Here is a 54,106-nt window from a genome sequence, read left to right as displayed (position 1 = left end):
TGAACGAGAAGGTGCCGGTGGACAAGGCGGTCGACGAGATGATCGCCCGCATCAAGACGGTGGCGGGCAGCCCGCAGTAAGCCGCGCGCAGGCCGGGCCATGAACACGACCATCGTGACGACCAGCGCGGACGCGCTGCCGGCCTCCGCGCCGGCGGCGAAGCGCCGCGCCACCAGCACCTGGGACTTCTGGGGTCGGGTGCTGGTGCTGCCGTACCTCGCGGTCTTCGCGGTGTTCGTGCTCTACCCGGTCGGCTACGGCCTGTGGCTCGCGCGGCACCCCACGAGCTACGAACACCTCTTCGCCGACCCGATCTTCTTCCGCACCGCGATCAACACCGTCGTGTTCCTGGTGGTCGCGATCAACCTCAAGATGGCGGTCGCGCTGCTGCTCTCGGGCTTCTTCGTGCAGGGCCGCTGGTGGATCCGGATCCTCTCGGCCCTGTTCATCCTGCCCTGGGCCGTGCCTTCCATTCCCACGATCCTCTCCGTGCGCTTCATGCTGAACCCGGAGTGGGGCGTGATCAACTCGCTGATCTTCCGCTTCACCGGCCTGGACGGGCCCAACTGGCTGAACGACCCGACGCTGGCCCTGTCCTTCTCGATGCTGATGCACATCTGGAAGTCGCTGCCGTTCTGGACGCTGATCCTCGTTGCCGGGCGCCTCGCGATTCCCGCGGAGCAGTACGAAGCTGCGGCGGTGGACGGCGCCAGCACCTGGCAGAAGTTCCGCTTCATCACCTGGCCGTCGATGCGGACGCTGTATCTCACGTCGACGATCCTCTCGATGATCTGGACGCTGGGCGACTTCAACAGCGTGTACCTGCTCACCGGCGGCGGCCCCGCCGACCTCACGCACGTGCTCGCGACCCTGGGCATCCGCTACCTGCGCCTGGACCAGGTCGACCTCGCCATGGCGGCGATCGTGGTGGCCCTGCCGCTCGTGCTGCCCCTCGTCTACTTCATGATGAAGCGGCTGTCGAAATGAAGAAGATTTCCTGGCGCGCCGTGGCGGCGGAAACCAAGCTGCTGCTGATCGGGATCCCCGTGTTCCTGTGGACCATGATCCCGATCTACCACCTGTTCCTGTTCGCCATCTCGAGCAAGGACTCGGCGACCTCCGGCCGCATCTGGCCCAAGGAGCCGACGCTGCAGAACTTCGCGATCGTCTTCAAGGAGCAGCACCACTACCTGAACCACTTCTGGCTGCAGATGTGGAACTCGGTGCTGATCGCGGTGACGGTGGGCGCCCTCACGCTGTTCGTCGCGACCTGCGCCGCCTTCGCGATCTCGCGCCTGAAGGTGCCGGGCGGCCGCACGGTGATGAACCTGGCGCTCTTCACCTACTTCATTCCGGCGGCCTTCCTCGCGGTCCCGATGTACAAGGCGATGGGCAACTACGGCCTCCTGAACAACCAGTGGGCGCTGATCCTCGCGATGGTCACCATCGCCTCGCCCTACTGCATCTGGGTGCTGAAGCAGGCCTCGGACAAGCTGCCGCACGAACTCGACGAGGCCGCGCGCATGGACGGCGCCACGCCCTTGCAGCTGTTCCGGCTCGTGTACCTGCCGCTGATGGTGCCCTCGCTGGTGGCGGTGGGCACCTATGCGCTGCTGCTGGCCTGGAACGAGTACCTCTACGCCTTCCTGCTGCTGTCGGACGACAAGAGCACGACGCTGGGCGTGGCGCTGGGCAGCTTCCTCTCGGCCGACGATTCGCCCTGGGAGCTGCTGATGGCCACGGGCCTGATCTACGCGCTGCCGCCGGCGGCGATCTACTACGCGTTCAAGCGCTACATGGTGTCCGGCCTCACCGCCGGCGCGGTGAAGAGCTGACCCACCGGAGTTCCAGATGGCATCCGTTTCCTTCCGCGGCGTCGAGAAGAACTTCGGCCGCTTCAAGGTGATCCACGGCATCAGCTTCGACATCGCCGACGGCGAGTTCGTGGTGCTGGTGGGGCCGTCGGGCTGCGGCAAGTCGACGCTCCTGCGCATGCTGGCGGGCCTGGAGCCGATCAGCGGCGGCGAGATCGACATCGACCGGCGCGTGGTGAACGACGTCGACTCCAAGGACCGCGACATCGCGATGGTGTTCCAGAGCTATGCCCTGTATCCGCACATGACGGTGCGGGACAACATGGGCTTCAGCCTGCGGCTGCGCAAGGCGGACACGTCCATGACGGCGCAGCGCGTGGACGACGCCGCGCGGATCCTGAACCTCACGCAACTGCTGGACCGCTACCCGCGCGAACTCTCCGGCGGCCAGCGCCAGCGCGTGGCCATGGGCCGCGCGATCGTGCGCGATCCCAAGGTGTTCCTCTTCGACGAGCCGCTGTCCAACCTCGATGCGAAGCTGCGCGTCGCCATGCGTGCCGAGATCAAGGCGCTGCACCAGCGCCTGAAGACCACGACGGTCTACGTCACGCACGACCAGATCGAGGCCATGACGATGGCCGACCGCATCGTGGTGATGCACGACGGCATCGTGGAGCAGATCGGCACGCCGCTCGAGCTGTTCGACCGTCCCGGCAACCTGTTCGTCGCCCAGTTCATCGGCTCGCCGGCGATGAACATCCTGCAAGGCACGCTGCGCCAGGGCGAGGGCGGCAGCTGGGTGGAGGCGCAGGGCCAGCGCTGGCCCACCGTGCCTCAGGCGCAGGGCAACGACGGCCAGGCGGTGCAGTACGGCGTGCGCCCCGGCGACCTGCATCTCTCCACGACGGGGCAGGGCATCCCCGCGAAAGTCGTCGTCGTGGAGCCGACCGGCGCCGAGACCGAGCTCGTGCTGCGCGTGGGCGAGGCCGACCTGGTCGTCGTGCTGCATGGCCGCACCGGCGTCAAGCCGGACGACACGGTGCTGCTGGACGTCGCGGCGGACAAGACGCACGTGTTCGACACGGCCGGCGGGCAGCGCCTGGATGCGCCACCGCAGCGCCTGCAATGATCAAGAACTTCCACGGCCAGACGCTGGACCACCTCGGCCAGGCGATCGTCTCCGGCCGCTACCCGCCGGAGACGGCCGTGCCGCCGGAGCCCGTGCTCTGCGAGGAGCTGGGCGTCAGCCGCACCGTGGTGCGCGAGGCGGTGAAGTCGCTGGTGGCGAAGGGGCTCGTGTCCACGGGCCCCAAGGTCGGCACGCGCGTGCTGCCGCCGCAGCAGTGGAACTGGTTCGACCCCGACGTGATCGTGTGGCAGTCGCACGCGGGGCTCACGCGCGAGTTCCTGCGCGACCTGCAGGAGCTGCGCCGCGTTGTGGAGCCCGCGGCGGTGCGCATCGCGGCGCAGCGCCGCACCGCCGACGACATCGCCGCCATCGAGGCGGCCTTCGCCGGCATGAAGCACGCGGTGGAGCAGGGGGGCGACTACGTGAAGCACGACCTGCAGTTCCACCAGGGGCTGCTGAAGGCGTCGCACAACCGCATGATGGTGCAGATGAGCAAGGCGCTGTCGGCGCTGTTGCGCACCAGCTTCGAGATCTCGACGACGCGCAAGGACGGCCCGCGGCTGTCGCTGCCGCTGCACCGGGAGGTGCTGGATGCGGTGGTGGCCGGCGACGCGGAACGGGCGGAGCGGGCGTCGCTGGTGCTGATCGATGGCGCCAGGGCGGATATCGACCTGGTGCTGGAGAGCCGCAAGCCGCTGCCGCGGCTGGATGCGCCGGCGAGGCGGTTGCGGGCGGCTTGATTGCTGGGGTGCGCTTCGCGCAACCCAGCCTACGGGTCGCGGCACACCATGTAGGCTGGGTTGCGCGAAGCGCACCCCAGCATCACTCCTTCACCGCCCCCGTCAATCCCGACACGTAATACTCCACGAAGAACGAATAGATGATCGCCACCGGCAGCGACCCCAGCAGCGCGCCGGCCATCAGCGACCCCCAGTGGTACACGTCGCCTTCCACCAGCTCCGTCACCACCCCCACCGGCACCGTCTTCACCTCCGACGACGACACGAAGGTCAGTGCGTAGATGAACTCGTTCCACGACAGCGTGAACGCGAAGATGCCGGCCGAGATCAGCCCCGGCACCGCGAGCGGCAGGATGATCTTCCACAGGATCTGCAGGCGCGACGCGCCGTCGATCAGCGCGCACTCCTCCAGCTCGTACGGAATCGACCGGAAATACCCCATGAGCAGCCAGGTGCAGAACGGGATCAGGAAGGTCGGATAGGTGAGGATCAGCGCCCAGCGCGTGTCGAACAGCCCCAGCTTGAACACGATCGCCGCCAGCGGGATGAACAGGATCGACGGCGGCACCAGGTAGGCCAGGAAGATCGACAGCCCCACGTGCTTGGCCCCGCGGAAGCGCAGCCGCTCGATCGCGTAGGCCGCCAGCACGGACGCGAGCAGCGACACGAACGTGGACACCACGGACACGATCACCGTGTTCCACAGCCACTCCGGATACGAGGTCTTGAACAGCAGCTTGTCGATGTGCGCCAGCGTCGGTTTCACCACCCAGAAGGGATTGCCTTCGCGCGAGAGCAGCTCCTCGTTCGGCTTGAAGGTGGTGATCACCATCCAGTAGAACGGGAACAGCAGCACGAAGACGAAGATGCCCAGCGGGATGTAGACCGTCACCACGCGCCGCGGCAGCGTGCTCAGGTAGTTCATGCCTTCGCTGTCGTGGGACCGGTCGCTCATGAGTCGCTGCCGCCTTGCTGCCACGCGCGGCGCTGCAGGCCGAAGTAGCTGAAGAGGATGGATGCGAGCAGGAACGGCACCATCGCGATCGCGATCGCCGCCCCTTCGCCCAGCGCCCCGCCGGGGATCGCGCGCTGGAACGACAAGGTCGCCATCAGGTGCGTCGCGTTCAGCGGCCCGCCGCGCGTGAGTACGTAGATCAGCTGGAAGTCGGTGAAGGTGAAGAGCACCGAGAAGGTCATCACCACCGCGATGATCGGCGTGAGCAGCGGCAGCGTGATGTAGCGGAAGCGCTGCCAGCCCGTGGCGCCGTCGATGGCGCCGGCTTCGTAGAGCGATGGAGAGATCGTCTGCAGCCCGGCCAGCAGGGTGATCGCCACGAAGGGCACGCCCCGCCAGATGTTCGCCGCGATCGTCGACAGCCGCGCGTTCCAGGGCTCGCCCAGGAAGTCGATGTACTTGTCGATCAGCCCCATCTTCATGAGCGCCCAGCTCACGATGGAGAACTGCGAGTCGTAGATCCACCAGAAGGCGATCGCGGACAAGGCCGTCGGCACGATGTACGGCAGCAGGATCACCGTGCGGAAGAAGGTCTTGAAGGGCAGGTGCTCGTTCAGCAGGATCGCGAGCCACAGCCCGAGCGCGAACTTGATGACGCTGGCGACCGCCGTGTAGAAGAGGGTGTTGAACAGCGCCAGCCGCGTGACGCTGTCCCCCCACAGGAAGGCGTAGTTCTCCAGCCCGATCCAGGCGCCGCCGCGGCCCACCTTGGTGTCGGTGAATCCGAGCCAGACGCCCAGGCCGAGCGGGTACGTGAGGAACAGCAGCAGCAACACTGCCGCGGGCAGCATGAAGAGCAGCCCGAGCAGGTTGCGGCTGTTCTGCAGGGCGCGGAGCATCCGCGCGCTCAGACCTTGTAGTAGCGCTCGGCGCGCTGTGCGGCGCGCTGCGCGGCCTCCTTGGGCGACTTGGAGCCGCTCACGGCCTCGGCCACCATGTCCTGCACGATGAAGTCGGCGAGCGCGCCCGCGGACGCATAGCCCAGGCGGCCCATGTAGCCCGCGGGCCGCATGTTCTTCACCGCATCGCGGTACGGCGTGTTCTTGGGATCGGCCGTCCACACCGGGTTCTTCTCGTACGCGCGCAGCGGCTGCGAGATGTAGCCGCCGGCCGCCTGCATCCACGGGCCGTACTGCTCCTCTTCCATCATGAAGCGCACGAACTCCTTGGCTGCCTTCGGGAATTTCGTGTGCTTGAAGACCATCTGGTTGAAGAACAGGTGGTACTCGGTCGGCACGCCGACCGGCCCCACGGGGAAGTTCGCGTGCTGGATGTCGGAGGCGAGTTCCTTCACCTTGGCGTCCGTCGCGTTCTTCGCCGCGTAGTAGATCGAGATGCCGTTGTTGGTCACCGAGACCTGGCCGTCGAGGAAAGCCTTGTTGTTGTTCGGGTCCAGCCAGGACAGCGTGCCGGGCACGAAGGTGGCGTACAGCTCCTTGCCGTACTCCAGCGCCTTCTGCGTCTCGGCGCTGTCGATGATCACCTTGTTGTTCTTGTCGACGAGCGCCGCGCCGAAGGCCCAGATCAGCCACTGCGTCCAGCCGCTGTCGCCCGTGGCGTGCCCCAGCGCCATGCCGCCGGGCGTGCCCTTGGCCTTGAGCGCCTGGAACATCTTGAGGAAGCCGTCCGTGTCCTTCGGGAAGGCGTTCACGCCCGCGGCCTTGAGCATGCTGTCGCGGTAGACCATCATCGAGCCGGTGCCGCCGAGCGGCACGCCGATCCAGCGGCGGCCGTCGGGCCGCAGGTAGGCTTCGCACGCGGGATACCAGCCGCCGTACTTGTTGCCCAGGTAGGTGGCGACGTCGGTCATGTCCACCAGCTTGTCCGGGTACAGGTTGGCGTCGTCATTGGTGGACAGGATGATGTCCGGGCCCGCGCCGGTGTTCGCGGCCACCGCCGCCTTCGGCCGCACGTCCTCCCAGCCTTCGTGGTCCAGGCGCACCTCGATGCCGTACTTGTCGCTGAACTTCTTGACGTTGGCGATGTACGCGTCCTCGTCCCCCTGCACGAAGCGTTTCCAGCGCAGCACGCGCAGCTTCGCGCCTTTCTCCGGCTGGTTGTTCCACTGCTGCGCCAGGGCCCCGGTGGGCCACAGCACGGGCAGGGACACCGCGGCCGCGCCGGCCGAGGCTTTCTTCAGGAACTTGCGACGGTTGGTCATGGCTTGTCTCCTGTCGTTGGGGTTGGAAGGCGGGATTCAGTGGGCGAGCCGCAGGCCGCTGGCGGCATCGAACAGATGGGCGCGCGCCGGGTCCGGGCGCAGGCGGATCATTTCGCCGGGGCGGAAGTCGTGGCGGTCGCGGAAGACGCTGGTCACTTCCACGCCCGCGATCTTGGTGAAGACCTGCGTGTCGGCGCCCGTGGGTTCCACGACGACGACTTCGGTCGCGACGCCTTCGTCGCTGCCGGCGAGCTGCATGTGCTCGGGCCGCGCGCCGTAGAGGACTTGTTGCCCGTCCTGCGCGGCGGCGGCCTGCGGCGGCGCGGGCAGCCACAGGCCGTCGCCGAACTCGACGCGGGAGCTGCCGTTCGCGCGGCGCAGCACGCCGGGCAGGAAGTTCATCGCGGGCGAGCCGATGAAGCCGGCGACGAACTGGTTGACCGGGTGGTCGTAGAGCTCCAGGGGCGATCCGGTCTGCTCCACGCGGCCGTCGCGCATCACGACGATCTTGTCCGCCATGGTCATGGCCTCGATCTGGTCGTGCGTGACGTAGACCGAGGTGGTCTTCAGGCGCTGGTGCAGCTCCTTGATCTCGGTGCGCATCTGCACGCGCAGCTTGGCGTCGAGGTTGGACAGCGGCTCGTCGAAGAGGAACACCTGCGGGTCGCGCACGATGCAGCGGCCCATCGCGACGCGCTGCCGCTGCCCGCCGGAGAGCTGGCGCGGGAAGCGATCGAGCAGCGCCTCCAGGCCCAGGATGTCGGCCGCCTTGCGCACGCGTTCGTCGACCATGGCCTTCGACTGCTTCGCGAGCATGAGGCTGAACGCCATGTTGTCGCGCACGGTCATGTGCGGATAGAGGGCGTAGTTCTGGAACACCATCGCGATGTCCCGTTCCTTGGGCGTGAGCCGGTTCACCACCCGGCCGCCGATGGCGATCTCGCCCTGGCTGATCTCCTCCAGCCCCGCGATCATGCGCAGCAGCGTGGACTTGCCGCAGCCCGAAGGGCCGACCAGCACCGCGAACTGTCCGTCCGCGATCGAGATGTCGACGCCGCGGATGATCTGCGCGGCGCCGAAGTACTTCTCCACCTTTCGGATGTCGACCGTGGCCATGGTCCCCCGGGGATGAAAGTGCGACGGACCTTGTAACACGCGTCCCCGCCAACGTCATCAGGAGCGAACCCCCTGCTACTTTCTGCCGCCTGGCCCCCGGAGCCGACCGTCGGTATCCCCGAACAACGCTTAGGGCACTCTCCTAGGCGGCGCCCGCCGGTTGGCCATACACTTTGACACAACTCCGGGCCGCACCGGCACCGGGGAAGAACGACGTTGGGAAAAGGTAGTCGACGTGGCTTTGCCCACCCATTGGATCGCGGACGAGGCGATCGACGATCCCGAGCGCTGGCTCGGATCCTCGCCGCTCCTCGACCTCGAAGACCCGAAGCTGCGGCTACGCGTGCGCTCGCTCGTGCAGCTGTGCAAGACCGAGCGCGAGAAGGCGCTCGCGGTGTACGGCTACGTGAAGCGGTTGCCGCTCGCGCGCCGCGTGAAGCTGCGCGCGCTGACGGCGCGCGAGGTGTACGACGCGGGCCGGGGCGATTCGCCGGACAAGGCCACGCTGCTGGTCGCGATGCTGCGCATCGCCAAGGTGCCGGCGCGCCTGCGCATGGTGGGCATCTCGGGCGAGATCCTGCGGGGCGTGGCGCCGGGCCTGAAGGAGGCCTACCGTCCCGTGGTGGAGGTCTTCCTGCAGGGCCGCTGGCTGCGCACGGACACCTACATCTACGACGCGGCCTGCATGGCCGCCGCCCGCCAGCGCCTGAAGGACCTGGGCTGGGAATGGGGCTACGGCATCCACGTGAACGGCCACATGCTGTGGGACGGCCACGAAGACGCCTTCCTGGGCGGCGTGCCCACGGAGTGCGACCTGATGGTGACGGGCGACTTCGGCCTGTTCAACGATGCGGGGCACTTCCGCGCGTCGCGCGCGTATCGCCGGCAGTTCCCGCTGTGGCAGACCCTGCGCTACCTGCTGCTGGCGCCGCTGGTGGACTGGGGCTTGCGCAACCTGCGCAACGAGGTTGTGCGGCCGATGCCGCAGACGAGCAAGTTCAACTGACGGGTGCTGGGGTTCGCTGGCGCGAAACCCAGCCTACGGGCCCTCGGGGCACCAGTAGGCTGGGTTGCGCGAAGCGCACCCCAGCGATACGCGCAGCGCGCTACGGCTGCATCGCCCCCGACAACAACACGCGCTTCCCTTGCGCCGTAGGCACCTCCCGCAACAGGGCCCGCGCCACGTCCGCCGCCTGGATAGACCGGTAGTTCCCCGGAATCAACGGCCGCAGCCAGCGGCTCACGTGCAGCGCCAGCTTCTCCCCACCGCGTTCCGGCTGCCCCAGCGACGCACGATCGCCCGCCAGCATCGACGGACGCGCGATCACGACGCCCTCGTAGCCGAGCCCGTCCAGGGCCGCTTCGAGCTCGCCTTTCACGCGGCTGTAGAAGAGGGAGGAGCGCGGATCCGCGCCCATGGCGCTCACGAGGCCCAGGCGGCGTGCGCCCGCCGCACGAGCGGCGCGCGCGACGTTCAGGTTGGCGTCGTGGTCCACCGCGCGGAAAGCCTGCTGGCTTCCCGCCACCTTGATGGTGGTGCCGATGGCGAGATACACCTCGTCGACCGCGGGCAGCGCAGGCAGCGCCCCGAAGTCCACGCGGTGCGCGGTGAGTCTGGGATGCTGGATGTCCAGCGGGCGGCGGGCCAGCACGTGCACCGCCGCAACGGTGTCATCCGCGAGCAGCCCCCGCAGGATCTCGCGCCCCACGAGTCCCGTCGCACCGGCCAGCAAGGCGGTGCGCGCGGCGTGGGGGCGGGCGGCGCGATCCATCGCCGCCCAGCTTAGCGCGGATCGGGCTCAGCGCCCGTAATTGCGGTTCGGGTTGCCGCCGCGGCCGCCGCCACCGCCGCGGTTCTGGCGGCGCGAGGCGCCCATGCTGTCGATGCTGGTGCGCGTGGGATCCGGCTGGCCGTTGGTGTTGACGCGCTTCACGCCGGTCATGTCGCGGCGGCCCGGCAGGTTGGTGCGCAGCGGGTCCACGTTGCGCGGCATCCGCTCCTCGCCGTCCTCGTCGCGCTCGCGGCGCACGTCGCGCGCCTGTTGCTGCGGCGGACGCTGCTGGTGCTGGCCGCTGGCGCCGTTCGTGCCGTTGCGCCCGTTCTGGGGCTTCGGCCCGCGCGGCTGCTGCGGCCTGGCGTGGCCGTTGCCGGATCCATTGCCGTTGCCGGAACCATTGCCGTTGCGCGCCTGCTGGCCGTTGCCGCTGCGGCCTTCGCCCTCGGGCTTGCGCCGCGCCGGCTGGCCCTGCTTGTCCTTGTTCTCGCGGATGCGCTGCATCATCTCGCTGCGCGCCGCCTTGGCCGCCGCGTTCATCACTTCGCGCGACGGCGGACGGCCCTTGCCGCCCCACAGCACCTGGCGGCCCATGGCGATCGGCTCGGCCTGCTCGCCGGCCTCGGGGCCGAAGCCCTCGACGACCTGCACCGGGATCTCCTGCTTCGTGAAGCGCTCGATCTCCTGCATGAAGCCCTCCTCGTCCAGGCAGACGAGGGACACGGCCTGGCCTTCCTTGCCCGCGCGGCCGGTGCGGCCGATGCGGTGCACGTAGTCTTCCGGCACGTTGGGGATCTCGTAGTTCACCACGTGCGGCAGGTCGTCGATGTCGATGCCGCGCGCCGCGATGTCGGTCGCCACCAGCGCGCGGATGTCGCCGGTCTTGAAGCCGGCCAGCGCCTGCGTGCGCGCCGTCTGGCTCTTGTTGCCGTGCAGGGCCATCGCGGTGATGCCCTTCTTGTTCAGGAAGTCGGCCACGCTGTTGGCGCCGAACTTCGTGCGGGTGAACACCAGCACTTGCGACCAGTCGTGTTCCTGGATCACGTGGGCCAGCAGTTCCTTCTTGCGGCCGCGGCCGACGGGGTGCACGACCTGCGTGATGCGCTGCACCGTGGTGTTGCGCGGCGTGACCTGGATGCTCCTGGGGTCGCGCAGCAGCGTGTGCGCGAGTTCGCGGATCTCGTCGCTGAAGGTGGCGGAGAACAGCAGGCTCTGCTTCTCCTTCGGCACGAGCGCCAGCACCTTCTTCACGTCGGGCAGGAAGCCCATGTCCAGCATGCGGTCGGCTTCGTCCAGCACAAGGATCTCGACGGTGCCCAGGTCCAGGTGGCCCTGCTGGTGCAGGTCCAGCAGGCGGCCCGGCGTGGCGACCAGGATGTCCACGCCCTTGCGGATGCGGTCGATCTGCGGGTTCATGCCGACGCCGCCGAAGATCACCGTGGAGGTGAGGGGCAGGTACTTGCCGTAGGTGCGGATGGACTCTTCCACCTGCGCGGCGAGTTCGCGCGTGGGCGTCAGCACCAGGGCGGCGACGCCGTCCTTGCCGAACTTGTTGGTCTTGCCCTGGCCCTTCGTCAGCTTGTGCAGCATGGGCAGCGTGAAGGCCGCCGTCTTGCCGGTGCCGGTCTGCGCGCCGGCGAGGAGGTCATGGCCCTCGAGGACGGCCGGGATGGCCTGGGCCTGGATGGGGGTGGGGTTTTCGTAGCCTTGCTCGTGCACTGCCTTGAGGATGGCAGGGGCGAGGTTCAGTTCATCAAAGGTCATTGAGCAATAGAGCGCCTTCCCGGGCGCTGGGGCATCGGCCGTTCCGGGCCGCTCGGGCCGGATCCAGTCAAGGCAGATGAGGTTTCAAGGGGTGGGAGCCGGCGGGCGCTGCGAAAGGCCCGAAGGGTCCCCAGCTGGAACGCTGAGCTCGCGGGCAACTGGAGGCCGCGAGAGGACGTATTGTCGCATGGATGGCCGGAAGCTGCCCGGCGGCCCGCGTTCCGACCGTCCACGTTGCGTGAAAGCACCGGCCGTCCTCCGCAAAGTGTCACCCGTCCTGCCAAAAATTGGCCCGGCGCCACGGCAGACCCATAATGGCCCGCAGCAGTGCACGAGATCCCATGGCCAAGACGTTGAAGCTCCGCCTCGGTGTGGCGGACGACCCGACCCAGCTCCAGCCTTCGCTCAGCGACTGCCTGGCGGCCATGCTGCAGCAGGCCGACCCCCTCATGACGGAAGTCCTCGACGGCCTGGCCGCGGGCGCGGCCGGCACGTCGGCGCGCCGCCTCCCCGCCTTCCAGCTGCCGAACGTGAAGGGCGCGATCCTCGCGCTGCACACCGCGCAGAAGACCGTGAAGGCGACTTTCGTGCAGGAGCTCACGCGCCTGGTCTACGAAGGCGGCGGCAAGGACCAGACCACCGCCGAAGTGCTGCGCTTCGAGGACCTGCAGCTGTTCGCCGACGAACAGCTCGATCAGAGCATCGAGATCGCCCGCGCCCAGCAGGAAGTGGCCATGTCGGTGGACGACACCCTGCCGCCGCTGGATGCCCTGATCAGCACGATGCTGGGCTGGCGCACGATCCAGCCGGGGCTGAACCCGGTGCGGCCGGACGTCTTCGTGCGCGCGCTGCAGTTCACGCTGCAGGAGCACGTGCCCGAGAACGAGGTGCGCGAGGCGCTCATCACCCCCGCGGCCGGCCTGCTGGGCGTGAACCTGCGCCGCCTGTACAAGGAGATGTCCGACTGGCTGCGCTCCACCGGCATCGAGCCGGCGGTGCCCCTGGGCGGCCGCATCGACAAGGGCACGGGCGCGAGCGGCAAGTCCGTGACCGACGCCGCGGCGAAGACGCTGCTCACGCTGGACCGCCTGCGCAAGCTGCTGACGGGCGACTTCGACCAGCCCCGCAAGGCCGAATTCGTGCACACCGTGCCCGCCTCGATGGCGATGCTGCAGGACCTGAAGAAGACCGACGAACTGGTCAAGCGCCTCGAGCAGCGCCCCAAGGCGGCGCCGGCGCCGGCGCAGCCCGTGGACATGCTCGCCGAAGTCGGCCTGCCGCAGACGGCGCCGGTGCGCATCGGCCAGCAGCTGGGCGAGGAAGTGGTGCACATGATGTTCGAGCACCTCATGGAGGACCGCCGCCTCCTGCCGGGGCTCAAGCGCCAGCTCAAGACCATGGAGGCGGCAGTCGACCGCCTCGCGAAGGAAGACTCGCGCTTCTTTGCCGACAAGAACCATCCCGCGCGCATGGTGCTCGACCGCATCACGCAGCGCAGCCTGGCCTTCGCCTCCGAGCAGGACCCGGGCTGGGGCCGCTTCATCGCCTCGGTGGAATCCGCCAGCAAGTGGCTGGAGAGCAAGGTCGTCGACGCGGAAACCTTCAAGGAGCTGCTGCAGAGCCTGCAGGAGCAGTGGAAGGACCAGGACCAGGGCAGCAAGCAGAAGCGCGAGGAAGCCGCCCGGGCCCTGCTGCACGCCGAACAGCGCAACCTGCTGGCCCAGAAGCTGGGCAACGAGTTCGTGAACCTGCTGGAAGGCCTGGACGTCGCCGACTTCGTCCGCGACTTCCTGCGCAATGCCTGGGCCCAGGTCGTGGCGGAAGCGCAGCTCAGTTGCGTGGATGGCTCGTCCGACCCCTTCGGCTACCGCGCGCTCGTGGACGACCTCGTCTGGAGCGTGCAGAAGACCTCGGCACAGCGCGGGCGCGCGCGCCGGCTGGTGCAGATGATCCCGGGCCTGCTGCAGCGCATGCGCGAGGGCCTGGCCCGCATCGGCTACCCGCCCGAATTGACCCAGCGCTTCTTCGACCACCTGATCACGCTGCACAAGGCGGCGGTGCAGGAAGGCCGCGACCCGGCGGCGCAGAAGGCCGCCGACGAGGCCTGGGAAGAGGAGTCCAAGTTCAGCGACAGCGCCGTGGAGATGTGGCTCGACGGCGTGGAAGTGCAGGAGTCGGGCTACGTGGACTTCCCCGGGCTGGAGACGGACATCGAGCACGTCGCCTCGCCCGAGGCGGCCCAGCAGGAAGCCGTGGCCCGCGAGCAGGAAGCCCTGCGCGCCGAGGAGGAGGACGCCCCGGGCGAGGTGACGGCCGCGGCCGCGCGTCCCGACGACCTGCGCGTGGGCACCTGGGTCGAGATCCAGATCAAGGGCGACTGGGTGCGCGCGCAGCTCACCTGGTGCAGCCCGCACGCGACGCTCTTCATGTTCACCGCCGTCGGCGGCACGGCGCACTCGATGTCGCGCCGCACGCTCGACCGCCTGCGCGCCAGCGACCACGTGCGCGTGGTGGCGGACCGGCCGGTGGTGGACGAGGCGCTGGACCAGGTGGCGCAGGCGGCGCTGAAGAACAGCCTGAAGTAAAAGGGGCTAGGGGCTAGGGGCTAGGGGCTAGGGGCTAGGGGCTAGGGAGCGGCGGTCCCTAACCCCTAGTCCCTAGTCCCTGGCCCCTTGCGGGGATAATGCACGGTTTCCCCCAAGAACCGCCATGGCCCAGTACGTCTATACGATGAACCGTGTGTCCAAGATCGTGCCGCCCAAACGGCAGATCTTGAAGGACATCTCCCTCAGCTTCTTCCCCGGCGCCAAGATCGGCGTCCTCGGCCTCAACGGCTCGGGCAAGTCGACCCTCCTGAAGATCATGGCGGGCATCGACAAGGAAATCGAGGGCGAGGCCACGCCGATGCCGGGCCTGCGCATCGGGTACCTGCCGCAGGAGCCGCAGCTCGATCCCGAGGAGACCGTGCGCCAGGCCGTCGAAGGCGGCATGGGCGAGGTGATCAGCGCCAAGGCGCGCCTCGAGGAGATCTACGCCGCCTACGCCGAGCCGGACGCCGACTTCGACAAGCTGTCCGAGGAGCAGGGCCGCCTCGAAGCCATCCTGGCCGCGCAGGGCGACGCCGGCGAGCACCAGCTGGAGATCGCGGCCGACGCGCTGCGCCTGCCGCCCTGGGACGCCGTGATCAAGAACCTGTCCGGCGGCGAGAAGCGCCGCGTGGCCCTGTGCCGCCTGCTGCTGTCCAAGCCCGACATGCTGCTGCTGGACGAGCCCACCAACCACCTGGACGCCGAGTCGGTGGAGTGGCTGGAGCAGTTCCTCGCGCGCTTCCCCGGCACGGTGGTGGGCATCACCCACGACCGCTACTTCCTGGACAACGCCGCCGAGTGGATCCTGGAACTGGACCGCGGCTACGGCATCCCGTGGAAGGGCAACTACTCCACCTGGCTGGAGCAGAAGGAAGCCCGCCTGGAGGCGGAACAGAAGGGCGAGGAAGCCCACGCCAAGGCGATGAAGCGCGAACTGGAATGGGTGCGCAAGAACGCCAAGGGCCGCCAGTCCAAGAGCAAGGCCCGCCTGGCCCGCTTCGAGGAGCTGTCCGACGTCGAATACCAGAAGCGCAACGAGACGAACGAGATCTTCATCCCGGTCGCGGAGCGCCTGGGCAACGAGGTCATCGAGTTCGTGAACGTCTCCAAGGCCTTCGGCGACAAGGTCCTGATCGACGACCTGAGCTTCAAGGTGCCCGCGGGCGCCATCGTCGGCATCATCGGCCCCAACGGCGCGGGCAAGTCCACGCTGTTCAAGATGATCGCGGGCCGCGAGAAGCCGGACGCCGGCGAGGTGAAGATCGGCAAGACCGTGAAGCTCGCCTTCGTGGACCAGAGCCGCGATGCGCTGTCTGCCGACAAGACCGTCTGGGAAGACGTCTCCGGCGGGCTGGACATGATCAACGTCGGCAAGTTCCAGATGGCCAGCCGCGCCTACTGCGGCCGCTTCAACTTCAACGGCAGCGACCAGCAGAAGAAGGTGGGCCTGCTCTCCGGCGGCGAGCGCGGCCGCCTGCACCTGGCCAAGACCCTGATGCAGGGCGCCAACGTGCTGCTGCTGGACGAACCGTCCAACGACCTGGACGTGGAAACGCTGCGCGCGCTGGAAGACGCCCTGCTGGAATATGCCGGCAGCGTGATGGTGATCTCCCACGACCGCTGGTTCCTGGACCGGATCGCCACGCACATCCTGGCCGCGGAAGACGAAGGCAAGTGGATCTTCTTCGACGGCAACTACCAGGAATACGAGGCGGACAAGAAGAAGCGCCTGGGCGAGGAAGGTGCAAGACCGCACCGGGTACGCTATAAAGCGCTGAAGTAGAGCAAGGGCCTGCGGCCCTTGCGCACGAAAGCGTCCCTGCGCAGGCAGGGACCCATAGGGCTCGAGGAGGGGCAACCACCGTTGGCCGGCGCCACGCCACAACCCCAGTACCACTCGCTGTATCGCGCCTGCATCAAGGACGCCGCCATCGCCGGCGGGGACCTGATGCGGGCGACGCTCGTTCGCGCCCTCTCCGAGCTCCCCTTGCAGGCGGCAGCGATCCACGACGTCGTGGACCGCAACCTGCTGCTCGAGGCCGTGGGCGTGCTGAAGGAACGGCAGTCGGCCCTCGCCACCGCCTTCCCGCAGGCGCTGCTCGCCGAGTTCGCCCAGGCCATCGCGGGCGACCGCGACGCGAGCCTCAGCTTCGACACGCTGCCCCTGCTGGGCGACGAGCAGCTGCAGGAAAACGCCGAACTGGTGCACGGCGCGCAGGCGCTGGAAGCCGCGGTACGGCCCCAGCTGGCCGCACTCGAGTCCGCGCTCGCCGCGGCCCACCTCACGCCCCAGGGCGGCGAGCGCCGCCATCCGCTGCGCCCCGAGGTCTATGCACGCAGCATCTACCGCCTCGCGCGCCAGAGCCCGGTGTCGCCGGCGGTGCGCCGCCGCTGGCTGCGCTACCTGCCGCCGCTCATGGCGCCGGAGCTGGTGCACACCTATGCGGCGATGGCCCAGCGCCTGCAGCCGCCCGCGCCTTCGCAGCCCATGGCCCTGGAGCCCGGCGTGCCGCAGGAGGCCCGCGACAGCGCGACGCAGCTCACCATTCGCGAGCTGCGCAAGCTGCTCTCCGGCGACCCCGGGGAGGCCGCGGACGACGGGGTGATCGTCTTCTCGGATTCCGATTTTTCGCACACCGTCCCTGCGGCACTGGAGATGGTGCAGGACATGCGCAAGGTCGACCAGCTGCTGCTGCAACTGCGCCAGCGGCAGGCGGCGATGCCCGGCCGCGGCCGCGACAGCCTGGCGGCCTTCCGCGAGGCGCTGCGGCAGGAGGCCAAGCGGCCCGCGCAGGCGCTCGGCCTCGAAGTCGTGCACCTCATGATCGACCACTTGGCCGGCGACCCGCGCCTGCTGCCGGGCGTGCGCGACATCGTGCGCGACCTCGAGCCGCCGCTGCTGCGCCTCGCCCTGGTCGACCCGCGCTTCTTCAGCGACCGCGAGCATGCGGCCCGCCGCCTGCTGGAACAGATCACGCAGCGCAGCCTCGCCTGGTCCTCTCCCGAGGACCGCGGCTTCTCCACCTTCATGGAGGGCCTGCAGCAGGCCACGGAGGCGCTGCTGGATGCAGGCGGCACCGGGCCCGAAGCTTTCGAGATCGCGCTCTCCGCGCTGCAGGAAGCCTGGGACGAATCGCAGCCGAAGGGCCGGCGCAACCGCGAGCGGGCCGTGCGCGCGCTGATGCGCGCCGAGCAGCGCAACCTGCTGGCCGGCCGCATCGCGCAGCAGATCCTCGACCGCCCCGATGCGGCCAAGGCGCCGCCGGAGGCACTGGCCTTCCTCACCGGCCCGTGGTCGCAGGTGATGGCCCAGGCGCGGCTGGCCGACGTGACGGGCGCCGAGGACCCGGGCGGCGGCTGGTGGGTGGTGCAGGCGGTGCTCTGGAGCGTGCAGCCCGCGCTGGCCGGGCGCGTCGCGGGCCAGCACCGCACGCTGGTCGCACGCATCGACGACGGGCTCGCGAGCATCGACCACCTCCCGGCCGACACGGACCGCTGGCAGAACCTGCTGTCGGCCCTGCGCGACCTGGCCTTGTCCACCGCGACCGGCAGCGCGCTGCGCGCGCACGAGCCGGAGCCCGTCCCCGAGACCAGCAACACGTGGCTCGCGCCGATCGAGATGCACGAATCGGGCTTCGTGCCCGACTCCGGCCTGCCGCACGGCGCCGCCGACCCGGACACGCTGCCGCCGCACGACCTGGAAGTCGGCGCCTACGTGGACCTGCTGGGCGAAGGCTGGGAGCGCTGGCAGCTCACGTGGGCCAGCCCGCACGGCCTGCTCTTCATGTTCACGCACGCGAGCGGCACGACGCGCTCGATGACGCGGCGCAAGCTGAACGCCATGATGGCGCAAGGCAGCCTGCGGCTGGTGTCGGCGCATCCGGTGGTGGATGGCGCGCTGGATGCGGTGGCGCGGGCGGCTTGGCGGAACAGTTCCAGTCTTTGATGCGGTTTTGCTGGGGTGCGCTTCGCGCAACCCAGCCTACGGTGCCCATCCCGGCCGGCGTTTGAGGCTCTCTCGTAGGCTGGGTTGCGCGAAGCGCACCCCAGCGATGCAACGGAAACCCGTCTTCAAGCCTGCCAAACCCCGTACCCCTTCTCCCGCAACGCGATCCCCAGCTCCACCTCCATCTCCACCGCCGCGCGATACGGCATGGGGTTGTAGACGGCGTAGAGATCCGGCCGCAGCCGCACCCCGTACTCCTGCACGAACGCGTTCGCCTGGATGCCGGCCTTGTGCCGGTCGAAGCGCAGGTCGGGGTCGAGGCCCGTCATGCCCACGTACACGAAGGGCATGCCGAGGCGGTAGTCGGGGTTGCAGCGGCGGAAGCGCGCGTTGTTCCACACCGCGTCGGCGAGCTCCACCACGTACACGTGGTAGTGGTGGCGCGCCGCCCGCGGCACCTCAGGCGCCCCGCCAGCCGCCTTCGACACGCACGGCCGTGCGCAGCGAGTTCGCGATGTAGCAGCGCTCGTGCGCCACGTGGTGCAGCGCGTCCACGCCGGCCTGGTCGGGACGGCGCGCGCCGGAAAACACCACCTGCGGGCGCAGCACGATGTCGGTGATCGCCTGGCGCCCGAAGCCGATGGGTCCCATCTGCGCCTCCGCGGCGTCGCTGTAGCTGTCCACCACGTAGCCTTCGGCGGCCGCGAGCGAGAGGAACCACAGCATGTGGCAGCTCGAGACGGAGGCCACGAGCGCCTCCTCCGGGTCCACCGCCGAGGGGTCGGAGAAGGGCAGGCGCACCGAATGCGGCGAGCTCGAGCCGGGCACCACGGCGCCGCCGTCGAAGCGCCAGGTGTGCGCGCGGCTGTATTGCAGGTCGGTGAACGCGGCATCGCCGCGGCGCCATTCCACCGTGCAGCCATGGGTCGCCATGCCGTCCTCCTTCAGCCTTTCGCGAGCGCGGCGAGGGCGCTGCGCTCCGTCTGCTCGATGTGCGCCTGCAGCACCTTGCAGGCGGCCTTCGCGTCGCGCCGCCGCACGGCGCGGATCAGCGCGTGGTGCTCCTCGTGCCAGCCTTGCGCGCGCGTGCCGGGCTTCATGCGTGCGAAGTAGAAGCGGTCGACGAGGTGGCGCAGCCGCCGCACCACTGCCATCGATTCCGGCCGCTGCGCCGGCGCATACAGCGCCTCGTGGAACTCGCGATCGCCCGCGATCCAGTCCGCCACGGCCTGCGCCTTGTCCAGCGCCGCCTGCACCGTCTCCACGCGATTGAGCGTGGCGGCGGTGTGCAGGGGCACCGCCTCGGCGAGCACGTCGCTTTCGACCAGCAGGCGCAGCCGGAACCATTCGCGCAGGTCGGCCTCGGAGGGCGTGCGCACGTACATGCCCTTGTTCGGGACCATGTGCAGCAGCCCCTCGGCCTGCAGCTGGAACAGGGCTTCGCGCACGGGCACGCGGCTCACGCCGAACTCCGCCGCGATCTCTTCCTGCCTCAGCGGTTCGCCCGACGCCCAGCGCCCGCGATCGAGCGACTGCCTCAGCAGCTGCGTGACGGCGGACGACGTGGTCTGGACCATGGATGAGGCAGGCATGCCGTGATTTATACGTGTATACAAACTGGGCCACAAGGCCGGATTGGCGCGGGCGCAACACCGCGGAACGGCTGTGAATATTCACGTGCAGAGCCACCCTCGCCACGCTCGTTGTATGAGTTTTTCACGTCTGACAAGGATGTAGGACAAGACGCTGTAACAGGCCGAACTTTCGCCGACAGGTCCCGTCTGTCACAACTCGTTCGCAACAAGCAGGGGACACCGGAATGAAAGAGCGCGCCGCCACGCAACAGACTTCCGCCCACAACGTCGTGATGCTCGCCGGCCTCGTGGCCGTGTGCCTGAGCAGTTCGGTGGGCACGTCTCCTGCACCGACGTCCGATACGCTGGCCCAGCGGATGCACGCCGGCAAGGTGGCGGACGTCGCGCCCGCCGGCGCGCCGCAGATCGCCTTCGGCGCCGTTGCCGGCAAGGCCGCGGCATTCGATACCAAGCTGGACGCCTACTACGAGCAGCTCCGGAGCAAGATGCGCTGGCTGCCCGTGAAGTACGCGGGCAACGTGCTGCAGACCCCCGACGTTCCTTCGCGCCTCCTGCTGGCCCGCGCCGCGGCCAGCCGCGCCGGCCTCGACCAGGTGGGCCTGAGCTACCGCGACGTGTACGGCATCATCAACGCCGAGACCTCGTGGATCCCCCGCATGGGCTCCAGCAAGGACGGCACGCCCAACCTGGGCATCGCGCAGTTCGAGCCCGCGACCGCCAAGGCGGTGGGCCTCACCGATCCGACGGATCCCGTCGAAGCCGTGCACGCGATGGCCGTGCACCTCAAGGAAGCGGCGATCTGGAGCGCCAAGCGCATCGACGGCCTGAAGCTCCCGCCGGAGCAGTACGCGCAGAAGCTGCGCGAAGGCGTCTCCATCTACTACAACCTCTCCAGCAAGGGCCGCAGCGTCTGGAACGGCAAGAACACGGCCAAGCTGCCGATCGAGACGCAGCGCCACATCGCCAACGCGCGCCTGGGCGCGCGCCAGGCCGCGGAGCTGGACGAACAGCTGCGCCAGGTGAAGGCCCGCGTCGGTGCGCCGGGCATGATGACCGCCTCCTTCGAGAGCGGCAACTGAGCGGTCCCTCTCAGGCGCCGGCGCCCGCGCGGCGCCGCACCGCGTCGATGTTGTTGCGCAGCGCGTAGAGCTCGTCGGCGTACGACAGGGGCACGCTGATGCGGCCCACGCGCTCGTCGAGCGCGTCCAGCTCACGCACCACGTTGCCCGCCTCGTCCGGGTCCGCATGCAGGCGGTTCTCGAGGTCGCGCAACTGCCCGTACCAGCGGAACACGCGCGAGCGGATGCGGAACTGGTACAGCGGCGGCACGATGCGCGTCAGCGGCAGCAGCACCGCGAGGATGATGCCCAGCACGAGCCACATGCGCTCGACCAGGTTCGCCAGCCAGAACGGCAGCCACCGCTGCAGGAAAGGCTTGCCGACGCGCATGGTGCGCTCGGCCTCGGCGGCCACCGGGTACTCGCTGTGCTCGATGTTCGGGAAGCTCCCCGCCTTGTTGAACCAGCCCGCGGGCCCGTGCAGGTCGCGCGCGGCCTGCGAGAAGAGCTGCAGCAGCGCCGGGTGCGTGCCTTCGCGCGCGAGCAGCCCCGTCGTGGTCGCCACCAGCCGCACGTCCTGCGGCGGCAGGTCGCGCGCGAGGTCCACCACGCCGCGCGGCAGGACGGCGGGCGTGAGGAAGGGCATGCGGCGCGAGTAGGCCTCGCTCTGGCTGAAGTCCACGAGCCGCACGCCGGGCGTCTGCAGCAGCATCTGCACCATCAGCGATTCCGGCGCGGACGCGAACACGATCACGTCCAGCTCCCCGTTCAGGAAAGCGACCGTGGCTGCCGTCTGGTCGAGGCGCGACACCTTCATCTGCGCGACGTCGAGGCTGTTGGCCTCCAGCAGCCGGCGCATGATGCCCGGCGCGCCGCTGCCGCGGGCGCCTATGTTCACGCGCAGGTCCTTGATCTGCGACAGCGAGGTGAAGGACCCGCCGGGCACGCCCTTCGCCGCGTCCTCGCGGTAGAACAGCCACAGCGGCTCGACGAACAGGCTGCCCAGCGACACGATGCCGCTGTCCTCGTTGGCGCTCGCATCGCCGCTGCCGCCCTGCACGAAGGCGACGTCGGCCTTGCCTTCCTTGAGCAGGCGCAGGTTGGACCGCGAGCCTTCGCTGGGCAGCAGCACCACCTCGATGCCGTAGCGCTTGAGCGCCTGCTGGTAGCGCTTGCCGAACGCCTCGTACGCGCTCTGGCCCGGTCCGGTCGCGAGCGTGACCGTCTTCGGCGGGTTCGGATCCAGCCACCAGTAGGCGAGCACCAGCAGCGCGATGGCCAGCACCGCGATGGGACCCGCGGAGATCAGCAGGTCGCGCAGGGACAGCAGCGTGTGGCGCAAGAGCTTGACCGGTTTCTTCATGCGAGGTCGCCCGCGGCCGGCAGGTGCACGCCGGGCAACGTGACGGCGCGCGCGGCGCGCACCGCGCGCAGCACGGCGAGGGCGCAGGCCTCGGCCGCCATCGCGCCCAGCGTCATCATGCCCAGCGTCCTGCCGCTGGCGCCGGTGGCGAGCGCGAACAGCGCATCGCCGTCGGAGAGAGTGTGCACCGGCCGGATGGTGCGCGCGAGCCCGTCGTGGCCCTGCGTCGCGAGGCGGCCGGCCTGCACCTTCGTGAGGGCCGCGTCGGTGGCGATCACGCCGATCGTGGTGTTGCTGCCCGCGAGCATGGGACGCGCTTCCTCGCCGCGCAGCAAGGCGGCGTGCGCGTCGAGCAGCGCGCGGCCGTCGGGCGTGCGCGCGCCGGCAATCACGCGGCCCGTTGCGGGGTCCACCACGTCGCCGAGCGCGTTGCACGCCACGATCGCGCCGACGGTGACGCCGTCCACGCAGACGGAGGCCGAGCCGATGCCGCCCTTCATCGCGCGCGCGAAGCCGAAGATCTTGCCCACCGCCGCGCCCGCACCGGCCCCGACGTTGCCTTCCGCGGGCGCCTGCCGCGACGCGGCTTCGCAGGCCGCGTAGCCAGCCGCTGCATCGGGACGGATGCGGGCGTCGCCGAGGGGCAGGTCGAACAGCACCGCGCCGGGCACGATGGGCACGCGCGCGGGTCCGACCTCCAGGCCGATGCCGCGCTCGTCCAGCCAGCGCATCACGCCTCCCGCGGCGTCGAGGCCGAACGCGCTGCCGCCGGACAGCAGCACCGCGTGCACGCGCTCCACGACGTTGTGCGGCGCCAGCAGGTCGGTCTCGCGCGTGCCCGGTGCGGCGCCGCGCACGTCGACGGCTCCCACGGCGCCCGCGCGTGCGAGGACGACGGTGCAGCCCGTGGGCCGGCGGCCGTCGGTGGCGTGGCCCACCTCGATGCCGGCCACGTCGCAGATGGAAGAGCTCATGAATCGATGATATGCGGCCCGACGCCGCGCGCACTATGCTTGCGGCATGAAGCCGGCCAACCTGTCACGTCCACGCATCGCCTACTTCTCGATGGAGATCGCGCTGGACGAGGGGATCCCCACGTACAGCGGCGGCCTCGGCGTGCTGGCCGGGGACATGATGCGCAGCGCGGCGGACCTGGGCGTGCCGATGATCGGGGTCACGCTGGCGAGCCGGCAAGGCTATTTCCGCCAGGAGATCCGCGACGGCCGCCAGGCGGAGCAGCCGGAGCCCTGGGACCCCGCGGCGCACGCGCAGCGGCTGCCCTGCAAGGTGCAGGTGAGGATCGCCGGCCGCGTGGTGTGGGTCGGAGGCTGGTGGTACGAGGTGCAGACCCTGTGCCGCCAGTTCCAGGCCGTGCCGGTGATCCTGCTGGATACCGACCTGCCCGAGAACGCCCCCGAGGACCGCCGGCTGACCGACAGCCTCTATGGCGGCGACGAAGCCTACCGCCTGCAACAGGAGATCGTGCTCGGTTTCGGGGGCGTGCGGATGCTGCACGCGCTGGGCGCGCACGTCGTGAAGTACCACCTGAACGAGGGCCACTCGGCGCTGCTGACGCTGGAGTTGCTGCGGGAGAAGGAGGCAGGCGGCGAACGCGGGGGCCTGCAGGAGGCGATGGCCGCCGTGCGCAGGCAATGCGTGTTCACGACGCACACGCCGGTGGAGGCGGGGCACGACCAGTACCCGCACGCGATGGTCGAACAGGCGCTCTCCGGCTCGGTGGACCCGCAGGTGCTGCACACGGTGTGCCCCGACCCGCGCTTCAACCTCACGCGCCTGGCGCTCACGCTGTCGGGATGGGTGAACGGCGTGGCGGCGCGCCATGCCGAGACTTCGCGCACGCTGTTCCCCGGCTACGAGGTGCACGCCATCACCAACGGCGTGCATGCGCTCACGTGGACGGCGGCGCCCCTGCAGGCGCTGTTCGACCGCTACATGCCGCAGTGGTGCCACGAGCCGGAACTGCTGGTGCGCGCGCTGCGCATCCCCGACGGCGAAGTGGCCGCGGCCCACGCCGCCGCGAAGCAGCAGCTGCTGCAGTCGCTCTCCGGCGTCGCGGGGGCGGAGCGGCTGGATGCGCGGCGCTTCACCATCGGCTTCGCCCGCCGCATGACCGACTACAAGCGGCCCGGCCTGCTCTTCTCGGACCCGGAGCGGCTGCGGGCGGTCGCGCAGCGCCATCCCTTCCAGGTGGTCGTCTCGGGCAAGGCGCACCCGCACGACGAAGCGGGCAAGCAGCACATCGCGAGCCTGCATGCCTGGGCGCGCGAGCTCGCGGGCAGCGTGCCGGTGGTGTTCGTGCCGGACTACCGCATGGAGGTCGCGCGGCGCGTGGTCGCGGGCGTGGACCTGTGGCTGAACACGCCGCAGCCGCCGCTCGAGGCTTCGGGCACCAGCGGCATGAAGGCGGCGCTCAATGGCGTGCCGAGCCTCAGCGTGCTGGACGGCTGGTGGGTGGAAGGCTGCGAGGAAGGCGTGACGGGCTGGGCGATCGGCGAGGACGGCGAGCGCGACGCGCACCGCCACGCCGAGTCGCTCTACGACAAGCTGGAGCGCGTGATCCTGCCGGCCTTCGCGGCGGAGGATGGCGCCTGGGCGGCGATCATGCGCTCGACGATCGCGCGCAACGGCTCTTACTTCAACAGCCACCGGATGATCCGGCGCTACGTCTCCGAGGCGTACTGGAACTAGGCCGCCATCTTGCGGCACTCGGCCGCGCAGCGGCGGCACGCTTCGGCGCACTGCTGGCAGTGGTCCATGTCGTGCTTCGCGCACTCCTCGCCGCAGGCTTCGCAGATCTCCGCGCACACGCGGCAGACGGACGCCACGTGGTCGCTGCCGCCGGACATGAACGCGATCGCAAGCTGGCAGATCTGCGCGCAATCGCTGTCGAGGGCGATGCAGCGCACCATGTGCTCGACGTGCGGCTCCTGCAGGCAGGACGCGGCGCAATGGTTGCAGGCCACCACGCAGGCGTGGCAGGCGGCGATGCAGTCCTGGTATTCCTCGTACTTCTCGTGGGACATGGGGGCTCCTGGCTTGCGTCCAGTCTAGGGACGGGCAGCGCGCCGCGGCCTCGGCCGTGCAAACGTTTACACGATTGAGGCAGGTCAAGCAGCGGGACGGCAGTGCGGGCTACCTTGGAACGCAAAGGAGGTTCCCATGCGAAAGAAGGCATTCGTGTCGTTCGCCGCCGCCGCGCTGCTGTGCGGTGCCGCGCTGGCCCAGGGCGCAGGCCCCGGCTACGGTCCGGGCTTCGGCCCGGGGTACGGTCCCATGATGGGCGGCGGCTACGGGCCCGGCTATGGTCCCGGCGGCGGTTATGGCCCGGGCGGCGGCTACGGAGGCTATGGCCCCGGAATGATGGGCGGCTACGGCGGCTACGGCCCCGGCATGATGGGCGGCTCCGGTTACGGCTACCTGCGCGACCTCACGCCCGAGCAGCGCACCAGGATCGCCGAGATCCAGCGGGAGGCGCGCGCCCGTCAATGGCCGCTGATGCAGCAGATGCACGAGCTGATGTGGAGCGACGCGGCCGACGAGCAGGCGCAGCGGCGCGACTACGACAAGCTCGCCGCACTGCAGAAACAGATGTTCGAGAACCAGCTCGAGACGCGCAAGCGCGTCGACGGGGTGCTCACGCCACAGCAGCGCGAGGAAGCACGCCGGGGCTGGGGCTCGGGGCGCTGAGCACGGCCGGGCCCCGCGGGCCCCGCCGCGCGCGGCGATCGCGCACACTTGCCTGCGAGGACATCGCATGCAAGCTTCCAGGATCGCCATCGTCGGCGCCGGCCGGGTCGGCAGCAGCTTCGCGTACACGCTCGCCGCGTCCGGGCTGGTGCGGGAGATCGTCATCGTCGACGCGGATGCCGGCCGCGCCGAAGGGGAGGCGATGGACATCCTGCAGTCCATCCCCTTCCACCGCCCGGTCACGGTGCGGGCCGGCACCCTCGCCGACACGGCAGGCGCGCTGGCGACGGTGATCACGGCCGGCGCGGCGCAGCGGCCCGGCGAAACGCGCCTGGCGCTCCTGCAGCGCAACGTCGAGGTGCTGCGCGGCGTCGTCGAAGCGACGGTCCGGGCGAACCCCGGCGGGCTGCTGCTCATCGCCACGAATCCCGTCGATGCGCTGACCTGGACGGCCCTGCGCCTGTCGGGGCTGCCGCCCGGGCGCGTGCTCGGGTCGGGCACCGTGCTGGACTCCGCCCGGCTGCGCGTGGAGCTCGCCGCGCACTATGGCGTGGACCCGCGCAACGTGCACGCCTACGTGCTCGGCGAGCACGGCGACAGCGAGTTCGTCGCATGGTCCACGGCGTCCATCGCCAACATGGGCCTGCCCGCCTACTGCAGCGCCACGGGGCACGCCTGCACGCAGGAAGACCTGGACGCGATCGCCCTGCGCGTGCGGAATGCGGCCTACGAGATCATCCGCCGCAAGGGCGCGACCAACTACGCGATCGCGGCTTCGCTCATGCGCATCGTGGAGGCGGTCGTGCGCGACGAAGCTTCCGTGCTCACCGTCTCCAGCCTGCTGCAGGGCGAATACGGCATCCGCGACGTGTGCCTGAGCCTGCCGGCAGTCGTCGGGCGCGAGGGGGTGCGCCGCATCCTGCCCGTGCCGCTGTCGGTCGGGGAGATCTCCGCGCTGCGCCGCTCGGCCGATGCGATCCGGGATGCCGCTGCCGGGCTGGGCTAGCGACGCACCGACAGGCAGGCTGCCTCCGCTCCGACTTGCGCCGCGGCGCCACGCGCCGAAGCTGGCGAGGATGCATTTGGAGCAATGGACATGCGCAAGTACGCCGGCTTCGGCCTGATGATCCTCGTTTCGACGCTGGTCATGCTCGGCCTCATGTATCTCAACGTCTATCGCGCCGCCGACGTGCATTTCAGCCAGACGCGGCTGTTCATGGCCCTCATCATGGGCGCCGCCATGGCGGTCGTGATGCTGGCGTTCATGCGAACCATGTACGACAACCGCAGGGCCAACGTCGGGATCCTCGTCGGCAGCGTGGCCGTCTTCGGCCTGGCGCTGTGGCTGGTGCGGTCGCAGGACACGGTCGGCGACGTCGCCTGGATGAAGGCCATGATCCCGCACCATTCCATCGCGATCCTCACCAGCGAGCGCGCGGAGATCACCGATCCGCGGGTGCGCAAGCTCGCGGACGAGATCATCGCCTCGCAGCGCCGCGAGATCGCCGAGATGGAGGCGCTGATCCGGGACATCCGGCGCAACGGCTCGCAGGGTACCGCCGTGCTGGCGCCGCATCCGGCCGGGGACCGGCCGGGCTGATCGAACGCGGGCCCCGAGCGGCGCCCGCGACCCTCTCCTTCTTGCCGGCCCGCAACCAGGCGTCGAACGGCGCGACGTCCTTCTGCTGCTCGTGGCCGCAACACCAGCGCGCGTACGCGCTCCATGTGGGAGGAGAGCCGGTGGGGATCGTCGAGGTGGTCGAACAGCGCTTCGGTCGTCGCGTGCACGGGGCCGGACGCCTCGCAATGCAAGGGCCAGGAGGGGGCCCCGGCGGAACCGTTCACTTCAGCGTCCAGCGGAAGGTGCGCGGCGCCGCTTCGCCCGCGCGCCGGATGCGCAGGACCAGCGGGTCGGGCACCGCGGAGAGGGCCTGGAAGCGCAGCACGCCGGCGCGGTGGTGGCCGCCCGGCGGCGCGCCCTTCCATTCGAGCGGCGCGACTTCCCTGCCGTCGGCGCCCAGCAGCACGGCGTCCTTCATCAGGTCGTCCCCGAGTTCGCGCGAATGCGTGTCGAAGGCGATGTCGAACTCCCAGACCGCCCCGTCGAGCACGCGCGGCGTGACCTTGACGGTCACCGCGGCTGCCTCGCTCACCTGCGGAGGCAGCGGCTTCGCCGCTTGCGCTGCGGGCGCGGCGAGGAAAGCTGCCAGCACGAGAGTCGTCAGTCTTCGCATCGCGCATGCTCCCTTTCGGCCTGGCGCAGCCGGTTCCAGACGAAGGCGGCGCCAGCGGCACTGAAGCCCAGGCCGACCCAGAACAGTTCCCGCTGGAACTGCGCGGCGAACGCGACGAGGCCGGTGGCGCCGAGCACCGGCGCGAGGTTCACCAGGTAATGCGCGCCGAAGTAGACACCCAGCAGCGCGGCGGCCGCGAGCACGCCGTTTCGCACGGGCCGCGTCCAGCGCGAGCCGGACACCCGCGGGGCGAAGGGGGAAGGAGCGGCGTGGTCCATGGAGGCCTTTCAGGGGTGTGCCGGCGCCTCGTCCACCTTCACGGTCCGCAGCCGCAGCGCGTTGGCGATCACGCTGACGGAGGACAGCGCCATGGCCGCGGCCGCGACCACCGGCGACAGCAGCAGCCCGAAAAAGGGGTAGAGCACGCCCGCGGCGAGCGGGATGCCCGCCACGTTGTAGACGAAGGAGAGGAAGAGGTTCTCGCGGATGTTGCGCATCGTGGCGCGCGAAAGCCGCCGTGCGCGCACGATGCCCAGCAGGTCGCCCTTGAGCAGCGTGACGCCGGAACTCTCCATCGCCACGTCGGTGCCGGTGCCCATCGCGATGCCGACCTCGGCGGCGGCGAGGGCCGGCGCATCGTTGACGCCATCACCGGCCATGGCGACGACGCGACCTTCGCCGCGCAGGCGCTGCACGATCGCGGCCTTGTCTTCGGGGAAGACCTCCGCCACCACTTCGTCGATGCCGAGCGCGCGGCCGACGGCCTCGGCGGTGGTCTTGCCGTCGCCCGTCAGCATGACGATGCGCACGCCGGCCGCGCGCAGCGCCTGCAGGGCGGCTGGCGTGGTTTCCTTGACGGGGTCGGCGATGGCCACGAAGCCGGCGAGGCGCCCGGCCAGCGCCACGAAGATCACCGTCGCCGAGCGCGCGCGCTGCGCTTCGGCGGCGGCCTGCAAGGGCGCGATGTCCACGCCGTGTTCGGCCAGGAAGCGCGGCGCACCGCTCACCAGCGCCGTGCCGCCCACGTTGCCGACGACGCCCTTGCCCACGGGCGAGTCGAAGTCCGCCACGTCGAGCAGGGCCAGCTTGCGGTCCTGCGCCGCCGCGACGACGGCGAGCGCCAGCGGATGCTCGCTCGCGCGCTCCACGCTCGCCAGCTTCTGCAGGATGTCCCGTTCCTCGAACCCGGGCGCCGCCTCGATGTGCACGACGCGCGGGCGCCCTTCGGTCAGCGTGCCCGTCTTGTCCACGACCAGCGTGTCCACCTTCTCCATCCGCTCCAGCGCCTCGGCATCGCGGATCAGCACGCCGTGCTGCGCGCCGCGGCCGACGCCGACCATGATCGACATGGGCGTGGCGAGGCCCAGTGCGCAAGGGCAGGCGATGATGAGCACCGCGACCGCCGCCACCAGCGCATACGAGAACGCCGGACTCGGGCCCCACAGCAGCCAGGCGACGAAGGTGAGCACCGCCACCAGGATGACGACGGGCACGAACCAGGCGGCGACCTGGTCCGCCATGCGCTGGATGGGCGCGCGGCTGCGCTGCGCCGCGGCGACCATGTGCACGATCTGCGCGAGCAAGGTGTCGGCGCCGACCTTCTCGGCGCGCATCACGAAGCCGCCCGTCTGGTTGATGGTGCCCGCGGTGACCTTGGCGCCAGGCGCCTTCGCCACCGGCATCGGCTCGCCCGTCACCATGGCCTCGTCGACCGTGCCCTTGCCCTCGGTGAGCTCGCCGTCCACGGGCACTTTCTCCCCGGGACGCACGCGCAGCAGCTCGCCGACCTGGATGGTGTCGATGGGAACGGTTTCGTCGCTGCCGTCGGCGCGCACGCGCACCGCGGTCTTGGGCGCGAGGTCCAGCAGCGCCTTGATCGCGCCCGAGGTCTTCTCGCGCGCGCGCAGCTCCAGCACCTGGCCGAGCAGCACGAGCACCGTGATCACCGCGGCCGCCTCGAAGTAGATCGCAACCGCACCCTCGTGGCCGCGCAGCTCCGCCGGGAAGAGGCCGGGCGCCAGCGTCCCCGCCATGCTGTACAGCCAGGCCGCGCCCGTGCCGAGCGCGATCAGGCTGAACATGTTGAGGCTGCGGTTCCTCACCGAAGCCCAGCCGCGCACGAAGAACGGCCAGCCGGCCCACAGCACGACCGGCGTGCCGAGCACCATCTGGATCCAGTTCGAGGTGTGCGCGCCGACGAGGTGGCCGATGTCGAACAGGTGCCCCCCCATCTCCAGCACGACCACCGGCAGCGCCAGCACCAGACCGATCCAGAACCGGCGCGTCATGTCGCGCAGTTCGGGGCTTTCGCCTTGCTCGCCCGTCGCGACCACCGGCTCCAGCGCCATGCCGCAGATCGGGCAGTTGCCCGGCCCGATCTGGCGGACCTGCGGGTGCATGGGACAGGTGTATTCCACGTCCTTGCCGCCGGCGGCGGCAGGACGTGGTTCGGCACGCGCGTGACCCTGGTGGGTGGCGTGCGCGGAATGGTCGTGATGCGCGTGCTGCGCGCGCGCGTGGTGCCCGGAGGCGGGGGGAGCTTGTTCCGGCATGGGGTTCCTCTCGTTCGCTGGCAGCACTATCCACCTTCCCATGGTGGGAAGGTCAAGTGGGCCAGGTCAGCCTTGCCGGCAGGCTCGGGGTCCATGGACTTCTCCTCGTCGGATGTCCCGAGGATCGCCCCGGCCGGGGGCACGCGCTTGACGCGCGTCAAGCGCGGCGCGAACGCTACTTCTTCTGCTGGATCGCCGTCAGCACGTACTCGCCCGCGGCATCCTTGTCCGCGGCGAACTGCACGTGGTCGCCCGCCTTCACGCCCTCGAGCAGTGCCTTGTCCTTCGCCGTGAACACCATGGTCATGGGCGGCATGTCCAGGTTCTTGATCTCGCCGTGCTTCAGCGTGATCTTGCCGGTCTTCGCGTCCACCTTGCGGACTTCGGCGTCGGTCCAGGCGGCTTGGGCGAAGGCGGCGGTGGCGAGGCCCAGTGCGAGCAGGGCGGCGGAAATGCGTCGGATCATGGTTCTTCCTCCGGGATTCAGGACTTGTTGTACGAAGCGTAGACGCGGCTCTCGCCGTCCTTGCCGACCAGCAGCACGTCGTAGGGGTCGCGGCGGCCGTTGTAGGCGGGACCGTCCATGCCGGGCGAACCCACCACCATGCCGGGCACCGTCAGGCCGAGGGCCCGCGGCTTCTCCTTGAGCAGCCGGCGGATGTCCTGCGCCGGCACGTGGCCCTCGACGGCGTAGCCGCCCACCAGGGCGGTGTGGCAGGAGCCGAGCTTCGCGGGGATGCCGAGCTTCGCCCGCATGGCGTTGTTGCCGGTGTCGTTCACCTTCACGGCGAAGCCGCTGTCCTGCAGGTGCTTCACCCAGTCGTGGCAGCAGCCGCAGCTGGGGTCCTTCCAGACTTCCACCAGCACCTTTGCAGGTGCCTGGGCCAGGCCGGCGAGGGGCAGGGCGGCGGCTGCGAGCAGCAGCGCGCGGCGGGTGGTGTCCGTCTTCATGCTTTCTTGCCTTTCGGTGCGACGACGATCGTGCCTTGCATGCCCGCCTCGAAGTGGCCGGGGATGAGGCATGCGAATTGGAAGGTGCCGGGGCGATTGAAGTTCCAGACCAGCTCGCCTTTCGCCGACGGCTTGACGTGCGACATGTACGGCTCGTCGTGCTCCATGCCGGGGAACTTCTTCATCAGCGCGGCGTGCTCCGCGAGCTCCGCCTCGGTGCCGATCACCATCTCGTGCAGCACCCGGCCCTTGTTGCGGATCACGAAGCGGATGGTTTCGCCTTCGCGCACGGCGATGCGGTCCGGGCGGAAGCGCATGTCGTCGCCCATGTCGATCGTGACGGTGCGAGCGCGCTTCGCGTCGCCCGCGATGCCCCACGGCTTCTGCTCCTTCACGACCGGGCCGGGATGCGTCGCGTGCTCCGCATCGCCGTGGGCCCAGGCCAGCGGCGCCGCCAGCAGTGCAGCCAGGGCGATCGTCTTCATTGCATTCAAGGCCATTCCTCCTTCAATGGTGTCCATCATGGCCGCCGGGCTTGCGCACTTCCAGCGGCGGCGATTTCGTCTTCGGTGCGGGCGCGGACGCGCGCGCCGGCGCCGGCAGCTCGCCGGTCCATTCGCGCGCCACGGTGCCCGGGGGGTGGCGGTACCAGCCGGGATCCGAGTGGTCTCCCGGCTTCTGGTCGCGGCGCACCTTGAGCAGCGTGAACATGCCGCCCATCTCCGCGGGGCCGAACGGGCCGCGCCCGGTCATCATCGGCAGCGTGTTGTCGGGGATCGGCATCTCCATGTCGCCCATGTCCGCCATGCCGCGCTCGCCCATGACCATGTAGTCGGGCACGATCTTCTGCATCTTCTTCACCAGCCCGGCGTGGTCCACGCCGATCATGGTCGGCACCGCGTGTCCCATCGCGTTCATGGTGTGGTGGCTCTTGTGGCAGTGCAGCGCCCAGTCGCCCTCGGCATCGGCCACGAATTCCATCTGCCGCATCTGGCCCACCGCGACGTCCACCGACACCTCCGGCCAGCGCGCGGACGTCGGGACGGGACCGCCGTCGGTGCCCGTCACGGTGAACTCGTGGCCGTGCACGTGGATGGGATGGTTGGTCATCGTGAGGTTGCCCACGCGGATGCGCACCTTGTCCCCCTGGCGCACGTTCAGCGACGCGATGCCCGGGAACACGCGCGTGTTGAAGGTCCACAGGTTGAAGTCCAGCATGGTGTTCACGCGCGGCGTGGCGCTGCCGGGGTCGATGTCGTAGGCCGCCAGCAGGAAGCAGAAGTCGCGATCCACCCTGGCGATGAGCGGGTGCGCGCCTTTCGGGTGCGTGACCCACAGGCCCATCATGCCCATCGCCATCTGCACCATCTCGTCGGCATGCGGGTGGTACATGAAGGTGCCGGGCCGCTTCGCCTCGAACTCGTAGACGAAGGTCTTGCCGGGCGGGATCTGCGGCTGCGTGATGCCGCCGACGCCGTCCATGCCGTTCGGCAACCGCTGGCCGTGCCAGTGCACCGCCGTGTGTTCCGGCAGTCGGTTGGTGACGAAGATGCGCACGCGGTCGCCTTCCACCACCTCGATCGTGGGGCCGGGCGACTGGCCGTTGTAGCCCCAGAGCCGCGCCGTCATGCCTGGCGCGAGCTCGCGCTCGACCGGTTCGGCGACCAGGTGGAATTCCTTGACGCCGTTGTTCATGCGCCAGGGCAGGGTCCAGCCATTGAGCGTGACCACCGGGTTGTAGGGCCGCCCGTTGGGCGGCTGCAGCGGCGGGGCGGTGTCGGGCTTGTCGTTGCTGACCGCCTCGGGCAGGGCGGCCAGCGCGACCTTGCTCACGGAAGCGGCCGCCGCGGCCGTGAGGGCCGCGCCGCCGAAGAAGGCTCGTCGTTGCATGTTCAGTGTCCTTGGGGCGCGCTCTCGGCGCCGGCACCGGCGGCCGCGGGCGAAGCGATCGCGCCGGGCGAGGTGCCGGTGAGGGCCGTCTGCAGGTCGGTGTCGGCGATCCAGAAATCGCGTTGCGCTTCGATGGCGGCGTTCACCGCGGCGATGTGGTTGCGGGTCTCGGCGAGCAGGTCCCACACGCTTGCGAGCATGCCGTTGTAGCGCAGCTGCATCTCGTCGGCGATGAAGCGGCGCAGCGGCACGACGCCATCGCTGTAGTGGCGGGCGAGGTCGTGGGCCGTGCGCCAGCCGTGCCACGCCTCGCGCGCCTCGCTGCGGGCGCGCACGGCGACGTCGCGCACGCGCGCCACCGATTGCGCGTAGCTGGCCCGCGCGCGGGCGGTTCGCGCCTGGCCCCAGTCGAAGAGGGGGACCGGAACCTCGATCTCGAATCCGTTCTTGTTCTCGCGGGCGCCGGAGGCGTTGTCGAAGATCGTGTCGTGCACCGCGCCGACCGTGAGCGCGTCGACGAAGCCGGTCGCGCGCGTGAAGCCCAGCGTGCCCGCCACGTACGCCGACTCGTCGCGCGCGGCGCGCACGTCCAGGCGTTCGCGCAGCGCGGTGGCCTCGATGTCGCTGCGTTCCGGCAGCGCCTGGGGCAGGTCCGGCAGGCGATCGGGCAGGGTGTAGCTGGCGTCGGCGCCCCACAGGCCCAGCAGCCGCGTGAGCTTCTCGCGCGCGGCCACGGCCGCCTGTTCGGCACGCGCCTGCTGCGCCGCCACGTCGGCGAGCAGCGCCTGTTCGCGCGCCTGCTGCAGCTTGCTGAAGTTGCCGACCCGCGCCATGCGCCGCGCGAGCTCGGCGCCGGCCTCGGCGGCTTCATGCGCATCGCGCAGGTAGTTCACGGTCTGCCGCGCGGCCACCGCCTGCACCCAGGCCTTGCGCGTGTCGGCGGCCGTGCGGATCACGTCCTGCGCGGCGCGCAGGCGTGCCAGCTGCAGCGACTCGTTCGCGTATTGGGCGCGCCACGGCAGCGTGACCAGCTGCAGCACGTTGAAGCTGAGCATGCGCTCGATCTCCAGCAGCTGCCCTTCGCGCAGGCGCGAGAAGGCGAAGTGCGGGTTGGGCAGCTGCGCGGCCGCGACGCGGTCCGCGTCCGCTATGGCGAGCGTGGCGAGGCTGGCTTCCAGGCCGGGGTTGTTCAGCAGGGCGATGCGCACGGCGGTGTCCGCGTCCAGGGGCTGGCGCGCCAGCAGGTCCTGGAGCGTGGCCCGCGCATCTCCGGTCACGCCCGTGGCCGGGGCGGCGAGCCGCGCGACGTCCGACTTCAGCACTTCGGGTGGCGTGACGCTCGCGCAGCCCGCCAGGGCCAGCGCGGCGCAGAGGACGAGCAGGCGCATCAGCGCCTCCCCGCTTCGGGCGCCCGGGGTGCGGACGCCGGTGCGGCGGGCGCGGCCTGCCCGTTCTCCCACTTCACGATGTCGGCATGGCCGCGGGGGAAGCGGGCGACGGCATCGTTGGCCTGGCGCCAGGGCAAGTCCGGCTCGGCCAGTGCCGCCGGTTGCCCGGGCAGCACGGAGCGGTAAGTGGTGGGCGGCACGGCGGCCGCGGGGTCGGCCGCATCGGCCGCCGCCAGCAGGGGAAGCGCGGCCAGGGCCGCGGCAAGGCATGTCGTTCTCAAGGCGATCTCCGGAAAAGGACGAGGCAGCCGCGCGGGGCGCGGACGCACTTCGGGCGGGGGAGATCAGCCCCTGGGCGGCTTGAAGGCGAGCGCGGGCTCGGCGCTCGTGAAGGCGCGTTGCACGTGCGAGGGCGGGGGATGGTGGAAGCTCGTCGTGGTCACCACCGGCAGCGGCGGCCACATCGCGACCGACGAGCACACCTGGCAGGCCGCGCAGGTCGGGCAGTCGTCCGTGGACGGTGGCTGGGCGTGCTGCTGGGCATGGCCGTCGTGCGCGGCGTGGCCGTCGTGCGCCGCGTGGTGGCCCGTCTGCGCGTCGCCGTGGTGGTCGCAGTCGTGACCGTGCGCAGCCGGCACGGACACGCCCATCTGCTGCCGCAGCATCTCGCCGGCCATGGCTTCGCCCACCCACCCGCGCAGGGGGAGCAGCAACACCATGAAAACGAGCAGCCAGCGGCGCATGGTGCGATGATAAGCGCCGCCGCACCCACCCCCGTTGAGGCAGGACAAGTCCTACAGCCTCCTCTGGGGGTTCTCCGACAGGCCCGAATCGCTGGGCTTCCTACAGTGTCTGCTTCGGCCGGCATCTGCCGGCATTTATTCCGCAACGACCCGCCGAGAGAGGAACAGCATGAACGCCGATACCGCTTCCACCAACCCCTTCCCCACCAGCGCCGAACAGTCCGGCACCAGCGGCAGCGGCGGCCTGAACGGCGACGCGAACCGCGTGCGCCGCATCGCCCAGAGCCTGCACGAGGCCGTGGACACCCTGGAGCAGAAGATCGGCGAGGGTGGCGAGCGCATGATGGGCCTGCAGGAGGAGTACGGCAACATGGCCCGCGAACAGGTCCGCAGCAACCCGCTCGCCGCGCTGGGCGTCGCCTTCGCCGCCGGCTTCATCATCGCCAAGATCCTGCGCTGATGCTTACGGGGCCGCGCGCCCCGTCCCCGTTTGCCGCCGGCATTCCGGCCAGCCTGGGCGCGGCGCTCCTCTTCGGTGCCGCCGCCCCGCTCGCGAAGCTGCTGCTCGCGCGCATCGATCCCTGGCTGCTGGCGGCGCTCCTCTACCTCGGCTCCGGCCTCGGGCTCGCCCTGCTGCGCGCTCTGCGCGGTCAGGGTTCCGTCCGCTTGCCCGCGGGCGAGGGCCGCTGGTTCGGCGGTGCCGTGCTGGCCGGCGGTGTCGCCGGACCCGTGCTGCTGATGGCAGGCCTCGCCGGCCTGCCGGCGGCGCAGGCGTCCCTGCTGCTCAATGGCGAGGCCGTGCTCACCGCCTTGCTGGCCTGGATCGCCTTCCGCGAGAACGTGGACCGGCGCGTCGCGCTCGGCATGCTCGCGATCGTCGCCGGCGGCGTCGTGCTCGCGTGGCCCGGCCAGGGCGCGGGTGGCGCGCCCGTCGCGCCCGCCTTGCTGGTGCTCGCTGCCTGCCTCGCCTGGGCCATCGACAACAACCTCACGCGCAAGGTGTCGCTCGCGGACGCATCGTGGCTCGCGATGGTGAAGGGCCTCGCGGCGGGCAGCACCAACCTGGTCCTCGCGCTCGTGCTGGGCGCTTCCTGGCCACCCGCCGGCGCCACGCTCGCGGCGATGGCGCTCGGCTTCTTCAGCTACGGCGTGAGCCTCGTGCTCTTCGTGCACGGGCTGCGCGCGCTGGGCACGGCCCGCACGGGCGCCTACTTCTCGGTCGCGCCGTTCTTCGGGGCGGCGCTCGCGGTGCTGCTGCTGGGCGAGCCGGCGCAGGGGCCGCTGCTCGCCGCCGGCGCGCTGATGGCCATCGGTGTCTGGCTGCACCTCACCGAGCGGCACGAGCACCCGCACGCGCACGAAGCGCTGGACCATGCCCACGAACACGTGCACGGCGCGGGCGACGCGCACCACGACCACGTGCACGAGCCGCCCGTTCCGCCCGGCACGCGCCACAGCCATCCGCACCACCACGCGCCGCTGGTGCACACGCATCCGCATTACCCGGACGCGCACCACCGGCACGAGCACTAGCGCGTCGGCACGGGCGCAGGCACCGCGATGCCGCGGCGCTCGAGCAGTGCGCGCAGGCGGTCGGGATGGTCGGTGATCAGGCCGTCCACGCCCCAGTCCAGCAGCGTCGCCATCTGCGCCGGTTCGTTGATCGTCCACGGGACGACCTGCAAGCCCAGGGCGTGCGCTTCCGCGACGAGGGCCTGCGTGAGGGGATTGCCGTTGGGCGACCACACGCTGCAGCCCGTGGACCTGGCCCGCCGCGCGCTGTCCGCGTTCACCGTGCGGCCGCCACTGAGGCAGGCGAGGGGGATCGCGGGATCCAGCTCGCGCGCACGCTGCAGGCTGCGCCAGTCGAAGCTCTGGAGATGGACGCGCTCGCGCATGCCGGCGTCGCGGATCACCTTCAGCACCGCAGCGACCATCTGCTCCAGGGGGACGGTGGCGTCGGGCGCGTCGGGGAACAGCTTCAACTCGATGTTGAAGCGCACGGTGTCCGCGCGCAGCGCGCGCACGCGCTCGAACAGCGCGGCGAGCGTCGGGATGCGGGTGCCGTCCACCGGCTGCTGCGCGGCAAACCCGCGCGCGTACTGCGAGGCGGGATCGAGCCGTCCCACGTCATAAGCCTGCAGTTGCGCGAACGTGAGGTCCTTGATGCGCGGACCGGTACCCGCGAGCCAGGCCCCGCTCGCATCGCGCGTGAGCGCCGGGTTCAGAGCGGGATCGTGCGAGATCACCACGACGCCGTCGGCCGTGACGGCGACGTCGAGTTCCAGCGTGCTGACGCCGATGGCGAGCACCTGCTCGAAGGCCGGCAGCGTGTTCTCCGGCGCGAGGCCGCGCGCGCCGCGGTGGCCTTGCAGGTCGAAGGCCGCGCTGCCGAACGACAGCAGCGCCGCCGCGGCCGCGACGAAGGCCTTGCGCATGGCGCTCAGTCCAGCTTCGCGCCGGACTTCTTCACCGCGTCCGCCCAGCGCGGCATCTCCGCGGCGAGGTACTTCGCGAAGTCCTCGGCGCCCAGGAACGCGGGGTCCGCGCCCTGCGTGATCATGCGATTGCGGATGTCGGGGTTGGACAGCACCTGCCGGAAGGCATCGCTCAGTTTCGCGGTCACGTCCCTGGGCAGGTTGGCGGGTGCCAGGAAGCCGTAGAAGCCGACGACCTCGAAGCCCTTCAGCCCGCTCTCGATCGCGGTCGGGGTCTCCGGCAGTGCCGGGTTGCGCTCGCGGCTGGTGACGGCAAGCGCCTTCACCTTGCCCTGCTTGTGGTACGCCGCGGCCTGCGGGATGGACTCGGCCATGAACTGCACCTGGCCGGCCATGAGGTCGGTGAACGCCGGCGCGCTGCCGCGGTAGGGAATGTGGACCATGAACAGGCCCGTGCTGTTCTTGAACATCTCCGGCACGAGGTGGCTGATGCCGCCGTTGCCCGCCGAGCCGTAGTTCACCTGGCCGGGCCGCGCCTTCGCGTAGGCGATGAAGTCCTGCAGCGTGTTCACCGGCACCTGCGGATTCACGAGGAGCGCCAGCGGCTGCATGGCCGTGCGGGCGATCGGCGTGAAGTCGCGCAGCGTCTGGTACGGCAGCTTCGAGTAGAGCGCCGGGTTGATCACCATCACGCCCGTGTTGGCGAGCATCAGCGTATAGCCGTCCGCCGGTGCCTTCATCACCTCCTGCGCGCCGACCGTGCCGCCGGCGCCGGCCTTGTAGTCGATCACGATGGGCTGCCCGAGCACGGCTTGCAGCCGCTCGGACAACAGCCGCGCATGCTGGTCGAGCGGGCCGCCGGCGGGGAAGCCGATGACCAGGCGGATGGGCTTCTCGGGGTACGCGGCATGCGCGGCGGCAGCGAGGCCGGCCAGCAGCCAGGCAGCGGCGAGGTGGCGGAACTTCATGGGATCTCCTCTTCTGGTGGCGGCGATCATAGCCAGCGCGGCGCGTCGCCTGCGTGACGCGCGTGGGGCTTCCCCGCATGGAGCCGCCGGCGCGCGTGGCTTATGGTGCGGACCAGACCCTCCCGTCTCGTCATGGACCGCCCGCACCACAAGTTCTGGCCCAAGCGCCTGCCCCACGCCCTCACCATTCCCGCCACCTCCGTCTGGGACAACCTCGCGATCAGCGCCCGCCGCTACCCGGAGAAGGTGGCGATCGCCTTCTTCGGCCGCACGCTGCGCTACGCCGAACTGCAGCGGCAGGCCGAGCGGCTCGCCGCCCGCCTGCACGCGATGGGCGTGCGCAAGGGCGACCGCGTGATCCTGGACATGCAGAACTGCCCGCAGCTGGTGGTCGCGCACTTCGCGATCCTGCGCGCCAACGCCGTCGTGGTGCCGGTGAACCCGATGAACCGGGCCGAGGAGCTGAAGCACTACATCGTCGACCCGGACGCGAAGGTCGCCATCACCACCGGCGACCTCGCCGGCGAGATCGCGCGTGCCGATGCGCAGCTGCCGCAGGCGCAGCGCCTCGCGCACCTGGTGGTCACGCAGTTCACCGATGCCTTCGATCCGCAGGCGCCCGACGCCGGCCCCATACCCGCGGGCTGGAAGGACTGGCTGCTCACGCGCCATCCCCTGCCGGAGCTCGCGAGCGGCCGGGTGACGCCCTGGACCGATGCACTCGCCAACGACCTGCCGCTGCCGCCGCTGGAAGTCGGCCCGGCGGACATGGCGCTGCTGCCTTACACGAGCGGCACCACCGGCAACCCGAAGGGCTGCATGCATCCGCACCGCAGCATCCTGCACAACGCGATGTCCAGCGCCGTCTGGGGCAACGCCACGCAGGAGACCGTGACGCTCGCCGTCGTGCCCATGTTCCACATCACCGGCATGGTGAGCATGATGCACGCCAACATCTACAGCGGCGCCACGCTGGTGATGATGCCGCGGTGGGACCGCGAGCTGGCCGGCTGGCTGATCTCCAACTGGAAGGTCACCTCGTGGACCAACATCCCGACGATGGTGATCGACCTGATGGCGAGCCCCAACTTCGCGGACTACGACCTCTCCAGCCTGGTGCACATCGGCGGCGGCGGAGCCGCCATGCCGCAAGCGGTGGCGCAGCGCCTGTTCGACCAGTTCGGCTTGCGCTACGTCGAGGGCTACGGCCTCACGGAGACGGCCGCGCCCTCGCACAGCAACCCGCCGGACGCGCCCAAGCAGCAGTGCCTGGGCATCCCCTTCATGGGTTGCGACGCGCGCGTGGTCGACCCCGAGACCCTGAGCGAACTGCCGCCCGGCGAGCAGGGCGAGATCATCGTCCACGGCCCCATGGTGTTCGACGGCTACTGGAAGCGGCCCGAGGCGACCGCGGCCGCCTTCGTCACCTTCGAGGGCAAGCGCTTCTTCCGCACCGGGGACCTGGGGCGCACCGACGAGGACGGCTACTTCTTCCTCACCGACCGTCTCAAGCGCATGATCAACGCGTCGGGCTTCAAGGTGTGGCCGGCGGAGGTCGAGGCACTGATGTTCCGCCACCCCGCGATCCAGGAAGCCTGCGTGATCTCCGCGCGCGACGCGTACCGCGGCGAGACGGTGAAGGCGGTCGTCGTGCTGCGTCCCGCGTTCCAGGGGCAGGTGAGCGAGCAGGACATCGTGGACTGGTGCCGCGCGAACATGGCGGTCTACAAGGTGCCCCGCATCGTGCAGTTCGCCGACGCGCTGCCCAAGAGCGGCAGCGGCAAGGTGATGTGGCGCACCTTGCAGGAAGCCGAGGGCCGGTCCGGCTGAGTCGGGACGCCGGCGGACGGAGTTGTCGGAAAGAGCCTACAAGTCTGCTCTTGCACAGCGCTTAGGATCGGCGGGCCGCTAGACCCTGCGGCTGCTGGCACTGGATGAGACGCACCGCTAACACTGAGAACCTCCCCGCGCAGGAACGCGCCTCTACCGGCATCCCGGGCCTGGACGATGTCCTCGGCGGCGGGTTGCCGAGCCGGCACGTCTACCTCGTCGAGGGCGATCCCGGATCGGGCAAGACGACCCTGGGGCTGCACTTCCTTCTCGAAGGCGTCCGGAACTCGGAGAAGGGCCTCTACGTGACGCTCTCCGAGACGGCGGAGGAACTGCGCACGGTCGCGGCCTCGCATGGCTGGAGCCTCGAAGGCGTGGAGCTGTTCGAGCTGGTGAGCAGCGAAGGCCTCAGCCCCGAACTCGAACAGTCCATCCTGCATCCCTCGCAGGTCGAACTGGGCGAGACCGTGCGCGGCGTGATGACCGCCGTCGAACGCCTGAACCCGAAGCGCGTGGTGTTCGACAGCCTCTCCGAGATGCGGCTGCTGGCGCAGGACCCCTTGCGCTACCGCCGCCAGGTGCTGGCGATCAAGAAGTTCTTCGCGGACCGGGGCTGCACGGTGATCCTCCTGGACGACCGCTCCAGCCGCGACACCGACCAGCAGCTGCACAGCATCGCGCACGGCGTGATCAACCTGGAGCAGGCGGTCGACCAGTACGGCCCCGAGCGGCGGCGCCTGCGCGTGCTGAAGATGCGCGGCATCCCCTTCCGCGGCGGCGACCACGACGTGGTGCTCGATACCGGCGGCCTGGCCGTCTTCCCGCGGCTGGTGGCCGCGGAACATCGCCTGCACGCGGAACACAACGTGGCGAGCAGCGGCGTGCCCAAGCTGGACCAGCTGATGGGCGGCGGGCTCCCCTGCGGCAGCAGCACGCTGTTCTCCGGCCCTTCGGGCGTGGGGAAGACGACGACGGCGATGGCCTGCGCGATGGCGGCGCTGCGGCGCGGCGAGCGCGCCGTGTTCTACCTGTTCGACGAAGGCCTCTCCACGCTCGTCGTTCGCGGCCGCGCGCTCGGGCTCGACCTGCAGCCCTACATCGAGAACGGCATGCTGCGCGTGGTCCCGCTCGATCCGGCGGAAGTCTCCGCCGGCGAATTCGCGCACATGGTGCGCCACGCGGTGGAGGACGACGACGCGAAGCTCGTCGTGATCGACAGCCTCAACGCCTACCTGCAGGCCATGCCGGGCAGCAAGTACCTGATGCTGCAGATGCACGAGCTGCTCACGTACCTGAACCACCGCAACGTCGTCACCATCCTCATCCTCGCCCAGCACGGCGTGCTCGGCGAGATGCGCACCGAAGTGGACATGAGCTACCTGGCCGATGCGATCCTGATGTTCCGCTTCTTCGAGGCGCGCGGCCACCTGCTGAAGGCGCTGTCCATGGTGAAGAGCCGCACGCAGGAGCACGAGCAGACGATCCGCGAGTTCCGCCTCGGCAGGGAAGGCCTGGAGGTGGGACAGGAACTGACGGACTTCGAGGGCGTGCTGGCCGGCGTGGCCACCTACCGCGGCAAGCTGCCGCTGCTGGGGGATCGGTAGTGGACAAGGAACTGCGCGTCCTCATCCACGCCCCGCGCGGACGCGACGCGGCCGTCGTGCAGAGCGTGCTCGACCAGCAGAAGATCGCGACGCACGTGTGCGCGCGCGAGGACGAACTGCTCGCCGCCCTGCTCGAAGGCGCAGGCGCCGTGATCCTCACCGAGGAGGCACTGCCCCAGCTGCTCTCGGACGACCGTCTCCTCGCCTGGCTGCGCGACCAGCCGCCCTGGTCGGACTTCCCCTTCGTGGTGCTCGCCACCAAGCGCGAGGGCCGCCGCCCGGAGAAGGACTTCCGCTCGCTGCACAGCCTGGGCAACCTCGTGCTGCTGGAGCGGCCCCTGAATGCCGAGACGCTGGCCAGCGCCGCCGAATCCGCCGTGCGCGCGCGCCGGCGCCAGTACGCCGCGCGCGAGCACCTCGACGAACTGAAGCGCACGCGCAGCGAGCTGGAGCGCCTGAACCGCGAGCTGGAGGACCGCATCCTCACCCGCACCAAGGAGCTCTCCAGCGCCAACGATCGCCTGATGAAGGAGATCAACGAGCGCGAGCGCGCGCAGGCGGCGCTGACGCAGGTGCAGAAGATGGAGGCGATCGGCCGGCTCACGGGGGGCATCGCGCACGACTTCAACAACCTGCTGCACGTGGTCAACATGAACCTCGAGCTGGTCTCCCTCTACGCGAAGGAGGAGAAGGTCAAGCCCGTGGTGGACCGCGCGAAGAGCGCCGCGCGCCGCGGCGCGCGCCTGACGAACCAGCTGCTCTCCTTCGCGCGCAGCCAGTCGCTGATGCCCAAGCTCACCCGGGTCAACCAGTTGATCAACGGCATGAAGGACCTGCTGGAGATCTCCGTGGGCTCCGGCATCGAGGTCGACTTCGACCTGTGCGAGGAAGACGCCACGGTGGTGCTGGACCCGAGCCAGCTCGAGATGGCGATCCTGAACCTCGCCGTGAACTCGCGCGATGCGATGCCGGAAGGCGGCAAGCTGAAGATCACCACCGGCACGCGTTTCCTCGACGAGGATCGCGACCTGCCCGAAGGCGACTACGTGCTCCTGAGCGTGACGGACACGGGCGGCGGCATCCCCGCGAACATTCTCGCCAAGGTGTTCGATCCCTTCTTCACCACCAAGCCCGTGGGGCGCGGCACCGGCCTGGGCCTGAGCCAGGTGTACGGCTTCGCGCGCCAGTCCGGCGGCGTGGCGCGCATCCGCAGCGTCGAAGGCAGCGGCACGACGGTGGAGATGTTCTTCCCGGAAGCGGACGCGGAGGCCGACGAGGAAATCGTCGTGCGCCAGCAGCCGGCGGTGCCGGCCCTCGCGGGTTCGTGCCACATCCTCGTGGTGGAAGACGAGCCGGACGTGCGCCGCGTGATCGTCGAGTGCCTGAGCCTGATCGGCTACAAGGTCACGGAAGCGGCGAACGGCGGCGAGGCGCTGGCGCATCTCTCGGCGATCAAGCCGGACCTGCTGGTGGTGGACTACGCGATGCCCGACATGACGGGGGCGGAAGTGATTTCCGAAGCGCGCAAGATGATCGGCGACGTGCCGGTGATCCTCGCTACCGGCTACGCGGACATGGCCGCCGTCGAACGCCTCGCGGGCCGCCCGCGCATCCTGCGCAAGCCCTTCGACATCGCGCAGCTCGGCGACGCGGTGAGCAGCGTGCTGGAGGCGGCGCGCGAGAAGGTGGAAGTCGCGCCTTAGCGGCGTTTCTTCATCAGCATGCTGCCCGCCATCAGGCCCAGGGCGAAGCACGCATACACCGCCGTCATCTCCGGCCGCGCGAGCCGGTGCTCGAAGCCCGGCGTGAGGCGCTTGGGCGTGAGCTGGTAGTCCACGAAGCTCGCCACGCTGGCCGCCGCGATCGCGCCCGCCGCCGCCGGCAAGGGGCTCTTCGCTTCCGGACGCGCGCCCCACGCCTTCGCATGCAGGACCCCCCAGAACACCGCCGCGAGATGGTGCGTGACGTAGCCGGTCGCGGTATAGACCGGGTCCGCATCGTCCTTGCGCAGCGACCGGTCGCCGAAGAACCAGTGGCTCACTGCATTCACCGGCGCGGCCGGCGTGCCGTGGCGCCAGCCTGCATAGGCCAGGTACGCTGCGGAGAAGAGGCTGGCCAGGCTGCCGGAGACCAGGCCCTCGCGGATGGCTTCTTTCCAGGTGCTCATGCCCGGCAGTGTAGGCAAGTGCGCGCGCGTCGTGGGGCCACGCTCTCAAAGGGTAACGGACCGACACCGCGATGCGGAGCCGCTGGCTAGACTGGCCGTTTTCCCATGCGAATCCTGCTCACGGGTGCCACCGGCTTCATCGGCCGCGCTGTCGCGCAAGCCTTGCGCGGGCGCGGCCACGCGGTCGTGCGCGCGCTGCGGCATCCGCCGCCCGGCGCGAACGATGCCATCGCGGCGGACTTCTCCGGCGTGCCGCGGCGCGGCTGGTGGGTCTCGCACCTGGCCGGCATCGATGCCGTGGTGAACACGGTGGGCATCCTGCGCGAGCAGGGTGGGCAGAGCTTCCGCGCGCTTCACACGGAAGCCCCCGTCGAGCTCTTCCAGGCCTGCGCGGCCGCGGGCGTGCGCACGGTGGTGCAGGTTTCCGCCCTCGGCGCCGACGAAGGCGCGCGCTCGGCGTACCACCGCAGCAAGAAGGCCGCGGACGACGTGCTGCGCTCGCTGCCGCTGGCCGGCGCCATCGTGCAGCCTTCGCTCGTCTACGGCCCCGGCGGGACCAGCGCCGCGCTGTTCAACAAGCTCGCCGTCGCCCCCGTGCTGCCGTTCCCGCAAGGCGGCCGCATGGCGGTGCAGCCCGTGCACGTCGACGACGTGGTGCAAGGCATCGTGCGCCTCGTCGAGGAGCCGCCGCTGTCGATCGCGACGCTCGCGTTCGCCGGGCCGCAGCCGCTGCAGCTGCGCGAGTACCTCGCCGACCTGCGCGAGGCGCTCGGCGAGCCGCGGCGCCAGTGGGTGGTGGCGGTCCCGGAAGGCCTGTTCCGCAGCGGCGCGTCCTTCGCGGGGCACCTCCCGGGCAGCATGCTCGATGCGGAGACCGCCGACATGCTGCTGGCAGGCAACGCGACGCAGCACAACGCCCTGCCGGAACTCCTCGGACGCCCGCCGCGTCCGCCGCGCGACTTCGTCCCCGCCGCCGAGCGCGAACTGCAGCGCCGCGCCGCCGTCCTCGACCTCTGGCATCCCGTGCTGCGCCTCGCGCTGGCGCTGATGTGGATCTGGACGGCCATCGTCTCCTTCGGCCTGTACCCGGTGCAGGACAGCTACGCCTTGCTCGCGCGCGTCGGCCTGCAGGGCGCGCTCGCGACCGTGGCGCTCTACGGCGCTGCGGCACTGGACCTGGTGCTGGGCGTGCTCACGCTGGCCGCGCCCGCGCGGTGGCGCCGCCCCGTGTGGCTCGCGCAGCTCGCGCTGATCGGCGGCTACACGGTGCTCGTCACCTTCTTCCTGCCCGAGTACTGGCTGCATCCATACGGGCCGATCTCCAAGAACCTGCCGGTGCTGGCGCTGATCATGCTGCTGTGGGCGCTGGAGCTGCCCCCGCGCAAGGAGGCGCGGCGCTGATGGACTACCTGCTGCTGAAGTGGGTGCACATCCTGTCGTCGACCATCCTCTTCGGCGCCGGCGTCGGTTCGGCCTTCCACCTGTTCGCGTCCAGCCTGCGCCGGCGCATCGGCGGCGTGGCGAGCAGCTCGCGCAACGTCGTGCTGGCCGACTGGCTGCTCACCACGCCCACCGCGATCCTGCAGCCCGTGACCGGGCTCGCCCTCGTGCACGAGCTGGAATTGCCGCTCTCCACGCCCTGGGTCGCGTGGTCGCTGGGGCTCTACGCCGTCGCCGTCGCCTGCTGGCTGCCGGTGGTGGTGATCCAGATCCGCATGCGCAAGGTCGCGGAAGCCGCCGAAGGGCAGGGGGCGCCGGTGCCCGCCGCCTACGACCGCCTGTTCCACTGGTGGACGGGGCTCGGCCTCGCGGCCTTCTTCGCCTTCCTCCTCATCTTCTGGCTCATGGTGGGCAAGCAGCTGCCCTGGGCCGACTGACGCCATGCCTGACGACATCCTCGATTGCCTCGTGATCGGCGGCGGGGCCGCCGGCCTGACCGCCGCGGTGTACCTGGGGCGCTACAAGCGCCGCGCCCTCATCCTCGACGCCGGCGGCAGCCGCCTGCAGTGGATCCCGCGCACGCGCAACGTCCCGGGCTTCCCGGACGGCATCGAAGGCCCCGAGCTGCTCGCGCGCATGCGCGAACACGCGCACCGCTACGGCACGCCGACGGAGCAGGTGACCGTGGAGCGCCTGCACAAGCTGGACGACGGCAGCTTCCGCGCGGAAGCGCAAGGGCGTGCGTGGACGGCGCGCTTCGTGATCCTCGCCACCGGTGCGCGCGACGTGGAGCCGGAGATCGACGGGCTGCGCGGTGCGATGAAGGCGGGCCAGGTGCGCTACTGCCCCATCTGCGACGGCTACGAGACGCAGGGCCAGCGCGTGGCGGTGCTGGGGCGCGCGGGCCACGGCCTGCGCGAGTCGCTGTTCGTGGCGAACTTCGGCAACACGGTCACCTGGCTCGCGATGGCGACGCAGGAGGAGGTGGCCGCGGCCGACCTGGCGCAACTGCGCGCCGCGGGCGTGCTCGTCGCCGACAGCCCGCCGCACTGCATCTCCTGCGGCGTGGACGACGTCGGCGTGCGCGTGGAGCTGCAGAACGGGCAGGTGCTGGAGTTCGACACGCTCTACCCGGCGCTCGGCTTGCACCATTCCTGCGAGCTCGCCACCGCGCTGGGCGCGCGTGCGAGGAAGGACGGCCAGCTGGAAGTCGACTCGCACCAGCAGACCAGCGTGGAGGGGCTCTACGTGGCGGGCGACGTGGCGGTGGATCTGAACCAGATCGCGGTGGCAGCCGGCCACGCGGCGATCGCCGCCACCGCCATCCACAACCGGCTGTAGCATCGCGGCCATGCTCCCCGGCACGCAAGCGGAACTCGGGCGCCCGGAAAGCGGCTGGCGCCGGCGCCTGTACGAGATCGTCTTCGAATCGGAGACGCCGGAGGGGCGCCTCTTCGACAAGGTGCTGGTGGTCGCCATCCTCGTGAGCATCGCGGTGGTGGTCGTCGACAGCGTCCCGGCCCTGCATGACCGCCACCCGGTCGCGCTGAACGCGGCGGAGTGGTTCTTCACGCTGCTCTTCACGGTGGAATACGTCGCGCGGCTGGTGAGCGTGGAGCGGCCCCTGCGCTACGCGCGCAGCTTCTTCGGCATCGTGGACCTGCTCTCGGTGCTGCCCACGTACCTCGCGTTCTTCCTGCCCGAGACGCACGCGCTGATCGACGTGCGCATCCTGCGGCTGCTGCGGGTCTTCCGGATCTTCAAGCTGACCGACTACCTGGTCGAATACCAGATGCTGGCCGAGGCGCTCGCGGCGAGCCGGCGCAAGATCCTGGTGTTCCTCTCGGCGGTGCTGATGGCGGTGCTGATCCTCGGCACGCTGCTGTACGTGGTCGAAGGCCCGGAGCACGGCTTCAAGGACATCCCCACCTCGGTCTACTGGGCGATCACGACGATCACCACGGTGGGCTTCGGCGACATCACGCCGAAGACGGACCTGGGGCGCTTCATCGCCTCCGTGATGATGTTGATCGGCTGGGGCACGCTTGCCGTGCCCACGGGCATCGTGACGGCGGAAATGACAGCGCGCCGCCACCGTCCGATGTTCCTGCCGCGGGTGTGCACGCAGTGCGGCGCCGCGGCCGCGACGGGGGATGCGCGGTATTGCCATCTTTGCGGGACGGCGTTGCCCGCGGAGGGGGCATCGGGGGCGTGACGGGGTGTGTGGCGGGGTGGGTGAGGGGGTGGGTGACGGGGGATCGCTGGGGTGCGCTGCGCGCAACCCAGCCTACGAGGCCGCGTCGCGTCCCCGTGTCATGCACACGCTCCCGTGCGTGCTCCGTAGGCTGGGTTGCGCGAAGCGCACCCCAGCATTCCGCTCACGCCAGATCCGCCCCTCGTTCGGAAAGCAACTCCCGCAACACCGACCGATGGCACCGCGCCTCGTTTTCGCAGTAACACCCCACCGCGAACGCCGTCTGGTGCGACAGCGCCGCCAAGGCATCCAGCAAATGGCTCGCGTCCGGCTGCTTCATCTCCGCCAGGTAGCCCTTGCGGAACGCGGCCCACTCCTTCTCGTCCTGCGCCGCGCGGCCCTGCGCCATCAGGTCCGCGCTGGGCGCCAGGTTGGGCAGCCACACGTCGTAGAAGTCGCGGCGCGCGAACTCCTCCTTCGGCACGCCGCGCGGCGGCCGGCGCACGGTGCCGAGGCGCAGGCCTTCGCCGGGCGCGCGCGGGGAGCCGAGTTGCACGATGCGGATGGGCATGGGCTTGCAGCGTAGCAGCGGGACGCTATCCTGTCTTCCATGAAGGTCCTCATGTTCTACGAGCTCGCCGAGGACGGACTGGCCAAGGTCCCGGCGCACATGGCCGGCCACCAGGCGCGGCTGCGCGAGTTCCACGGACGCGGCGTGCTGCTGATGGCCGGCCCTTACGGGGCGCCGCCCGTGGGCGCGCTCGGCGTCTTCACCTCGCGTGCGGCCGCCGAGGAGTTCGCGCGCGACGATCCCTTCATGCTGAACGGCATCGTGGGCCGCTGCAGCATCCACGACTGGAACGAGGGTCTTGCGTGAGCAAGACGCGTAGCCGGCGCCGGTCAGGACCGGCGTCGACAGGAGGGACGTAGCGGCAGAATCGCGGCATGTCCCGCCCCCTGCAACTCTCCGTCCTGGACCAGTCGGTCGCCTGCGTGGGCCGGCCGCAGGACGAATCCATCCGCAACACGGTCGCGCTCGCCGAGCTGTGCGAGCGCCTCGGCTACCAGCGCTTCTGGATGAGCGAGCACCACAGCCTGCCGGCCATCGTCGGCACGGCGCCGGAGGTGCTGATGGCGGCCGTCGCGGTGCGCACCCGCAGCATCCGCATCGGCAGCGCCGGCGTCATGCTGCCCCACTACTCGCCGTTCAAGGTCGCGGAGCAGTTCCGCGTGCTCGACGCGCTGGCGCCCGGCCGCATCGACCTCGGCGTGGGCCGCGCGCCGGGCAGCGACCACCGCACCGCCATGCTGCTGAACCCGGACCCGCGCGCTTCCGAGATGTTCCCGCAGCAGGTGCGCGAGCTGCAGGCGTGGGTGGGCGGGCACGACATGCCCGAAGGCCATCCCGGCCACGGCATCCAGGCGTTCCCCCGGGGCAGCACCGCGCCGGAACTGTGGATGCTGGGCAGCTCGGGCTACGGCGCGCAGCTCGCGGCGCATTTCGGCCTGCCGTACTCCTTCGCGCACTTCATCACCGACGGCGAGGGCTGCGCCGAGGCGCTGGAGCTGTACCGCCACCGGTTCAAGCCTGGTGCGCTGCAGGAACCCCGTGCCAACGTCTGCGTGTGGGCGCTGGCTGCTGACACCGAAGAAGAAGCCTGGCGCCTGTTCGCCAGCCGCGAGCGGGCGCGCGTCGACCGCCAGACCGGGCGCTTCGGCCCGCTGTTGCCGCCCGAGCAAGCCGTGCGGCCCTATGACGAGGCGGAGGAGGTCTATCGCCGGCAACTGCGCGGCAAGGCCATGGTCGGCACCGGCGAGCAGGTCGCGCAGAAGCTGCGTGCGCTGGCGGAGGAGCTGGAGGTCGACGAGCTGGTGGTCATCACCTGGACCTGGGATCCCTTCGCGCAGCGCCGTTCCTACGAGCTGCTGGCGCAGGCCTGCGGGCTGCAGCCCGCCTGAGTCAGTCGTCCTCGGGCAGGCCGAGCGCGGAGGCGACGATGTCGCGCAGCTCCTCGGTGGTCGCGCTCTTGGAGATGGTGGGGTAGTCGCCGAACACGCCTTCGAGGTCCGGGTGGTCCTCGGGGCCGACCAGCGCCGTCAGGTAGATCAGGGGCACGGTGGCCGTGCGCGGGTCCTGCGACAGCGCGAAGGCGACCTCGTCGCCCTGCAGCCCGGGCATGTTGATGTCGCACAGGATCAGCCCCGGCTTCTCCTCGCGCGCGCGCTCCACGGCCCGCGCGGGATCGCTCAGGCCGACGACGCGGAAGTCCTTGCCGAGGCGCCCCGCGATGGCCCAGGCCACCGCCTCGTCGTCGTCGATCACGAGGACGCAGGGCTTGGCGCGTTCGGGGTCGGGGAGGGATCGCATCGAGGCCGGAGGAACACTTCTGGTGTAAGGTGCCATGATAGGCGTTCGAGCGCCATCCGCCGAAGAGGAGACGACAAGCATGTTCGCGACGACGATCGCCGGCAGCCTGCCCAAGCCGGGCTGGCTCGCGGAGACCCACAAGCTGTGGCCACGCTGGAAGGCCGAGGGCGAGGCGCTGCAGGAGGCGAAGGCCGACGCCACGCTGCTCTGGCTGAAGGCGCAGGAGGACGCGGGGCTCGACATCGTCACCGACGGCGAGCAGTCGCGGCAGCACTTCGTGCACGGCTTCCTCGAGCAGGTCGAAGGCATCGACTTCGCGCACAAGGTGGAGATGGGCATCCGCAACGACCGCTACAAGGCCATGGTGCCGCAGGTGGTCGGCCCGCTGCGCCTGAAGGGCCGCGTGCACGCGGCGGAGGCGCGGCTCGCGCGGGCGCACACGAAGAAGAAGCTCAAGTTCACGCTGCCCGGGCCGATGACCATCGTCGACACGGTGGCCGACCGCTTCTACGGCGACCGCGTGAAGATGGCGTTCGCCTTCGCCGAGCTCCTCAACCAGGAGGCGCTCGCGCTGCAGGCCGACGGCGTGGACGTGATCCAGTTCGACGAGCCCGCGTTCAACGTGTACATGCGCGACGCCGCGGACTGGGGCGTGCAGGCGCTCGAGCGCGCCGCGCGGGACCTCGCCTGCACGACGGCCGTCCACATCTGCTACGGCTACGGCATCCAGGCCAACAACGACTGGAAGAAGACGCTCGGCGAGGAATGGCGACAGTACGCGCAGGTGTTCCCGGCGCTGGCCGCGAGCAGCATCGACCAGGTCAGCCTCGAGTGCTTCCACTCGCACGTGCCGGCGGACCTCATGGCGCTGCTGAAGGGCAAGGACGTGCTCGTGGGCGTCATCGACGTCGCCAGCGACGAGGTCGAGACGCCCGAGCAGGTGGCGGAGACCATAGGCCGTGCGCTGCAGTTCGTGCCGCGCGAGCACCTCTTAGCGTGCACCAACTGCGGCATGGCGCCCATGGACCGCGAGATTGCGATGAAGAAGCTCGAGGCGCTCGCCAAAGGCGCCGAGCTCGCCCGCCGGAAGTTCGCCTAGGCCTCAGCCTTGCGGCGCGGCCGGCAGGCTGCGCAGGTAGAGGTGCAGCGCCCGCACGTCGGTGTCGCTCAGCTCGCGCAGCGACTCGAAGGGCATCACCTGGATCTTCGATCCGTCGGGGCGCTGGCCCGTCTTCATCATCTTCGCGAACGCCTCCGGCTGCGCATAGAGCGTGGCCATCGGCGAAACCGAGGTCGCGGTCAGGTTGGCGGCCGCGGGCCAGTCGGGCGGGCCGCCCGGAATGCGGCCGCCGGTCAGCTGCGCGCCGTGGCAACCCAGGCACATGTTCGCGACGTAGGCGCCGTGCTGCAGGTTCACGCCTTCGGTGACGGGCGCAGCGGGCGGCTGCGCGTGGTCGATCTTGGCGGCCGCGTCCTGGATGGCGCCGAAGCCATAGAGCACGCGCGCGGGCAGGGGCAGGCGCACCTCGGCGGGCGTGCCGGCCACGGGCGGCAGCGAGCGCACGTAGGCCACGATGGCCGCGACGTCGCCGTCCGTGAGCCGGTTGTAGTCCTCGCTGGGCATGATGAGGAGGGGGCGGCCGCCGGGCGCCACACCGTGGCGGATGGTGCGCACCCAGTCGGCCGGCTGGTAGGCGGCGACCACGCCGCCGGCGCCCGTGGTGATGTTGGGACCCTTGATGCGCAGGTCGCTCCCGTTGTCGACGAACACCTTGCCCGCGCCGCTCGCGCCATGGCAGTCCACGCAGCCGCGCGAGGCGTACAGGTACTTGCCGCGCTCCAGCGCCGCGGCGTCCGCGCCGTACGCGACCGGCCGCACGTCCACGCTCACCTGGCGCGCCATGCGGCGCTCCGCCAGCTGCAGCCCGCCGAACACGCCGGCCGCGGCCAGCAGCACCAGCACCCCGAGCGCCAGCGCGCCCCGCTTCACCCACTTTCGCGTCATCTCGTCACCTCGTTTAAAATTGAACACGACGACAAAATTTGATTCTATGACCAAAAATGGCTGATGTCTCTCATCCCAATGGCTTACCCGCCCTGCCGCCGGTGCTCGCGGCCGCGTTCGCGGCGGCCACGGCGGGCGGCGGCAAGCGCGAGCGCACGCAGGGGGCGCTGGTGCGTGCGGCGGTCGAGGTGTTCGGGGCGAGGGGCGTGGCCGCGGCCACGATCCAGGAGGTGGCCCAGGTCGCGGGGCTGACGCCGGCCACCGTCTACAACCACTTCGCCTCCAAGGAGGAACTGCTCGAGCGCGTGATCGTGGTGCTGGCGCAGAGCCTGTGCCGCGCGATCGCGGAGAGCCAGGCGCGGGTGGCCGACGGCGCGGAGCGCGTCGCGATCGGCCAGCGCCGCTACGTGCTGCTCGCGCAGGAAAGCCCCGGCTGGGCGCTGCTGCTGCTGGACCTCGCGGCGACCACGCCTTCGCTGCTCGCGCACATCGAGCCTTATCCGCTCGCCGACCTGCGACTCGCGGCGAAGCAGAAGCGGCTGAAGGTGCCGAACGAGGCGATCGGGCTCGACGTCCTGCAAGGCATCTGCACGATGGCGATGCGGCGCGTCGCGCTCGGCCTCGCGCCCGCGAAGTACGACGTGGCCGTGGCCACGGTCGTGTTGCGCGCGCTCGGCATGGGCGCCGAGGAGGCGGCGGAAGTCGCCAGGCGGCCGTTGCCGGAGCTCGCCGTCCCGGCACCGGCGGACGCGCTGCCGTCCGTCGCCGCGCGGCAGCGCGCGCCGCGTTCCCGCTGACGAGCTGGAGCGCCGTGTCGGACGGCGCCGACGCGGCGCCAGCGCAATCCTCCGGCACGCGCCTGCGAGCTCCTACAAGGCGTTTCGCGACCCCGTGGGTACAAACGCGGCCGTACCTGGAGCTCTGCATGGACCAGCCCACCGCCGCCCGCTGCGTGCCGGCCTTTGCCGTCATCGCCGTCTGCATCGCCGCTGTTGGCGCCGCCACTTTCGGCAGCGCGCCGGAAGCGCCGCCTGCCGTCGTTGCCGCGCGTCCCGCCGCCGACGCGAGCATCGACGTCGTGCGCGCGCCCGCGTCGTCCACACCGGCGCAGGATGGCGCCTGCCGCACCTGCACGCTCGGCGCCGGAAAGGGCTGGCTGTGAAGCGCGCCGCGCTGCTCCTGCTCGCCGGCGCCGCCGCCGCAGCCGCGCACGCCGGTCCCGAGTACCGCAACGTGACGACGGGCAAGCCGCTGCGGCCCGGCATCTACGGCCGCATCACGGTCGCGGCCAAGGCGCCGCCGCCGCCGGTGATCTATGCGCAGCCGGTGATCGCGTCGCAGGCGCTGGTGCCTGCCCGCGCCCAGCCGGTCTACCTGTACGTGCCGCCCGGCCAGGTGCGCAAGTGGAAGGAGAACTGCGCGCGGTGGTCGGCCTGCGACCAGGCGGTGCTGTTCGTTCGCGTGGACGACAGCCCCAGCCGCTGGGGCAAGTGGCGCGAGCGGCGCGAAGCCCAGCTCGCGATGCACGAGCGCGATTGACCCATCCCCCTGCCGCGGCCGCT

57 protein-coding genes (1 of these 57 cut by a window edge) are annotated in these 54,106 nt (G+C 70.4%); 29 read left to right on the top strand and 28 right to left on the bottom strand.

Translation table 11 applies throughout. From position 1 onward, the window contains the following. The 5 genes in view from H8N03_RS15330 to H8N03_RS15310 are tightly spaced (at most 19 nt apart) and all read left to right on the top strand, a layout consistent with a single transcriptional unit that may run on beyond the window. Window positions 1-80 carry the final stretch of an ABC transporter substrate-binding protein gene (locus H8N03_RS15330; RefSeq protein WP_187077073.1) on the top strand. The gene continues 1,306 nt to the left of window position 1, outside the view, so the window shows 80 of its 1,386 coding nt (coding positions 1,307-1,386); its start codon lies beyond the left edge, outside the window; it ends in the stop codon at window positions 78-80. 19 nt (window positions 81-99) lie between these two features. Next, window positions 100-987, top strand: coding sequence for a carbohydrate ABC transporter permease (locus H8N03_RS15325; protein WP_187077072.1), 888 nt, complete (start codon window positions 100-102; stop codon window positions 985-987). After that, window positions 984-1,835: a carbohydrate ABC transporter permease gene (locus H8N03_RS15320; RefSeq protein WP_187077071.1), complete on the top strand. Its 852-nt coding sequence runs from the start codon at window positions 984-986 to the stop codon at window positions 1,833-1,835. Before H8N03_RS15325 ends, H8N03_RS15320 begins: the two co-directional genes overlap by 4 nt. A 16-nt stretch (window positions 1,836-1,851) precedes the next feature. Next, the gene (locus tag H8N03_RS15315) at window positions 1,852-2,943 is read left to right on the top strand and encodes an ABC transporter ATP-binding protein (protein WP_187077070.1); all 1,092 of its coding nucleotides are present in this window, start codon (window positions 1,852-1,854) and stop codon (window positions 2,941-2,943) included. Continuing rightward, window positions 2,940-3,683, top strand: a complete 744-nt coding sequence (locus H8N03_RS15310; protein ID WP_187077069.1) for a FadR/GntR family transcriptional regulator — start codon at window positions 2,940-2,942, stop codon at window positions 3,681-3,683. Before H8N03_RS15315 ends, H8N03_RS15310 begins: the two co-directional genes overlap by 4 nt. A gap of 82 nt (window positions 3,684-3,765) precedes the next feature. Here H8N03_RS15310 and H8N03_RS15305 read toward each other — a convergent pair whose 3' ends face one another. The 4 genes from H8N03_RS15305 to H8N03_RS15290 are packed head-to-tail and all read right to left on the bottom strand — an operon-like array spanning window position 3,766 to window position 7,975. Beyond that, the gene (locus H8N03_RS15305; protein WP_187077068.1) at window positions 3,766-4,638 is read right to left on the bottom strand and encodes a carbohydrate ABC transporter permease; all 873 of its coding nucleotides are present in this window, start codon (window positions 4,636-4,638) and stop codon (window positions 3,766-3,768) included. Beyond that, window positions 4,635-5,537 carry a carbohydrate ABC transporter permease gene (locus H8N03_RS15300; protein WP_187077067.1) on the bottom strand — a complete coding sequence of 301 codons (903 nt, stop codon included), beginning with the start codon at window positions 5,535-5,537 and terminating at the stop codon, window positions 4,635-4,637. The genes H8N03_RS15305 and H8N03_RS15300 overlap by 4 nt, the downstream gene beginning before the upstream one ends. Before the next feature lie 8 nt (window positions 5,538-5,545). After that, entirely contained in the window at window positions 5,546-6,859 is a 1,314-nt protein-coding gene (locus tag H8N03_RS15295) for an ABC transporter substrate-binding protein (RefSeq protein WP_187077066.1), read from the bottom strand. Between the two features lie 36 nt (window positions 6,860-6,895). Beyond that, window positions 6,896-7,975 carry an ABC transporter ATP-binding protein gene (locus H8N03_RS15290; protein WP_187077065.1) on the bottom strand — a complete coding sequence of 360 codons (1,080 nt, stop codon included), beginning with the start codon at window positions 7,973-7,975 and terminating at the stop codon, window positions 6,896-6,898. Between the two features lie 235 nt (window positions 7,976-8,210). Here H8N03_RS15290 and H8N03_RS15285 point away from each other — a divergent pair, with 235 nt between their 5' ends. Then, window positions 8,211-8,981 carry a transglutaminase-like domain-containing protein gene (locus H8N03_RS15285; RefSeq protein ID WP_187077064.1) on the top strand — a complete coding sequence of 257 codons (771 nt, stop codon included), beginning with the start codon at window positions 8,211-8,213 and terminating at the stop codon, window positions 8,979-8,981. Between the two features lie 100 nt (window positions 8,982-9,081). On the opposite strand, the gene H8N03_RS15280 is transcribed toward H8N03_RS15285, so the two are convergent. Together H8N03_RS15280 and H8N03_RS15275 are read right to left on the bottom strand one after the other, a co-directional pair. Further along, window positions 9,082-9,747, bottom strand: coding sequence for an NAD(P)H-binding protein (locus H8N03_RS15280; RefSeq protein ID WP_187077063.1), 666 nt, complete (start codon window positions 9,745-9,747; stop codon window positions 9,082-9,084). Between the two features lie 27 nt (window positions 9,748-9,774). Further along, window positions 9,775-11,514, bottom strand: a complete 1,740-nt coding sequence (locus H8N03_RS15275; RefSeq protein WP_187077062.1) for a DEAD/DEAH box helicase — start codon at window positions 11,512-11,514, stop codon at window positions 9,775-9,777. Window positions 11,515-11,855: 341 nt separating this feature from the next. Here H8N03_RS15275 and H8N03_RS15270 point away from each other — a divergent pair, with 341 nt between their 5' ends. From H8N03_RS15270 to H8N03_RS15260, 3 genes are all read left to right on the top strand, one after another. Beyond that, complete coding sequence (locus tag H8N03_RS15270) at window positions 11,856-14,099, top strand: DUF1631 family protein (protein ID WP_187077061.1); 2,244 nt, start codon at window positions 11,856-11,858, stop codon at window positions 14,097-14,099. Between the two features lie 124 nt (window positions 14,100-14,223). Continuing rightward, window positions 14,224-15,885, top strand: a complete 1,662-nt coding sequence (ettA, locus tag H8N03_RS15265) for an energy-dependent translational throttle protein EttA (protein ID WP_187077060.1) — start codon at window positions 14,224-14,226, stop codon at window positions 15,883-15,885. Between the two features lie 81 nt (window positions 15,886-15,966). Further along, entirely contained in the window at window positions 15,967-18,048 is a 2,082-nt protein-coding gene (locus H8N03_RS15260) for a DUF1631 family protein (RefSeq protein WP_187077059.1), read from the top strand. Window positions 18,049-18,173: 125 nt separating this feature from the next. Here H8N03_RS15260 and H8N03_RS15255 read toward each other — a convergent pair whose 3' ends face one another. The 3 genes from H8N03_RS15255 to H8N03_RS15245 are packed head-to-tail and all read right to left on the bottom strand — an operon-like array spanning window position 18,174 to window position 19,640. After that, complete coding sequence (locus tag H8N03_RS15255) at window positions 18,174-18,506, bottom strand: hypothetical protein (protein WP_187077058.1); 333 nt, start codon at window positions 18,504-18,506, stop codon at window positions 18,174-18,176. A 1-nt stretch (window position 18,507) separates the two neighbouring features. After that, a complete protein-coding gene (locus tag H8N03_RS15250; protein ID WP_187077057.1) occupies window positions 18,508-18,981 on the bottom strand; it encodes an OsmC family protein in 474 nt (157 codons plus the stop codon). 11 nt (window positions 18,982-18,992) lie between these two features. Further along, window positions 18,993-19,640, bottom strand: coding sequence for a GntR family transcriptional regulator (locus tag H8N03_RS15245; RefSeq protein ID WP_187077056.1), 648 nt, complete (start codon window positions 19,638-19,640; stop codon window positions 18,993-18,995). A 227-nt stretch (window positions 19,641-19,867) separates the two neighbouring features. On the opposite strand from H8N03_RS15245, the gene H8N03_RS15240 reads away from it, so the two are divergent. Beyond that, window positions 19,868-20,722, top strand: coding sequence for a lysozyme family protein (locus H8N03_RS15240; protein ID WP_187077055.1), 855 nt, complete (start codon window positions 19,868-19,870; stop codon window positions 20,720-20,722). 10 nt (window positions 20,723-20,732) lie between these two features. Here H8N03_RS15240 and H8N03_RS15235 read toward each other — a convergent pair whose 3' ends face one another. Together H8N03_RS15235 and H8N03_RS15230 are read right to left on the bottom strand one after the other, a co-directional pair. Beyond that, a complete protein-coding gene (locus H8N03_RS15235; RefSeq protein WP_187077054.1) occupies window positions 20,733-22,064 on the bottom strand; it encodes a TAXI family TRAP transporter solute-binding subunit in 1,332 nt (443 codons plus the stop codon). Continuing rightward, on the bottom strand, window positions 22,061-23,038 hold the full coding sequence (locus tag H8N03_RS15230) for a P1 family peptidase (protein ID WP_187077053.1): 978 nt from the start codon (window positions 23,036-23,038) through the stop codon (window positions 22,061-22,063). Before H8N03_RS15230 ends, H8N03_RS15235 begins: the two co-directional genes overlap by 4 nt. Window positions 23,039-23,084: 46 nt before the next feature. Between H8N03_RS15230 and glgP the strand changes: the two genes are divergently transcribed. Continuing rightward, complete coding sequence (gene glgP / locus H8N03_RS15225) at window positions 23,085-24,773, top strand: alpha-glucan family phosphorylase (protein WP_187077052.1); 1,689 nt, start codon at window positions 23,085-23,087, stop codon at window positions 24,771-24,773. On the opposite strand, the gene H8N03_RS15220 is transcribed toward glgP, so the two are convergent. Continuing rightward, window positions 24,770-25,108: a four-helix bundle copper-binding protein gene (locus tag H8N03_RS15220; RefSeq protein ID WP_187077051.1), complete on the bottom strand. Its 339-nt coding sequence runs from the start codon at window positions 25,106-25,108 to the stop codon at window positions 24,770-24,772. The genes glgP and H8N03_RS15220 overlap by 4 nt on opposite strands. Before the next feature lie 136 nt (window positions 25,109-25,244). Here H8N03_RS15220 and H8N03_RS15215 point away from each other — a divergent pair, with 136 nt between their 5' ends. From H8N03_RS15215 to H8N03_RS15205, 3 genes are all read left to right on the top strand, one after another. Continuing rightward, entirely contained in the window at window positions 25,245-25,772 is a 528-nt protein-coding gene (locus H8N03_RS15215) for a Spy/CpxP family protein refolding chaperone (RefSeq protein ID WP_187077050.1), read from the top strand. A 67-nt stretch (window positions 25,773-25,839) separates the two neighbouring features. Further along, window positions 25,840-26,778 carry an L-lactate dehydrogenase gene (locus H8N03_RS15210; protein ID WP_187077049.1) on the top strand — a complete coding sequence of 313 codons (939 nt, stop codon included), beginning with the start codon at window positions 25,840-25,842 and terminating at the stop codon, window positions 26,776-26,778. Window positions 26,779-26,868: 90 nt separating this feature from the next. Then, window positions 26,869-27,372, top strand: a complete 504-nt coding sequence (locus tag H8N03_RS15205) for a DUF305 domain-containing protein (RefSeq protein ID WP_187077048.1) — start codon at window positions 26,869-26,871, stop codon at window positions 27,370-27,372. 241 nt (window positions 27,373-27,613) lie between these two features. Here H8N03_RS15205 and H8N03_RS15200 read toward each other — a convergent pair whose 3' ends face one another. The 10 genes from H8N03_RS15200 to H8N03_RS15155 all read right to left on the bottom strand — a co-directional run bounded on the left by H8N03_RS15200 (window position 27,614) and on the right by H8N03_RS15155 (window position 35,530). Beyond that, the gene (locus H8N03_RS15200; protein ID WP_187077047.1) at window positions 27,614-28,006 is read right to left on the bottom strand and encodes a hypothetical protein; all 393 of its coding nucleotides are present in this window, start codon (window positions 28,004-28,006) and stop codon (window positions 27,614-27,616) included. Continuing rightward, window positions 27,994-28,284: a hypothetical protein gene (locus tag H8N03_RS15195; protein WP_187077046.1), complete on the bottom strand. Its 291-nt coding sequence runs from the start codon at window positions 28,282-28,284 to the stop codon at window positions 27,994-27,996. Before H8N03_RS15195 ends, H8N03_RS15200 begins: the two co-directional genes overlap by 13 nt. 9 nt (window positions 28,285-28,293) lie before the next feature. Next, entirely contained in the window at window positions 28,294-30,405 is a 2,112-nt protein-coding gene (locus H8N03_RS15190; protein ID WP_435531669.1) for a copper-transporting P-type ATPase, read from the bottom strand. A 328-nt stretch (window positions 30,406-30,733) separates the two neighbouring features. Next, entirely contained in the window at window positions 30,734-31,024 is a 291-nt protein-coding gene (locus H8N03_RS15185) for a copper-binding protein (RefSeq protein ID WP_187077044.1), read from the bottom strand. Window positions 31,025-31,041: 17 nt separating this feature from the next. After that, entirely contained in the window at window positions 31,042-31,509 is a 468-nt protein-coding gene (locus H8N03_RS15180) for a DUF411 domain-containing protein (RefSeq protein WP_187077043.1), read from the bottom strand. Continuing rightward, a complete protein-coding gene (locus H8N03_RS15175; RefSeq protein WP_187077042.1) occupies window positions 31,506-32,009 on the bottom strand; it encodes a cupredoxin domain-containing protein in 504 nt (167 codons plus the stop codon). The genes H8N03_RS15180 and H8N03_RS15175 overlap by 4 nt, the downstream gene beginning before the upstream one ends. Before the next feature lie 7 nt (window positions 32,010-32,016). Continuing rightward, on the bottom strand, window positions 32,017-33,399 hold the full coding sequence (locus H8N03_RS15170; protein WP_187077041.1) for a multicopper oxidase family protein: 1,383 nt from the start codon (window positions 33,397-33,399) through the stop codon (window positions 32,017-32,019). 2 nt (window positions 33,400-33,401) lie between these two features. Continuing rightward, window positions 33,402-34,787: a TolC family protein gene (locus tag H8N03_RS15165; protein WP_187077040.1), complete on the bottom strand. Its 1,386-nt coding sequence runs from the start codon at window positions 34,785-34,787 to the stop codon at window positions 33,402-33,404. Then, window positions 34,787-35,068, bottom strand: a complete 282-nt coding sequence (locus H8N03_RS15160; RefSeq protein WP_187077039.1) for a hypothetical protein — start codon at window positions 35,066-35,068, stop codon at window positions 34,787-34,789. The genes H8N03_RS15165 and H8N03_RS15160 overlap by 1 nt, the downstream gene beginning before the upstream one ends. A gap of 63 nt (window positions 35,069-35,131) precedes the next feature. Beyond that, window positions 35,132-35,530 carry a DUF2946 family protein gene (locus H8N03_RS15155; protein WP_187077038.1) on the bottom strand — a complete coding sequence of 133 codons (399 nt, stop codon included), beginning with the start codon at window positions 35,528-35,530 and terminating at the stop codon, window positions 35,132-35,134. Window positions 35,531-35,699: 169 nt separating this feature from the next. Between H8N03_RS15155 and H8N03_RS15150 the strand changes: the two genes are divergently transcribed. Together H8N03_RS15150 and H8N03_RS15145 are read left to right on the top strand one after the other, a co-directional pair. After that, window positions 35,700-35,990 (top strand): hypothetical protein, encoded by a 291-nt coding sequence (locus tag H8N03_RS15150; protein WP_187077037.1) that lies wholly within the window; start codon window positions 35,700-35,702, stop codon window positions 35,988-35,990. Continuing rightward, a complete protein-coding gene (locus tag H8N03_RS15145) occupies window positions 35,990-37,063 on the top strand; it encodes a DMT family transporter (RefSeq protein ID WP_187077036.1) in 1,074 nt (357 codons plus the stop codon). Before H8N03_RS15150 ends, H8N03_RS15145 begins: the two co-directional genes overlap by 1 nt. On the opposite strand, the gene H8N03_RS15140 is transcribed toward H8N03_RS15145, so the two are convergent. Then, complete coding sequence (locus H8N03_RS15140; RefSeq protein ID WP_187077035.1) at window positions 37,060-37,968, bottom strand: glycerophosphodiester phosphodiesterase; 909 nt, start codon at window positions 37,966-37,968, stop codon at window positions 37,060-37,062. The genes H8N03_RS15145 and H8N03_RS15140 overlap by 4 nt on opposite strands. A gap of 5 nt (window positions 37,969-37,973) precedes the next feature. After that, on the bottom strand, window positions 37,974-38,936 hold the full coding sequence (locus H8N03_RS15135) for a Bug family tripartite tricarboxylate transporter substrate binding protein (protein WP_187077034.1): 963 nt from the start codon (window positions 38,934-38,936) through the stop codon (window positions 37,974-37,976). Between the two features lie 132 nt (window positions 38,937-39,068). Here H8N03_RS15135 and H8N03_RS15130 point away from each other — a divergent pair, with 132 nt between their 5' ends. From H8N03_RS15130 to H8N03_RS15120, 3 genes are all read left to right on the top strand, one after another. After that, window positions 39,069-40,766, top strand: coding sequence for a long-chain fatty acid--CoA ligase (locus H8N03_RS15130; protein WP_187077033.1), 1,698 nt, complete (start codon window positions 39,069-39,071; stop codon window positions 40,764-40,766). Window positions 40,767-40,870: 104 nt separating this feature from the next. Then, window positions 40,871-42,370 (top strand): DUF7125 family protein, encoded by a 1,500-nt coding sequence (locus H8N03_RS15125; RefSeq protein ID WP_187077032.1) that lies wholly within the window; start codon window positions 40,871-40,873, stop codon window positions 42,368-42,370. Continuing rightward, complete coding sequence (locus H8N03_RS15120; protein ID WP_187077031.1) at window positions 42,370-44,073, top strand: response regulator; 1,704 nt, start codon at window positions 42,370-42,372, stop codon at window positions 44,071-44,073. Before H8N03_RS15125 ends, H8N03_RS15120 begins: the two co-directional genes overlap by 1 nt. Here the strand turns inward: H8N03_RS15120 and H8N03_RS15115 are convergent. Next, window positions 44,070-44,537 (bottom strand): hypothetical protein, encoded by a 468-nt coding sequence (locus tag H8N03_RS15115; protein WP_187077030.1) that lies wholly within the window; start codon window positions 44,535-44,537, stop codon window positions 44,070-44,072. The two genes, H8N03_RS15120 and H8N03_RS15115, sit on opposite strands and share 4 nt — an antisense overlap. A gap of 105 nt (window positions 44,538-44,642) precedes the next feature. On the opposite strand from H8N03_RS15115, the gene H8N03_RS15110 reads away from it, so the two are divergent. Genes H8N03_RS15110 through H8N03_RS15095 form a run of 4 tightly spaced genes read left to right on the top strand, consistent with a single transcriptional unit; the run spans window position 44,643 to window position 48,192 of the window. Next, on the top strand, window positions 44,643-45,938 hold the full coding sequence (locus tag H8N03_RS15110; protein WP_187077029.1) for an SDR family oxidoreductase: 1,296 nt from the start codon (window positions 44,643-44,645) through the stop codon (window positions 45,936-45,938). Further along, complete coding sequence (locus tag H8N03_RS15105) at window positions 45,938-46,414, top strand: DUF2269 family protein (RefSeq protein WP_187077028.1); 477 nt, start codon at window positions 45,938-45,940, stop codon at window positions 46,412-46,414. Before H8N03_RS15110 ends, H8N03_RS15105 begins: the two co-directional genes overlap by 1 nt. A 4-nt stretch (window positions 46,415-46,418) precedes the next feature. After that, window positions 46,419-47,318 (top strand): NAD(P)/FAD-dependent oxidoreductase, encoded by a 900-nt coding sequence (locus H8N03_RS15100; protein ID WP_187077027.1) that lies wholly within the window; start codon window positions 46,419-46,421, stop codon window positions 47,316-47,318. Between the two features lie 10 nt (window positions 47,319-47,328). Beyond that, window positions 47,329-48,192: an ion transporter gene (locus tag H8N03_RS15095; RefSeq protein ID WP_187077026.1), complete on the top strand. Its 864-nt coding sequence runs from the start codon at window positions 47,329-47,331 to the stop codon at window positions 48,190-48,192. Between the two features lie 163 nt (window positions 48,193-48,355). Here the strand turns inward: H8N03_RS15095 and H8N03_RS15090 are convergent, their stop codons facing one another. Continuing rightward, complete coding sequence (locus H8N03_RS15090; RefSeq protein ID WP_187077025.1) at window positions 48,356-48,742, bottom strand: DUF488 domain-containing protein; 387 nt, start codon at window positions 48,740-48,742, stop codon at window positions 48,356-48,358. A gap of 39 nt (window positions 48,743-48,781) precedes the next feature. Here H8N03_RS15090 and H8N03_RS15085 point away from each other — a divergent pair, with 39 nt between their 5' ends. Together H8N03_RS15085 and H8N03_RS15080 are read left to right on the top strand one after the other, a co-directional pair. Then, window positions 48,782-49,048, top strand: a complete 267-nt coding sequence (locus H8N03_RS15085; protein WP_187077024.1) for a YciI family protein — start codon at window positions 48,782-48,784, stop codon at window positions 49,046-49,048. A gap of 68 nt (window positions 49,049-49,116) precedes the next feature. Next, complete coding sequence (locus H8N03_RS15080; protein ID WP_255428230.1) at window positions 49,117-50,130, top strand: LLM class flavin-dependent oxidoreductase; 1,014 nt, start codon at window positions 49,117-49,119, stop codon at window positions 50,128-50,130. 1 nt (window position 50,131) lies between these two features. On the opposite strand, the gene H8N03_RS15075 is transcribed toward H8N03_RS15080, so the two are convergent. Beyond that, window positions 50,132-50,539: a response regulator gene (locus tag H8N03_RS15075; protein ID WP_187077023.1), complete on the bottom strand. Its 408-nt coding sequence runs from the start codon at window positions 50,537-50,539 to the stop codon at window positions 50,132-50,134. Between the two features lie 79 nt (window positions 50,540-50,618). Here H8N03_RS15075 and H8N03_RS15070 point away from each other — a divergent pair, with 79 nt between their 5' ends. Continuing rightward, window positions 50,619-51,638, top strand: coding sequence for a methionine synthase (locus tag H8N03_RS15070; RefSeq protein WP_187077022.1), 1,020 nt, complete (start codon window positions 50,619-50,621; stop codon window positions 51,636-51,638). 3 nt (window positions 51,639-51,641) lie between these two features. Here the strand turns inward: H8N03_RS15070 and H8N03_RS15065 are convergent, their stop codons facing one another. Next, the gene (locus H8N03_RS15065; protein ID WP_187077021.1) at window positions 51,642-52,544 is read right to left on the bottom strand and encodes a c-type cytochrome; all 903 of its coding nucleotides are present in this window, start codon (window positions 52,542-52,544) and stop codon (window positions 51,642-51,644) included. Between the two features lie 56 nt (window positions 52,545-52,600). Here H8N03_RS15065 and H8N03_RS15060 point away from each other — a divergent pair, with 56 nt between their 5' ends. The 3 genes from H8N03_RS15060 (at window position 52,601) to H8N03_RS15050 (ending at window position 54,083) form a co-directional block, all read left to right on the top strand. Then, a complete protein-coding gene (locus tag H8N03_RS15060) occupies window positions 52,601-53,341 on the top strand; it encodes a TetR/AcrR family transcriptional regulator (RefSeq protein ID WP_187077020.1) in 741 nt (246 codons plus the stop codon). 128 nt (window positions 53,342-53,469) lie between these two features. Next, the gene (locus H8N03_RS15055) at window positions 53,470-53,706 is read left to right on the top strand and encodes a hypothetical protein (RefSeq protein WP_187077019.1); all 237 of its coding nucleotides are present in this window, start codon (window positions 53,470-53,472) and stop codon (window positions 53,704-53,706) included. Next, window positions 53,703-54,083, top strand: a complete 381-nt coding sequence (locus H8N03_RS15050) for a hypothetical protein (RefSeq protein ID WP_187077018.1) — start codon at window positions 53,703-53,705, stop codon at window positions 54,081-54,083. Before H8N03_RS15055 ends, H8N03_RS15050 begins: the two co-directional genes overlap by 4 nt. Window positions 54,084-54,106: the final 23 nt, after the last annotated feature.

The sequence above is a fragment of the Ramlibacter cellulosilyticus genome, assembly GCF_014297465.1.
Lineage (GTDB): Bacteria > Pseudomonadota > Gammaproteobacteria > Burkholderiales > Burkholderiaceae_C > Ramlibacter > Ramlibacter cellulosilyticus.
This window is presented reverse-complemented; position numbering and strand designations above follow the sequence as displayed.

Coding starts and splice junctions, on each gene's coding strand:
- H8N03_RS15305 (WP_187077068.1), bottom strand. CDS start 4,638: ATGAGCGACCGGTCCCACGACAGCGAAGGCATGAACTACCTGAGCACG.
- H8N03_RS15270 (WP_187077061.1), top strand. CDS start 11,856: ATGGCCAAGACGTTGAAGCTCCGCCTCGGTGTGGCGGACGACCCGACC.
- H8N03_RS15155 (WP_187077038.1), bottom strand. CDS start 35,530: ATGCGCCGCTGGCTGCTCGTTTTCATGGTGTTGCTGCTCCCCCTGCGC.
- H8N03_RS15105 (WP_187077028.1), top strand. CDS start 45,938: ATGGACTACCTGCTGCTGAAGTGGGTGCACATCCTGTCGTCGACCATC.
- H8N03_RS15300 (WP_187077067.1), bottom strand. CDS start 5,537: ATGCTCCGCGCCCTGCAGAACAGCCGCAACCTGCTCGGGCTGCTCTTC.
- H8N03_RS15190 (WP_435531669.1), bottom strand. CDS start 30,405: ATGCACCCGCAGGTCCGCCAGATCGGGCCGGGCAACTGCCCGATCTGC.
- H8N03_RS15090 (WP_187077025.1), bottom strand. CDS start 48,742: ATGCCCATCCGCATCGTGCAACTCGGCTCCCCGCGCGCGCCCGGCGAA.
- H8N03_RS15215 (WP_187077050.1), top strand. CDS start 25,245: ATGCGAAAGAAGGCATTCGTGTCGTTCGCCGCCGCCGCGCTGCTGTGC.
- H8N03_RS15140 (WP_187077035.1), bottom strand. CDS start 37,968: ATGCGCAAGGCCTTCGTCGCGGCCGCGGCGGCGCTGCTGTCGTTCGGC.
- H8N03_RS15130 (WP_187077033.1), top strand. CDS start 39,069: ATGGACCGCCCGCACCACAAGTTCTGGCCCAAGCGCCTGCCCCACGCC.
- H8N03_RS15295 (WP_187077066.1), bottom strand. CDS start 6,859: ATGACCAACCGTCGCAAGTTCCTGAAGAAAGCCTCGGCCGGCGCGGCC.
- H8N03_RS15070 (WP_187077022.1), top strand. CDS start 50,619: ATGTTCGCGACGACGATCGCCGGCAGCCTGCCCAAGCCGGGCTGGCTC.
- H8N03_RS15280 (WP_187077063.1), bottom strand. CDS start 9,747: ATGGATCGCGCCGCCCGCCCCCACGCCGCGCGCACCGCCTTGCTGGCC.
- H8N03_RS15170 (WP_187077041.1), bottom strand. CDS start 33,399: ATGCAACGACGAGCCTTCTTCGGCGGCGCGGCCCTCACGGCCGCGGCG.
- ettA (WP_187077060.1), top strand. CDS start 14,224: ATGGCCCAGTACGTCTATACGATGAACCGTGTGTCCAAGATCGTGCCG.
- H8N03_RS15055 (WP_187077019.1), top strand. CDS start 53,470: ATGGACCAGCCCACCGCCGCCCGCTGCGTGCCGGCCTTTGCCGTCATC.
- H8N03_RS15185 (WP_187077044.1), bottom strand. CDS start 31,024: ATGATCCGACGCATTTCCGCCGCCCTGCTCGCACTGGGCCTCGCCACC.
- H8N03_RS15060 (WP_187077020.1), top strand. CDS start 52,601: ATGGCTGATGTCTCTCATCCCAATGGCTTACCCGCCCTGCCGCCGGTG.
- H8N03_RS15165 (WP_187077040.1), bottom strand. CDS start 34,787: ATGCGCCTGCTCGTCCTCTGCGCCGCGCTGGCCCTGGCGGGCTGCGCG.
- H8N03_RS15175 (WP_187077042.1), bottom strand. CDS start 32,009: ATGGCCTTGAATGCAATGAAGACGATCGCCCTGGCTGCACTGCTGGCG.
- H8N03_RS15200 (WP_187077047.1), bottom strand. CDS start 28,006: ATGCGAAGACTGACGACTCTCGTGCTGGCAGCTTTCCTCGCCGCGCCC.
- H8N03_RS15220 (WP_187077051.1), bottom strand. CDS start 25,108: ATGTCCCACGAGAAGTACGAGGAATACCAGGACTGCATCGCCGCCTGC.
- H8N03_RS15195 (WP_187077046.1), bottom strand. CDS start 28,284: ATGGACCACGCCGCTCCTTCCCCCTTCGCCCCGCGGGTGTCCGGCTCG.
- H8N03_RS15180 (WP_187077043.1), bottom strand. CDS start 31,509: ATGAAGACGGACACCACCCGCCGCGCGCTGCTGCTCGCAGCCGCCGCC.
- H8N03_RS15235 (WP_187077054.1), bottom strand. CDS start 22,064: ATGAAGAAACCGGTCAAGCTCTTGCGCCACACGCTGCTGTCCCTGCGC.
- H8N03_RS15230 (WP_187077053.1), bottom strand. CDS start 23,038: ATGAGCTCTTCCATCTGCGACGTGGCCGGCATCGAGGTGGGCCACGCC.
- H8N03_RS15210 (WP_187077049.1), top strand. CDS start 25,840: ATGCAAGCTTCCAGGATCGCCATCGTCGGCGCCGGCCGGGTCGGCAGC.
- H8N03_RS15080 (WP_255428230.1), top strand. CDS start 49,117: ATGTCCCGCCCCCTGCAACTCTCCGTCCTGGACCAGTCGGTCGCCTGC.
- H8N03_RS15245 (WP_187077056.1), bottom strand. CDS start 19,640: ATGCCTGCCTCATCCATGGTCCAGACCACGTCGTCCGCCGTCACGCAG.
- H8N03_RS15240 (WP_187077055.1), top strand. CDS start 19,868: ATGAAAGAGCGCGCCGCCACGCAACAGACTTCCGCCCACAACGTCGTG.
- H8N03_RS15290 (WP_187077065.1), bottom strand. CDS start 7,975: ATGGCCACGGTCGACATCCGAAAGGTGGAGAAGTACTTCGGCGCCGCG.
- H8N03_RS15085 (WP_187077024.1), top strand. CDS start 48,782: ATGAAGGTCCTCATGTTCTACGAGCTCGCCGAGGACGGACTGGCCAAG.
- H8N03_RS15075 (WP_187077023.1), bottom strand. CDS start 50,539: ATGCGATCCCTCCCCGACCCCGAACGCGCCAAGCCCTGCGTCCTCGTG.
- H8N03_RS15095 (WP_187077026.1), top strand. CDS start 47,329: ATGCTCCCCGGCACGCAAGCGGAACTCGGGCGCCCGGAAAGCGGCTGG.
- glgP (WP_187077052.1), top strand. CDS start 23,085: ATGAAGCCGGCCAACCTGTCACGTCCACGCATCGCCTACTTCTCGATG.
- H8N03_RS15275 (WP_187077062.1), bottom strand. CDS start 11,514: ATGACCTTTGATGAACTGAACCTCGCCCCTGCCATCCTCAAGGCAGTG.
- H8N03_RS15250 (WP_187077057.1), bottom strand. CDS start 18,981: ATGGCGACCCATGGCTGCACGGTGGAATGGCGCCGCGGCGATGCCGCG.
- H8N03_RS15205 (WP_187077048.1), top strand. CDS start 26,869: ATGCGCAAGTACGCCGGCTTCGGCCTGATGATCCTCGTTTCGACGCTG.
- H8N03_RS15065 (WP_187077021.1), bottom strand. CDS start 52,544: ATGACGCGAAAGTGGGTGAAGCGGGGCGCGCTGGCGCTCGGGGTGCTG.
- H8N03_RS15100 (WP_187077027.1), top strand. CDS start 46,419: ATGCCTGACGACATCCTCGATTGCCTCGTGATCGGCGGCGGGGCCGCC.
- H8N03_RS15315 (WP_187077070.1), top strand. CDS start 1,852: ATGGCATCCGTTTCCTTCCGCGGCGTCGAGAAGAACTTCGGCCGCTTC.
- H8N03_RS15115 (WP_187077030.1), bottom strand. CDS start 44,537: ATGAGCACCTGGAAAGAAGCCATCCGCGAGGGCCTGGTCTCCGGCAGC.
- H8N03_RS15145 (WP_187077036.1), top strand. CDS start 35,990: ATGCTTACGGGGCCGCGCGCCCCGTCCCCGTTTGCCGCCGGCATTCCG.
- H8N03_RS15320 (WP_187077071.1), top strand. CDS start 984: ATGAAGAAGATTTCCTGGCGCGCCGTGGCGGCGGAAACCAAGCTGCTG.
- H8N03_RS15310 (WP_187077069.1), top strand. CDS start 2,940: ATGATCAAGAACTTCCACGGCCAGACGCTGGACCACCTCGGCCAGGCG.
- H8N03_RS15325 (WP_187077072.1), top strand. CDS start 100: ATGAACACGACCATCGTGACGACCAGCGCGGACGCGCTGCCGGCCTCC.
- H8N03_RS15125 (WP_187077032.1), top strand. CDS start 40,871: ATGAGACGCACCGCTAACACTGAGAACCTCCCCGCGCAGGAACGCGCC.
- H8N03_RS15150 (WP_187077037.1), top strand. CDS start 35,700: ATGAACGCCGATACCGCTTCCACCAACCCCTTCCCCACCAGCGCCGAA.
- H8N03_RS15110 (WP_187077029.1), top strand. CDS start 44,643: ATGCGAATCCTGCTCACGGGTGCCACCGGCTTCATCGGCCGCGCTGTC.
- H8N03_RS15135 (WP_187077034.1), bottom strand. CDS start 38,936: ATGAAGTTCCGCCACCTCGCCGCTGCCTGGCTGCTGGCCGGCCTCGCT.